This is a genomic window from Streptomyces sp. MRC013 (assembly GCF_023614235.1).
Lineage (GTDB): Bacteria > Actinomycetota > Actinomycetes > Streptomycetales > Streptomycetaceae > Streptomyces.
Genome location: NZ_CP094264.1, coordinates 3194851 through 3252521 on the forward strand (window position 1 = coordinate 3194851; position 57671 = coordinate 3252521).

Sequence of the window (57671 nt, forward strand, 5' to 3'; positions counted from 1 at the left end):
CGAGGCGCGGCAGGCGAGCGACCACCCCTTCGCCCGGCTCCCGGGAGCCGGGCCCAAGGTGGACGACATCCCCACCACCGGCACCCACGTCGTGGTCAGCGAGACCCTGTTCCGCATCCAGACCCGGGTCGACGGCCTGCCCGGCGGCCAGGGCAACAACTACTGGCTCCCCTCCACCTCCGACGAGGGGCGCCGCGAGTTCGTCTCGGCCAACAGCCACATCATCAGGGCGGCGGCGCAGGACGCGGGCCTGCCGCCGGAGATGGTCGCCGGGATCGCCTGGCGGGAGGTCATGGGCGACCCCGCCCTCCTGGACGACCTGGCCTACGAGGGACGCAAGTTCCTGCCCGGCACCAAGGATCCCGACGAGACGTCGATGGGCCCGCTGTCCATCCAGGTCCGCCGCGCCGCGGAGGTGCTCGGCTACGACCCGCACCACCTCACCGACCAGCAGCGCGACCAGGTGGTGGGCGCTATCAGGAATCCGGCGAAGAACATCTTCATTGCCTCCGAGTACCTCGCCCAGCTCAAGGCGGAGAGCGATTTCGCCGACGTGCCCCCGGAGCGCATGACCCGCGACCAGATGCAGGAACTGGCCGCCCGCTACAACGGCGGCCCCTACTACCGGGACCCCGGTGCCCAGGGCTACGGCCGGGACTTCGCCGGGAACCTGGACGAAGCCCGGAGGGCCCTGCGGTGAACCGTCCCCGCCCGACCACACCCGCACCGCCCGCCCCGAGGGCCCGTGCGACCGTCGCCAGCCGTGTCGTCTGCGGCGTGCTGACGGCGCTGGCGCACGTCCCGGCGGCGTACCTCGTCCTCCTCGCGTACCTGGCGAGGCCGGCCGGGCCGTGGGACACCGAGAGCGTCGCCCACGCGCAGTTCGCCTCCGGTCTCGCCCTCGTCCTCTCGGCCGTCACCGCGCTGCTGACGTGGGTCTTCGTCAAGGCTGGCTGGCTGCCCCGGGGGTGGTACGCGGCCCCCGCGCTGCTGGGGACGGCCGCGCTGCTGCGCCTGACGCTGCTCGCGCCGGAGCTCTGACCTCGCCGGAGTTCTGACCATGCCGGAGCTCTGACCTCGCCGGAGTTCTGACCATGCCGGAGCTCTGACCTCGCCGGAGTTCTGACCATGCCGGAGCTTCGACCTCGCCGGAGTTCTGACCGCGAGGACGCCCGCGCCGGGGCGCGGTGGGAGCCGCCCGCCGGTGCGCCCTCCCCTCCCGCACGGCCGCCCGCCGGGTGGGAACCGACTGCCGCCCGCCGGTCGACCCGGGGCGGCGGCCGACCGCCTGCGCGGGCACGGGACGGGAGAGGCGGTCACCGCGGTGGTACGGCTCCGGGGGCGCCGCCCGGCCCGGTGACGGTCGGGGAGCCGCGGACGCCCGCCGTGCGGCGCCCGGCCGCGTACGGGGCGTCCCGCACGCCGTCGTGCGGGGCGCATCCCCGGTCCCGGGACGCGGGCGGGAGGGCCGTGGCGGACCGGCCGCGGGATCCCGCGCACGCCGCGGCGGAACGGGCGGGCCGGTGCCTCAACCCCGGGTCACCCGCACCCGGTACGCGCCGTTCCGCTCCCGCGACAGGACCGTCACCGCCACCCCGGCCGCCTCGTCGCGGAACGTCTCGCCGGGACCGTACGGCGCGTCGGAGAGTTCGGCGTGCACGTTCGGCCGGCGGGTGCAGCCGCCGCTGCCGGGCTCGCCGTCCTCGACGGTCACGGGGCCCTGGCCGGTGTCCACGTCGGTCCGCACCCGGTAGACCAGCACGCCCGGTTCGCACACCGCCTCGTCGTTGCCCTCCCGGGTGCGGACCTCCAGCACGTACCCGGCCAGGTCGCTCAGCGGGACGACCGCCAGCTTCGCGCCGCCCCCCGCCCGGGCCAGCGGCGTCAGCGTGTACTCGCGGGTGCCGCGCTTCGAGGCGCAGCGCACCTGGTCGTCGTCGAGCCAGCCCAGTTTCCACTTGTGCCAGCCCAGCAGGTCGTTGTTGGCACCCCAGTCCTCGGACATGATGTCCCAGTGGCCGACCGCCGCCCCGCCCTCGGTGGTGTACAGGTCGGGCAGGCCGAAGACGTGGCCGTTCTCGTGCGGCAGCACGCGGTAGCCGGTCTCGTGGAAGGACCCGGAGCCGTCGTCCTGGCGGCTGTACACGAAGGACGTGTTGGAGAGCGTCACCCCGTCCGCGGTCGGCGCCTCGCCGTTTCCGGAGAAGGTGACCGACAGGACGGTGTCCAGTGCCGACGGGCCCGCGTTCGGTGTGACCAGGACGTTGACCAGGTCGTATGTGCTGAAGTCGACGTGCTCGTCGGCCGCCTCGACGATGTGCTCGACCAGCTTCCGGTAACCCGGTTCGTAGGGTGCGCCGCGGTCGACGCCGTACTCGGGGAACGGCAGCGGCATCCGCAGCCAGGCCGGCACGGGCGTGTGGGGGACGTACCGCAGCCGCCCGTACGAGCTGACGCGGAACCAGTCGGCGGTCTGCGGGAAGAACTCCGCGAGCCGGTGCATCGCCGGGCCCTCGCCGGGTGCGTCAGGAAAGTCGATCATCAGGTTGAGGGCGCGGATCACGCCGGTGGAGCGGACGTAGCCGGGCGGGGTGGGGACGCCCTCGGACATCTGCACCCCGATCTCCGCCCGGATGCGGCAGGCGGCGAGGCCGCCGGCGCCGGCGGCCTCCGCGAGCGCCCCCACCACGGGGGCGGGAGCCTCCGACCCCGAGGTGGGGGCGGGGCCGTGGAGTGTGGCGCTCGCCGTGGCGAGGGCGGCCACGGCGAGCGCCGTGACGGTTCCGATCGCGGCCGTCCTGCGTATTCGCCGCCTCCGGCTGGTCGGCTGCTCCATGCCCACAGCCTGTTCCGGGTGGTGCGGGGGCGCTCGCCGGGTGGCCCGATCGTGGGAACGCGCCTGCGGGGTGACGCAGGTCACGAGGGGTGGTGGAACAAGCGGGGATGATCTCCCCGTTTGTGAGGGTGGGACGGGCGGCCGGAGGAGTTCTCCCGACCACCACCCCGCCTTCCGGACGGAGTTGAGGAGTGCAACCGTGACCGCCGTGACCGCCGCGGATACCGCGGGTGCCGCCGTTCGGGTGACATGTGCCGCATCGGGCGGATCCCGTACGTCCGGCGGATCCGCCGCATCCGGGGGGCCTGCCGCGTCCGGTGCGTCCGGTGGGTCCGCCGCACCGGGTGGGCCCGTCGCGTCCGGTGGGTCCCGTACGTCCGGCGGATCCGCCGCGGACACCGGGCACGGGGGCGCCGGTGCGGGGCGCGCCCCGCTCAGGGCGGACGCGCTGCGCAACCGGGAGCGGATCGTCGCGGCCGCGCGGGAGGCGTTCGTCGAGTCCGGCGCGGAGGCGGCGCTCGACGAGATCGCCCGCCGCGCCGGCGTCGGCAACGCCACCCTGTACCGGCACTTCCCGGACCGTACGGCCCTGGTCCGCGAGGTCGTCGTCCACGTCATGGCCCGTGTCGCGCAGAGCGCCGAACGGGCCGCCGCCGAGGAGGCCGACCCGTTCGCCGCGCTGCGGCGCTTCGCGCACGAGGCGGCCGACGAACGCGTCGGCGCCCTGTGCCCGATGCTCTCCGGCGCCTTCGACCACGACGAGCCCGGCGTCGCCGCCGCGCGCGACCGGTTGGAGGGCGCCGTGGAGGGGTTGTTCGCGCGGGCCCGGACGGCGGGACGGCTCCGCCCCGACGCCGCCGCGGGCGACCTGCTGACGGCCCTGTCCCAGCTCACCCGGCCGCTGCCGGGCACCGCGTGCCCGGCCAACGACCGGTTCGTCCACCGCCACCTCCAGCTCCTGCTCGACGGCCTGGAGGCCCCGGGCCGCTCCCGACTGCCGGGAGTCCCGGTGACTTTGGAGGACCTCCGGAAGCGGGGCCGCCCCTGACGGTCGCCCGCCCGTCCACCGCGCGCCGTCCCCCGCCCGTTCCCCGAACTCCTGTTCCGCCACCCGTCTCCCGGACTCCCGTTTCCCGGAGCCCTGTTCCCGGACTCCCGTCCCCGAGGCCCCCGTTCCCCGAACCCCGATTTCCGCGTACTCGCCCTTCACCGACGACCCAAGAGGCGGCCACACCCATGTCGAACACCCCCGGGACAGCCGAAACGCTGCCCGACCCCAGGCGCTGGAAAGCGCTGGTCTTCATCGCCCTGGCCCAGTTGACGGTGGTCCTCGACGCCACCATCGTGAACATCGCCCTGCCCTCCGCCCAGCGCGACCTGGGCATCTCGGACGGCAACCGCCAGTGGGTCATCACCGCGTACGCCCTCGCCTTCGGCGGCCTGCTGCTGTTCGGCGGCCGGCTGGCCGACCTGTGGGGCCGCAAGCGGGCGTTCGTCGTCGGCCTGCTCGGTTTCGCCGCCGCGTCCGCGCTGGGCGGCGCGGCGACCGGCGAGGCGACGCTGCTCGCCTCCCGCGCCCTGCAGGGCGTGTTCGGCGCGCTCCTGGCGCCCGCCGCGCTGTCCCTGCTCGCCGTGACCTTCACCGAGGCCCGCGAGCGCGCCAAGGCGTTCGGCATCTACGGCGCCATCGCGGGCGGCGGCGGGGCGGTCGGCCTGATCCTGGGCGGCTTCCTCACCGAGTACCTGGACTGGCGCTGGACGTTCTACGTCAACGTCCCCTTCGCGATCGTCGCCGCGACCGGCGCGCACCTCCTGGTCCGCGAGCCCGCCGGCGGCCGGAACCGCTCGCCGCTCGACGTCCCGGGCGTCGCCCTGTCCACGCTGGGCCTGGTGGCGCTCGTGTACGGCTTCACGCGCGCGGAGTCGCACGGCTGGACCGAGACCGGGACGGTGGCCGTCCTCGTCGCGGCGGTGGGGCTGCTGGCCTCGTTCGTCGCCGTGGAGTCGTCGGTGAGGCATCCGCTGCTGCCGCTGCGGGTGGTCACCGACCGCAACCGCGCCGGGGTCTACCTCTCCCTGGGCCTCGCGGTCATCGCCATGTTCGGCCTGTTCCTCTTCCTCACCTACTACCTCCAGGTGGTGAAGGGCTACTCGCCGCTGAAGACCGGCTTCGCGTTCCTTCCGATGGTCGTCGGCATGGTCACCGGCTCCACCCAGATCGGTACGCGGCTGATGGTCCGCGTCCCGCCGCGGCTGCTGATGGCCCCCGGCTTCCTGACGGCCGCCACCGGCATGCTGCTGCTGACCCGGCTGGAGGTCGGCACCTCGTACGCGGGCCTGATCCTGCCCGCGCAGCTGCTGCTCGGCCTGGGCATGGGCACGGCGTTCATGCCGGCGATGGCTCTGGCGACGCACGGCGTCCAGCCGCGTGACGCGGGAGTGGCCTCCGCGATGGTGAACACCTCGCAGCAGGTCGGCGGGGCCATCGGCACGGCCCTGCTCAACACCGTCGCCGCCTCCGCGACCACCGCGTACCTCGCCGCCCACGCGGCCTCGGCGACCTCGCCGCAGGCACAGCGACTGGTGCGGCTGGAGGCCATGGTGGAGGGCTACACGTCGGCCGTCTGGTGGGCGGTCGGCATCCTCGTCGCCGCCGCGTCGATCGCGCTGGCGCTGGTCAACACGGGCAGGCCCGGCTCCGCGCCGCGCGGCGCGGTGAAGGGCGGTGCGCCCGGCGACGAGGTCCCGGCGCCGGTCCCGGCCCACTGAACCCGGACCTCGCCGGCCTGCCGGGCCCGGACCCCGCCGGCCCACTGAACCCGGACCCCTCCGGCCTGCCGCCCGGCCCGGGCGTCTCCGGACCGGCGGCCCACTGAATCCGGGCCCCGCCGGCCTGCCGCCCGGCCCGGGCGTCTCCGCACCGGCGGCCCCCGTCCCGGTTCCGCGCCGTCAGCGGAGCCAGGGTAGGTCCGCGTCCGGGTCCGGCGGCTCCAGCGCGTCGGCCACCGCGCGCATGATCGTGCCGAGCTGGTCGACCTGTTCGGGCGTGAGCCGGTCGAACACCGCCTGCCGCACGGCCTCGACGTGGCCGGGCGCGCTGCGGCGCAGTACGTCGAGGCCCTCGTCCGTCAGGTACGCGTTCTGGCCGCGCTTGTCGGTGGGGCAGTCCTCGCGGCGCACCCAGCCGTTCCCCTCCAGGCGCGCGACGGCGTGGGAGAGGCGGGAGCGGGTGATCTTCGCGCCCTTGGCCAGCTCCGTCATCCGCAGTCGGCGCCGGGGCGCCCGGGAGAGCTGGACGAGTAGTCCGTAATAGAGGTGCGGCATCCCCGCGTCGCGCTGGAGCTGCCGGTCGAGGTGGTCCTCCAGAAGCATGGAGGCGTGGAGGTACGCCCCCCAGACGCGCTGTTCGCGGTCGGTCAGCCAGCGCGGGCCCTCCGGGCGCCCCGGCGCGGCTCCGGACGCGCCGTCCCCGTCGGTGGATGCGGTGCTCATGTCCTCCACTCTACTTCTTATTGAAGGTTCAATCATCCGCGTTACCCTTGAGTCCTGTGAGCTTGAAACTTCAAGCACAAGGCTCCTGCGACGCGGAGGACCCGCTATGACCGACACCACCGAGCGGATGCCCGCCCTCTACCTCTCCCACGGCGCCCCGCCCCTCGCCGACGACCCCGTCTGGCCCGGCCAGCTCGCCGCCTGGGCCGCCGACCTGCCCCGGCCGACCGCGGTCCTCGTCGTCTCCGCCCACTGGGAGGAGGCCCCGCTCGCGCTCGGCGCCACCGAGACCGTGCCGCTCGTGTACGACTTCTGGGGCTTTCCCGAGCACTACTACCGGGTCCGCTACCCGGCTCCCGGCGCACCGGCGCTCGCCGAGGCGGTCCGCAAGCTGCTGCGCGCTCCCGGCATGCCCGTACAGGACATCCCCGACCGGGGCCTCGACCACGGCGCGTACGTGCCGCTCGTCGAGATGTTCCCGGACGCCGACGTCCCCGTCCTCCAGGCGTCCCTCCCCACCCTCGACCCGGTGCGGCTGATGGAGCTGGGCCGCAGGCTGGCGCCGCTGCGCGACGAGGGCGTGCTCATCGTGGGCAGCGGCTTCTTCACCCACAACCTCGCCGCGCTGCGGCGGGACGGCATCCCCGCATGGTCGGCCGAGTTCGACGACTGGGGCCGCCGCGCCCTGGCCGAGCGGGACGTGGACGCCCTGCTGGACTTCCTCCGCACCTCGCCGGCCGGGCGGCTCGCCCACCCGCGCACGGAGCACTTCGCGCCGCTGTTCGTGACCCTCGGCGCCGCGGACGCGGTGGGCGAGCTGGACACCGGCCGCAGCGTCATCGACGGGTTCTGGATGGGCCTGGCCAAACGGTCCGTGCAGTTCGGCTGAGGGCTCGGCCGAACCGCGGGACGACCGGCCCGACCGGCCGCGCGGCGGCGACCGGCGCGACCGGGCCGGCGACGTCGGGCGCGGAGCCGGCGAGCTTGACGGCGTGCCCGTCACCGTGGGCGGCGGCCCGCTCGGACACCTCCTCCGCCGTCGCGCCGGTCACCACCCCGCACGGAGCGGGCGCCGCCGACGCGTACGCGGCCGTGACCGCCGCGCCCGCCGCCCACGCGGCGGCGCCGGAGGCCCACGGCTCCCGCCGCCCACGCGGCGGCGCCGGAGGCCCACGGCTCCCGCGGCAGGGCGACGGCACGCGCAACACGGCGTTGGACGCGGCGTGGACCAGCGTGACCGGCTCCCCCCGCGCGTGGGTGCCGTACCGGTGGGTGGCGGCGACGAGCTCGGTGAGGCGCTCGCGCGCCGTGTCCGGGCCGGGCGCCCCGCCACCGGGGCGGGGCCGTCAGCCGGGCCAGCCGGGGGCGGATGCCACCGGACCGGCCGGGGGCGGCGTCCAGGGCGGCGGCCGCGGTGGGCGCGGCGTCCAGGGCGGGGGAGCGGTGGCGGGGGCCGATGGCGGGCGGCCCGGTGACCGGGGGCGTGCGCGAGCTCGGCGGTGCGCGGGACGGTCCCCTCGGCGGTGAGCAGGGTCCGTACGGCGTGGCCGACGCGGATCACCGGATGGGTGGAGCCGCCCGCGATGCCGGGCAGCCGGCGCGGCACCACTCGGCGAGACCTCGCGCCAGGGCCGCTCGGCGGTCTCCCGCGCGAAGTACCCCGCCCGGTCCGCGGCCCTTGCCGGATCACCCAGGGTCCCGTGCCGGTCCTCCCGCGCCGCACGCCCGCGGGAACCGGCGTCTCCCCCGCCCGGTCCGGTACGCGTCGAGCCAGCGGCGCACGCGCTGCGCCCGGCCGTGCCGCACGAGCGCCCCGCTCGCCACCGGCGCGTGGTCGCCGAGCCGCCCCGTCGCTCCGGGCCGCAGGCGTGCGGCCGCTCCAGCGCCTCGTCGAGAACGCCGGCGGTTTCGGCGGCGTCGGCGGTGCCTGGAGTGGCGAGGACGCCGGCGGTTTCGGCGGCGTCGGCGGTTCGGCGGCCGGGGTGGGCTCGCCGGTGGTGTGGCCCTCCGTGGAGCGGACCCCAGGAGGGTGCGGCGCCCGGCGGAACGGGCCGGGGCCCGGCCCCGGAGGGCGAGCCGCCTCCCGCCCGGGTTCCGGTGCCCGCCTGCGGGGCCGCCCGCGGGAGGCCCTTCCGGAACATCCCGGGCGCCCCGTCCGTTGTCCGGGCAACCGGGGGGCTGCGGGAACCGTCCTCCCGGTCGGAGGGAGCGCGGGGTGGCTCCGTTCGGGGGATGCGGCAGGGTGCCGCGTGTGACGACCGTCTCACCCGCGCGGGGGTCGTACGGCCTCCACGCGGGTCGGATTCGGGTGGTGTGTCCGCTCCGACCTGCACTTCCGCTCGGGTGATCACCGGGAGCCCCGCCCATCGGGCGGCACAGGGTACTGCATGATCGGTGAAACTGATGGGCGGCATGGGAATTCTGTCCCGATTCCAGTCGTTGTTTCCACCGGATGCAGGGCACCCGGAAGGGTGTCGCGACCTACTCAGTAAGGGAGCTCGCATGGCAACCCGTGCCGTCGCCCGTCCGCAGTCCGCCACCACCGGGGCCGACCGGGTCGGCGGTGTTCGCGCCGTGGGCGGGGAGATCGCCGACCGCGACCTGGTCGGCATGTACCTCGACGAGATCGCGCGCACGCCGCTGCTCGACGCCGCCAAGGAGGTCGAGTTGTCCCAGATCATCGAGGCGGGCGTCTACGCCCGGCAGATCCTGGACGGCGAGGTGGAGACCGAGGCGGGTGGTGCGAGCCGGGAGGAGCTGGAGCGCCTGGTCGCCGAGGGCGAGCGGGCGAAGGAGGTCTTCATCCGTTCCAACCTGCGTCTGGTGGTGGCCGTGGCCCGGCGCTACCCGCGCAGCGGGCTGCCCCTGCTCGACCTGATCCAGGAGGGCAACGCCGGCCTGGTGCGTGCCGTGGAGAAGTTCGACTACACGAAGGGCTTCAAGTTCTCGACGTACGCGACGTGGTGGATCCGCCAGGCCATCACGCGGTCCATCGCGGACCAGTCGCGGACCATCCGGCTCCCCGTCCACCTGGTGGAGGAGCTGGGCCGTATCCGCCGCGTGCAGCGCGAGTTCAACCGCGAACACGGGCGCGACCCGGAGCCCGCCGAGATCGCCGCGGAGCTCGGCTCCACTCCGGAGCGGGTCTCCGACGTACTGGACTGGGCCCGTGACCCGGTGTCGCTGAACATGCCGGTGGACGACGCCGGAGAGACCCAGTTCGGCGACCTGTTGGAGGACACCTCGGCGGTGTCGCCCGAGCAGTCGGTGCTCACGCTGCTGCGCAGCGAGGAGCTGGACGACCTGATCGGCCGCCTCGACCACCGCACGGCGTCCATCATCCGCATGCGGTACGGCATCGAGGACGGCCGCGAGCGGACGCTCACGGAGGTCGGCAAGGAGCACGGCCTGACCCGCGAGCGGATTCGCCAGATCGAGAAGCACGCCCTGCTGGAGCTGAAGCGCATGGCCCGGGACACGGGCTTCGACGCGGCGGCGTGACCCCGGGGCTCACCGCCCCGCCCGCCCCCCGGGGCGGCGCCGCAGCCCGGGGCGGGGCGGGGCGGCGGCCGAGGGCCGGGGGCGGGGCGGCGGCTTCGAAGGCACGGCCCCCCTCACCGGGCGGCCGGGTGCACGGTCCGTCGTCTCACCGAGCGGCCGGGCGTACGGTCCGTCGTCTCTCCGGCGGCCGGCCCCGTGACCTTCCTTTCCGCCGGCGGCCGGGCCCGGGGCGCTCCCGTCCCCATCCGGCGGCCGGGGACACGGCCTTCCGCCTCTCCCGGCGGCCGGGGCCCACGGCACTCCCGCCGCCTCCGGCGGGGGCCGCGGCCCGCAGGTGCCGGTCGGCGCGGCGCCACCCCCACCGGTCTTCCCGGCCCTCGGCCCCACCGGCCCCGGGCGCCCGCCCCCGGGCCGTGTGACCTTCGCCCGTCGGCGTCGCCGCCGGCGCCGGTGCTCACCGCGTCCGAGCCGCGGCACCTCCGCCACTGCACGCGCCGGCACTCACCGTGCCCGTGTCGCGCGCACCTCCATCGCCGCCCGGGCCGTGTGCTCGTCCTCGTACACCTCGCACATGTGGCGGCCGTCCGGTGTGGCCGTGTGCTCGACCTCCCAGACGCTCATCTCCGTCCCGTCCAGCAGCAGGAACGCGTGCTCGTACAGCGAGAAGCCCGCCTCCCTGCCACCCGCCACCCCGCACTGACGGCCGAACACCTGCTGGATGTGGTGGGCGAACGCCCCGCGCAGCCGCGCCGCGACCGCTTCGCCGGGCCGGTCGGCGTTCTCCGCGCGGCGCAGCACCCGGCGCGCGTGGTCCGCCGAGTCCTCCGGCACGTACAGGCGCGGCGCGGGCGCCGGGGGGCGCACCATCAGCGCGCTCAGCAGCTCCAGGTCCGCGTCCAGGTCGTCGGCGAGCGGGTCCGCCCGCCCCACCGCTCCGGGGACGTCGAACGCCGCCGACAGGCGTGCCGCTGCCAGCCTCACGTCCGCCTCGTCCGCGTACAGCTCGTGATGGTCCCGGCTGTCCCCGCCCGTGTGGTGCACCAGCTCCCACAGGGTCAGGGAGCTGCCGTCCGCCAGCAGGTACGTGTGCCGGTACGTCGCGCGGTGCAGGGCCGCGCTGTGGTGGGAGGAGTGCAGCGCGCTCGCGTGCGCCAGCGTCGAACGCAGCCGCTCGACCAGGGCATCGGGCAGGTCGAAGGAGTTGAGCGCCCGACCCAGGAGCCGCTCGACGTGCAGCTCCGTGGTCTCGTACGGATCGTTCCGATCGATCGGATCGTTCAAGGTGGGTCTCCAGGCCGTCGCCGCATGTGACTCGATGCTTGCTCAAGGTAGTGCCTAGGTACGACAACGCGACCGGCTTCCGGGAAACGAAGGGCGCGCGAGGCGGGTTCCCGTGCGCCCCCGGAGGGTCGGCCGACGCCCCGGCCGGTGGCCCGGTCGACGGCCGACGGCTGTTTTTCCGGGGCGTCCGGCCCCGGAAGGCCCGGGAGCGGACGTTCCAGGCGGCGCGCCGCGCGGGACCCGATATGGCGGGAAGTCGCCATCGGCCCCATGGGGGAGCACAGGACCGGGGCCGTGCGCACCCGGCCCGTGCGGGCGGGTACGGCGCAGCGGCCGACGGGTGCGCCCGGCACACCTCGGCGGCGAGCACCGGAGCACCGGCGAGCCGCACGGGCGCCGCCCCGGCGCCGTCAGCCTCACCCGGTGCGGACGGCGCAGCCGCCGGTGCGGGGCACCGTTGGGCCGCACGGGCGCCACCACCCGGTGCGGACGGCGCAGCCACCCGGTGCGGGGACCGTCGTACGGCCCGGCGACCGCCAGCCGGCACGAGCGGGGCGGCGACCCGGCGCGGGCGCCGTCACCCGGTATGGGCGCCGCCACTCGGCACGGGCGCCGTCACCCGGGCAGGCCGCCGTCACCCGGCGCGGAGACCGCCGTACGGCGCCGTGGCCCCGCTCCGGCACGCCGGGGCGGACGGCGCCCCGCGGCGTGCCGGGGGCGGGACCCGTCCGGCGTGCCCGGGCGGAGGAGGCCGCCGCCGTGCGGGCGCGGGCGGCCTCCCCGCCCGCGCGGAGCCCGCACCGGACGGCGTACGCTGGACGCATGAGTACCGCCCCCGTCTCCGGGCCGCGCGCTGCGGAGAACCGGTCCGAGCCCGAGAAGAGGCCCGCGCTGGTCTTCGACGATCCGCTGGAACAGCAGTCCGCGGACGACACGGACCGCGGATGGGGCGAGCGGGCTCCGGGCGGCGACGGCGCGGCCGACGACCTGGCCCGCTTCCTCGACGAGAAGCCGCCGCACCACCTCTGAGCCGTCGCCGCGGTCCCGCTACGGGGTGTGGTCCCCCGAGCCCGGGACCTTGCCGCCCTCCCGGCGGACGAGTGCGTCGCGGATGTCCTTCAGCACGTCCAGTTCGGTGACCTCCACGTCGTCCCGGTCGCCGTGCAGTTCCTTCTCCCGGGCCGCCTTCCTCGCCAGGTACTTGGCCATCGGCAGCACCATCAGGAAGTAGACCACCGCGGCCGTGATCAGGAAGGTGAGCGTGGCGCTGAGCACCGAGCCCCACAGGATGGCCACACCTTCGGTGACCTCACCCCCCTTGACCACGCAGGGGCCCTTGAGGCAGGACTGGTAGCCGTCCAGGCTCTTCGTGCCGAAGGCCCCGACGATCGGGCTGATGACGCCCTTCACGATCGCGTTGACGATGTTGGTGAACGCGGCGCCGATGACGACGGCCACCGCGAGGTCCACCACGTTCCCCCGCATCAGGAAGGCCTTGAAACCCTCCAGGACGCTCGTCCTGCTCTCCTGACTCACTCCGGTGCCTTTCGTCGCGCGTGCAGTGGGCGCGGCCATTACGCCCCGCGGGAGGCGGGCCCGTCCAATCGGCGGGCGCGGTCCGGCGGCGCCCGGACGCGCGGGTCAGCACAGGACCACCGCCAGGTGCGAGGTGGCGGACGCGGCGACGAGGCCCGGGGCGGCCGCCCGCGGCACGGCCAGCACGAGCAGCGCGCCGCCGCCCCCTGCGGGCCCGTGCGGACCGTCCGGCGGGCCGCCCTCCCCCTCCGCGGCGCGGGGCACGGCCGTCACCCGGGCCCCGGTCACCACGATCCGCGCCTCGGGGCCGCCGTCCTCCGCCGACGCGCCCGCCGGAGCCGCCGGGGCGGCGATCACGTCCACCCGGTCACCGGGCCGCAGCAGGCGCACCGTGGCCCCGTCCGCGATCCGCACCGGCGCGGACACCAGGTCCCGCGCCGCCTGCCGTGCCGGCACCGCCGGCGGGCCGGTCCGCCCGGCCCGCACCGCGTCGGCCGCCGGGTCCGCCCCGGCCGCGGGCCCGCGGACACCCGACACCGCCACCACGGCGGCCGCCGCCGCCAGCCCCGCCGCCACCGCCCGCCCCCGGCGCCGCGCGGCCCGCCACAGCCCGAACCGCCCGCCGCGCACCCGCAGCGGCGCGAACCGCGGCACCGCGCACGTCTCCGGTACGAACGACGCCGGAAGGGGGCCGGGGGAGGGGCCCGGGGGCGGGAAGGCGGGGGAGGGCGCGGACTGGTACGCACGGGAGGTCATGGCACACCGCCTGTCGTCAGGAGGGCTTCGCCGGCACCGTGCCGGCGCGCTTCACCATCCCGCGTTTCCCATGCCTCCGCACGGGCCTGTGGACGACTGCACCGCCTGTGGACAACGCGTTCGTCCACAGGAGTGCGCGACGGTCCTACGGCAGCTCGATCCCCAGGTCCCACCCGTCGTGGGCGTGGGTGCACAGGCACGACCGGCTCTCGGTCGCCGGCAGCGCCCCCACCGCGTCGAACAGCACCGCCCGCAGCCGCTCGACGTTCTCCCCGAACACCCGCAGCACCTCCGTGTGCGACACGCCCTCACCCGTCTCGGCGCCCGCGTCCAGGTCCGTGACCAGGGCCAGCGACGTGTAGCAGAGGCCCAGCTCGCGGGCGAGGAGCGCCTCGGGGTGGCCGGTCATCCCGACCACGGACCAGCCCATCGCGGCGTGCCAGCGCGACTCGGCGCGGGTGGAGAAGCGCGGCCCCTCGATCACCACCATCGTGCCGCCGTCCACGGCCTCCCACTCCCGCCCCCGCGCGGCCCGCAGCGCCGCCTTCCGCCCGTCCGGGCAGTACGGGTCGGCGAACGTGGTGTGGACGACGTTCGGCACCGTGCCGTCGGGCAGCGGCTCCCCGTCGAAGAAGGTCTGGACGCGCGACTTCGTGCGGTCCACCAGCTGGTCGGGCACGAGGAGCGTGCCCGGCCCGTACTCGGTGCGCAACCCGCCCACGGCGCACGGCCCCAGGACCTGGCGGACGCCGAGCGAGCGCAGCGCCCACAGGTTGGCGCGGTAGTTGATGCGGTGGGGCGGCAGCCGGTGGGCGCGACCGTGCCGGGGCAGGAAGGCCACCCGGCGTCCGGCCACCTCCCCGACGAACAGGGAGTCGCTGGGCTTGCCGTAGGGAGTGGTGACCTCGACCTCGGTGACGTCCTCCAGGAAGGAGTAGAAGCCCGAACCGCCGATCACGCCGATCTCTGCATGCTTCGCCATGGGCCTCACCCTAGACGCGGCCCGCCCGGCCCCCGGGCGCGCCCCTTCCCGCGCCTGCGCCCGCGCGTACGCGCCCGGCGGGCGCGTCGAAGGGCCCCGCCGTACGGGACGTTCGGGGCCCGGAGCGCGTCGGCGGTCCGTCAGGCGGCGGAGCCGGTTCCGCCGCCGGTGCTCGACGCCGCGGGCTTCGCGTCCGAGGACGACGACCCCGAGGACGACGAACCCGAAGACGAGGACGAACCCGAGGAGGACGACGAGTCCGGCGAGGAGGACTTGGAGGCGGGGGAGCTGCTCGAGGAGGCGCCGCGGCTGTCGTTGCGGTAGAAGCCGGAGCCCTTGAAGACGATGCCGACCGCCGAGAACACCTTCTTCAGGCGTCCCTGGCAGCTCGGGCACTCGGTCAGGGCGTCATCGGTGAACTTCTGCACCGCCTCGAGGCCCTCGCCGCACTCGGTGCACTGGTACTGGTAGGTCGGCACTTGTCTTCCTCCTGGCACTCTCACTCGATGAGTGCTAACGACGAACAATAGTGACGCATTCCGCCGCGTCAGTCCACCGCCGCCGGCACGCGGTGACCCATCCCACGCCCGGTGGTCCGGCTCCCCGGCGCCGGCGGCGCCAGCCGCGACCGGAACGCCACCAGGGTGACCAGCGCCAGCGCCGTACCGCCCAGCGGCACCAGGAACCCGGCGGCCGGGCCGTACGCGTCCGCCAGGCGCCCGGCGGCCGTCACGGCCGCGGCCTGGCCCAGCGCGACGGCGCCGGTCAGCCAGGTGAGCGCCTCGGTGCGCGCGGAGGCCGGTACCAGGGACTCGACGAGTGTGTACCCGCCGATCAGCGCGGGCGCGATGCACACCCCGGTCACCAGGCCGAGCGCGCCCAGCAGCGGGACCGTCTGCGCGGCCCACAGCAGCGAGGCGGTCGCGGTCAGCGCCGCGTATCCGGCCATCAGGCGGCGCCGCGGCCCGCACTTCCAGGCGATCGCGCCGACGGCCACGCCGGCCAGCATGTTGCCCGCGGCGAAGAGGCCGTACAGCAGGCCGTTGGCGCCGGGCTCGCCGATCTGCTCGGTGAACGCGGTCAGCGAGACCTGCATGCCGCCGAAGACGGAGCCGATCCCGAGGAACGCCGCCCCCAGTACGCGCACGCCCGGCACGGACAGCACCGACGCGCGGGGCCGCCCCGCTGCGCCGCGGTGCGGCCCGTGGGCGGGCTGGGTGCGCTTCCGGGCGGCGAACAGCAGGCCGCCGACGAGCGTCAGGGACGCCTCGGCGACCAGGCCGGCCGCCGGGTGGACGCCGGTGCACAGCGCGGTCGCCAGGACGGGGCCGACGACGAAGGTGAACTCGTCCGTCACGGACTCGAACGCCGCCGCCGTCGACGTCAGCGGCGAGCCCTCCAGCCGGGCCGCCCACCGGGCCCGCACCATGGGGCCGATCTGGGGGACGGAGGCCCCGCTCGGCACCGCCGCCGCGAGCAGCGCCCACAGGGGCGCGCCGGCCAGGGCGAGGGTCGTGAGCAGGGAGACCGAGGCGGTGTGCGCCAGGACGCCGGGGACCAGTACGGCGCGCTGCCCGAAGCGGTCCGCGAGCCTGCCGCTCCACGGGGCGGCCAGCGCCATGGAAACGCCGGTCACCGCCGCCACGGCGCCCGCGCTGCCGTACGAGCCCGTGGTGTGTTCGACCAGCAGGACGATGCCGATGGTGAGCATCGCGAACGGCTGCCGCGCCGCGAAACCGGGCAGCAGGAACGCCCAGACGCCGGGGGTGCGCAGGAGCCGGCCGTAACCGGGGCGCTTCGCGGCGCCGGAGGTGACCGTGGATGCCACGGCCCGTGCCTTTCTGCTGCCTGGTAGCGCTCGCCGGGATGCCGGGAACCGCCGAGGGCTGTCCTCTTGCGCGGAAGCGCGGTGGATACCGGAACCCGCGGGACCCGGCCGCCATACGGTCGCGCCAGCCCTGCGTCAGGCAGAGTTGGATCGATCAATGTGCCTTCATGATACAGGCGGGGGTCGCACGACACCTGCGGAAGGTGCCGTGCGTCACCTGATCGCCTGTGAAAGGACGGGCACGTCCGGCCCCGGCCGCAGGGGCCGTCAGCCGCCCGTCCCCAGCCAGTCCGCCAGCTTGCCGCCCCGGCCGACGGCCCGCAGCCGCCGCTCCGCCGCGTCCCGCACCGGATCCGTCGCCACGACCAGCAGCTCGTCGCCGCGCCGCAGCACCGTCGTCGGCGACGGTACGAAGCTCGCACCGTCCCGGACGACGAGGGTGACCGCCGCGCCGGGCGGCAGCCGCAGCTCCGCGACCTCCACGCCGTGCATCCTCGACCGCTCCGGGACCGACAGGGACAGCAGGTGTCCGCGGAGCCGCTCCAGGGGCGCCGACTCGATCCCCAGGTCCGTGGCGGCCCCCTCCCCGCCGCCCAGCCGCAGCGTCCTCGCCAGCCACGGCAGCGTCGGCCCCTGCACCAGCGTGTAGACGACGACCAGGACGAAGACGATGTTGAAGACCTTCCGGCTGCCCTCGATCCCCGAGACCATGGGGATCGTCGCCAGGATGATCGGCACCGCGCCGCGCAGCCCGGCCCACGACATCAGGGCCTGCTCCTGCCACGGGACGCGGAACGGCGTCAGGCTCAGCAGGACCGACACGGGCCGCGCCACGGCCGTCAGGACCAGGCCGATCACCACCGCCGGCCAGAAGTCCCCCGGCAGTTCGTGCGGGGTCACCAGCAGGCCGAGCAGGACGAACATCCCGATCTGGGCGATCCACCCGAGTCCCTCGGCGAAGCCGCGGTTGGCCGGCTGGTGCGGCAGCCCGGCGTTGCCGAGCACCATGGACGCCAGGTACACCGCGAGGAAGCCGCTGCCGTGCGCGAGGGCGCCCGCCGCGTACGCGGCGACGGCGATGGCCATCACGGCGATCGGGTACAACCCGGAGGCCGGCAGGGCGACGCGCCTCAGGCCGTACGCGCCGAGGAGGCCGACCGCCAGGCCGAGACCGGCGCCGATGGCGAGTTCCAGCACGATCGTGCCGATCAGGACGTACCAGCTGTCCACCGGGCCGGTCGTCGAGAAGGCGACCACCAGGATCACCACCGGCGCGTCGTTGAACCCAGACTCGGCCTCCAGGGTGCCGGTCACCCGCGACGGCAGGGGCACCCTGCGCAGCACGGAGAAGACGGCCGCGGCGTCGGTGGAGGAGACGACGGCGCCGATGAGCAGCGCCTGGCGCCACTCCAGGCCGACGAGGTAGTGCGCGGCGGCGGCCGTGACGCCCACGCTCACCGCGACGCCGACGGTCGCCAGGGCGCTCGCGGCGGGCAGCGCGGGCCTCACCTCCTTCCACTTGGTGCCCAGGCCGCCCTCGGCGAGGATCACGACGAGCGCGCCGTACCCGATGACCTGGGTGAGCTCGGCGTCGTCGAAGGCGATGTTGCCGATGCCGTCCTGGCCCATGACGACGCCGATGCCGAGGTACAGCAGGAGGCTGGGAAGGCCGCTGCGCGAGGACAGGCGCACCGCGACGACGGCGACGAGCAGCACGAGCGAGCCGACGAGCAGGAGTTCGTTGAGCTGGTGGACAGTCAGGGGCCGAACCTTCCCGGGAGAGTGCGTGGGCGGACCTCTTCAGTTGTGCGCGGACGCCGGCGCCCCGCCCTCCCGTCCGGCGACGTGCGCGCGGGGCGCCGTCCCCGCCGCCCGGGCGGCCTCCCGCGGGGGCCGGAGCCGGCGGGGGCGGGGCATGCCGGGCATGTCCGGTCGTATCGGGGGTGCGTGGCGGCCGGTACTTCGTTACCTTACCTAATCTTTAACGTTTCCCTGACGCCGGTGCCGCCGCCTGCCCGGGAGCTCCTTACCGGCACCGCGTCCGGGCCGGCCGGGCGCTGCGCCTATGGTTGCTCCCAGCACTCCCGGACCCAGCCTGCGCCTCGAAGGACAGCGATGCCCGCCAACACCACCGTCTCTTCGCCCAAGAAGAAGGGGCGACGTGCCCGCCTGCTCGTGATCGCCCTGGTGCTGGCGCTCGTCGCGGGCGTCGGCTACGGCGCCTACTGGAGCGTCAGCACCGTGCGCGCTCCCTTCCCGCAGACCACCGGCACGCTCCGGCTCGACGGCCTCTCCGGGCCGGTCGACGTCAAGCGCGACGGCCACGGCGTCCCGCAGGTCTACGCCTCCACGGACGAGGACCTGTTCCGCGCCCAGGGGTACGTCCAGGCGCAGGACCGCTTCTGGGAGATGGATGTCCGCCGCCACACGACCGCCGGCCGCCTCTCCGAGATGCTCGGCAAGGACATGGTCGACACGGACGCGTTCCTCCGCACGCTCGGCTGGCACCGGGTGGCGCAGGAGGAGTACGACAAGGTCCTCTCCGAGGAGACGAAGCGGAACCTCCGGGCCTACGCGGAGGGCGTCAACGCCTACCTGAAGGGCAGGGCGCCCCGCGACGTCTCCGTCGAGTACTCCGCGCTCGCCTTCTCGCACGGCTACGAGATCGAGCCCTGGACCCCGGTCGACTCCATCGCCTGGCTGAAGGCCATGGCCTGGGACCTGCGCGGCAACATGCAGGACGAGATCGACCGCTCGCTGATGACCAGCCGGCTCACCCCCCGGCAGATCAGGGACCTGTACCCGGACTACCCGTACGAGACGCACCGCCCGATCGTCGAGGGCTTCAAGGCGCCCGGCGCCGGCGAGGACGGCGAGGACGGCGAGGACGCGGCCGGCGGGGGCGAGGGCGGCGGCCTGCGGAACGGCGCCGGGGACCCCGGCACCGGCCGGGGCGGCCGGGAGAGCGGGACCGGCCGGAACCCCGGCACCGCCGGGGACCCCGGAACCGGCCTCCAGTCCCAGCTCGCGGCCCTCTCCGAGGCCCTCGACTCGGTGCCCGCCCTGCTCGGCCCGAACGGCGACGGCATCGGCTCCAACTCCTGGGTCGTCTCCGGCAGGCACACGACGACCGGCAAGCCGCTCCTCGCCAACGACCCGCACCTCGCCCCGCAGCTGCCCTCCGTCTGGTACCAGATGGGCCTGCACTGCCGCGCCGTCTCCGACAAGTGCCGCTACGACGTCGCCGGCTACACCTTCGCCGGGATGCCGGGCGTCGTCATCGGCCACAACCAGGACATCGCCTGGGGCTTCACCAACCTCGGCGCCGACGTCACCGACCTGTACCTGCAGAAGGTCACCGACCGCGGCTACCTGCGCGGCACCAAGGAGGTCCCGTTCGAGACCCGCGAGGAGGTCATCAGGGTCGCCGGCGGGAGCAGCCGGACCATCACCGTCCGCACCACCAACAACGGCCCGCTGATCTCCGACCGCAGCGGCGAGCTGGAGAAGGTCGGCCAGAAGGCCCCCGTCACCAACTCCGCGCCCGACCGCGCCGACGGCTACGCGGTCTCCCTGCGCTGGACCGCCCTCGACCCCGGCAAGTCCATGGACGCCGTGTTCAAGCTGAACCGCGCCCGCGACTTCAAGGAGTTCCGCGCCGCGGCCCGCGACTTCGAGGTCCCCTCGCAGAACCTGGTCTACGCCGACGCCAAGGGCGCCGAGGGCAACATCGGCTACCAGGCCCCCGGCAAGATCCCGGTCCGCGCCGAGGGCCACGACGGCACGCTCCCGGCGCCCGGCTGGGACCCCGCGTACGACTGGGAGAAGACGTACGTCCCGTTCGACGAGCTGCCCTACGAGGAGAACCCCGAGCGCGGCTACATCGTCACCGCCAACCAGGCCGTCGTGGGCGAGGACTACCCGCACCACCTCACCGCCGACTGGGGCTACGGCTCCCGCAGCCAGCGCATCAACGACCTCATCGAGGCGAAGACCAAGGACGGCGGCAAGATCTCGACCGACGACATGCGCACCATGCAGACGGACAACGGCAGCGAGATCGCCAAGCTGCTCACGCCGCTCCTGCTGAAGGTCGACGTCTCCGACCCGCACGTCCGGGAGGCGCAGCGGCTGCTGGAGGGCTGGGACTACACCCAGGAGGCCGACTCCCCGGCCGCCGCGTACTTCAACGCGGTCTGGCGCAACGTCCTGAAGCTGGCGTTCGGCGACAAGCTCCCCAAGGAGCTGCGCGTCGAGGGCGAGTGCCTCAACGTCCCGTCCGTCGACCCCACCGTCCCGGACGACCAGCGCGGCCGGCTCGTCCGCGAGTGCGGCCGGCGCGCCGCGGACAAGGCCCAGCCGGACGGCGGCGACCGCTGGTACGAGGTGGTCCGCCCGCTCCTGGAGGACGAGGACAACGCCTGGTGGCACACGTCCGGCAACCGCCTCGACGCCCCCACCAAGACCCGCGACCAGCTGCTCGCCCGCGCCATGGAGGGCGCCCGCTGGGAGCTGACCGCGCAGCTCGGCAAGGACGTCTCCACCTGGAGCTGGGGCCGTCTGCACCAGCTGAACCTGCGCAACCAGACGCTGGGCACGGGTGGCCCGGGCATCGTGCGGTACCTGCTCAACCGCGGCCCGTGGAACCTCTCCGGCGGCGAGGCGGCCGTCAACGCCACCGGCTGGAACGCGGCCGGCGGCTACGGCGTCGTCTGGGTGCCGTCCATGCGGATGGTCGTCACCGTCGGCGACTGGGACAGGTCCCGCTGGATCAACCTCACCGGCGCCTCCGGCCACGCCTACCACCCGCACTACACGGACCAGACCGACAAGTGGGCCAGGGGCGAGCTGCTGGACTGGCCGTTCAGCGACGGGGCGGTCGACGCGGCCAAGGTCGACCACCTCGTCCTGAAGCCCTGACCCCGGGGCCGGATCAGCCCGTGCGGGGTGCGGAGAAGCGCCGCACCCCGCCGGGGGTCACCACCGCGTGCACGGGGTGGTCGTGCGGCTCCTCCGGGACCCGGGCGACCACCTCGTGCGCGTAGAGGAGCACCACGAGCGCCGGATCGGCCCCCGCGCGCGCGAGGCGGGCCAGCACCCGGTCGTACGAACCGCCGCCCCGGCCCAGCCGCATGCCCCGCGCGTCCACCGCCAGCCCCGGCAGCAGCACCGCGTCCGCCTCCGCGACCGCGTCCGGCCCGAGCCGGGGCCCCGACGGTTCCAGCAGGCCCAGCCGCGCCCCGGCGAGGCCCCCGGCGCCCTCGTAGACCGCCCAGTCCAGGTCGTTGTCGGCCATCAGGACCGGCAGCAGCACCCGCACGCCCCGCGCGCGCAGCGCGTCGATCAGCGTCCGCGTGCCGGGCTCCCGTCCCACGGAGACGTACGCGGCGACCGTGCCGGCCCCCGCCAGCTCGGGCAGCTCCAGCGCCGAGGCGGCGAGGGCCCCGCCGGCCCGCCGGACGTCCTCGGTGGTCAGCAGGGCGCGGGCGGCGAGCAGCCGGCTCCGCAACCCCGCCTTGTCCGGCACCCGCTCACCGCGGTCCGGACCGCCCGCCCCCGCCACGTCCTCCGCCACGACACACCCCGACCTCTCGTACATCCTTATATGGGGAGGAAGTTAACCAAAGGCTAATCTTCCCCCCATATCGAACGGATAGGGTGCTGGTCATGACTCAGTCGCACCCCGGTATCAGCAAGGCTGTCATCCCCGCCGCGGGGCTCGGCACCCGGTTCCTGCCCGCCACGAAGGCCACCCCGAAGGAGATGCTGCCGGTCGTCGACAAGCCCGCCATCCAGTACGTGGTCGAGGAGGCGGTGGGCGCCGGGCTGCACGACGTGCTGATGGTCACCGGCCGGAACAAGCGGCCCCTGGAGGACCACTTCGACCGGAACTACGAACTGGAGGAGGCCCTCTACCGCAAGGGCGACCGCGAGCGGCTGGAGAGCGTCAGGGAGTCGAACGAGCTGGCCACCATGCACTACGTCCGCCAGGGCGACCCGCGCGGCCTCGGCCACGCCGTCCTGTGCGCCGCCCCGCACGTCGGCGACCAGCCGTTCGCCGTCCTTCTCGGCGACGACCTGATCGACCCGCGCGACCCCCTGCTGTCCCGCATGGTGGAGGTCAGGGAGCGGCTGGGCGGCAGCGTCGTGGCGCTCATGGAGGTCGACCCGGCCCAGATCCACCTCTACGGCTGCGCCGCCGTCGAGCCCGCCGGCGAGTCCGACGTGGTCAGGGTCACCGATCTCGTGGAGAAGCCGGAACCCGCCGAGGCCCCCAGCAACTACGCCGTCATCGGCCGGTACGTCCTGGACCCGGCCGTCTTCGGGATACTGCGCGAGACGGAGCCCGGCCGGGGCGGCGAGATCCAGTTGACCGACGCCCTCCACAAGCTCGCCACCGACAGGGGGCCGGCGGCCCCGTCCACGGCGTCGTCTTCAAGGGCCGCCGCTACGACACCGGCGACCGCGGCGACTACCTGCGGGCGATTGTCAGAATCGCCTGCGAACGTGAGGATCTGGGACCGGAGTTCCGATCCTGGCTCCGCCGCTACGTCACCGAGGAGATGCAGACCCTGTGAGCCCGGCAAGCGCGGAGAGAACCCTCTGGACGGTGGACGAGCACCTCGAGGACGTCCTCGCGGCCCTCCGTCCGCTGGACCCCATCGAGCTGCGGCTGCCCGACGCCCAGGGCTGCGTGCTGGTCGAGGACGTCACGGTGCCCGTCGCCCTGCCGCCCTTCGACAACAGCTCCATGGACGGCTACGCGGTGCGCGTCGCCGACGTCGCCGGGGCGAGCGAGGAGTTCCCCGCCGTGCTCACCGTCGTCGGGGACGTGGCGGCCGGCGGCGAGGGCCTGCCCGGGGTCGGCCCCGGCCAGGCCGCGCGGATCATGACCGGCGCGCCCCTCCCGCCCGGCGCCGAGGCGGTCGTCCCCGTCGAGTGGACCGACGGCGGCACGGGCGGCGGCGCCGCCACGGGCATGCGCCCGGCCGGCGCCGACCCGGAGGGCGCGAGCGGCGAGGTCCGCGTCCACCGCCCCGTCGGGCCCCGCGCCCACGTCCGCGCCCGCGGCAGCGACGTGGCCGCCGGCGATCTCGCCCTGGCGGCGGGCACGGTCCTCGGGCCGCCCCAGATCGGCCTCCTCGCCGCCATCGGCCGCGGCACGGTCCGTGTCCGCCCCCGCCCCCGCGTGGTCGTCCTCTCCACGGGCAGCGAACTCGTCCAGCCGGGCCGCGAGCTGGGCCCCGGCCAGATCTACGACTCCAACGGCTTCGCCCTGGCCGCCGCCGCCCGCGACGCCGGCGCCATCGCCTACCGGGTCGGCGCCGTCACGGACGACGCGGACGCGCTCCGCGCCACCATCGAGGACCAACTGGTCCGCGCGGACCTCCTGGTGACCACCGGCGGCGTCAGCGTCGGCGCGTATGACGTGGTCAAGGAGGCCCTGTCCGCGGTGTCCGACGCCGACGAGCCGGGCGTCGGCGTCGAGTTCCGCACGCTCGCCATGCAGCCCGGCAAGCCCCAGGGCTTCGGCTCCGTCGGCCCCGAGCACACGCCGCTGCTCGCCCTGCCGGGCAACCCGGTCTCCTCGTACGTCTCCTTCGAGCTGTTCGCGCGGCCCGCGATCCGCGCCCTCATGGGGCTGCGGGACCTCCACCGCCCGCGGGCGCGCGCCGTGCTGTGCGCCGCCGGGCCGCTCCCGTCACCCGCGGGGAAGCGCCAGTTCCTCCGCGGGACGTACGACGCCCGGACGGGTACCGTCGCTCCTGTGGGCGGTGCCGGATCGCACCTGGTCGCCGCGCTCGCCCAGGCCGACGCGCTCATCGTCGTGCCGGAGGGCGCCACGCTCGTGGAGCCCGGGGCCGAGGTGGAGGTCGTCCTCGTCGGCTGAGCCGGCGGGCGCCGCGGGGCGGCCGTGGCGGTACGGTGGCTGCCGCCGTGCCGGACAGGACGACCGGCGCCAGGAACACGAGGCGGAGTGAGTTGAGTACGCAAGGCAGGCTGACCCACATCGACGAGGCGGGGGCGGCCCGCATGGTGGACGTCTCGGAGAAGGACGTCACCGTCCGCACCGCGCGCGCCGGCGGCCGGGTCCTGGTGTCGCCGCGGGTGGTGGAGCTGCTGCGCGGCGAGGGCCTCCCCAAGGGGGACGCCCTCGCCACGGCCCGGATCGCCGGGATCATGGGCGCCAAGCGCACGCCCGACCTCGTCCCGCTCTGCCACCCACTCGCCGTCTCGGGTGTGGAGGTCGGCCTGGAGGTCGCCGACGACGCGGTCGAGATCACCGCGACCGTGCGGACCACGGACCGCACGGGCGTCGAGATGGAGGCCCTCACGGCCGTGACCGTGGCCGCCCTCACCGTCGTCGACATGGTCAAGGCGGTCGACAAGACCGCCGTCATCACCGACGTGCGGGTGGAGGAGAAGACGGGCGGCAGGTCCGGGGACTGGAGCCGGCCGTGACGTACCGCGCGCTGGTGGTCACCGCCTCGAACCGGGCCGCGGCCGGCGTGTACGAGGACCGCGGCGGCCCCCTCCTCGCCGAGGGGCTGGCGACGCTCGGCTTCGCCGTCGACGGCCCGCGGGTCGTCCCGGACGGCGACCCCGTCGAGGCCGCCCTGCGCGCGGGGGTGGACGCCGGGTACGACGTGATCCTCACCACCGGCGGCACCGGCGTCTCGCCCACCGACGCCACCCCCGAGGCCACCCGCCGCGTCATCGACCGCGAGGTGCCCGGCATCCCGGAGGCCATCCGCGCGCACGGCCGCGGGAAGGTGCCCACGGCGGCCCTCTCCCGGGGCCTCGCCGGCGTCGCGGGCCGCACCCTGATCGTCAACCTGCCCGGCTCCACCGGCGGCGTACGCGACGGCCTCGCCGTCCTGGGGCCGCTCCTGGCCCACGCGGTGGACCAGCTGCGCGGCGGCGACCATCCGGGTCCGGCCTCGTGAACCCCGCCTGGCCCGCGACGCTGACCGACGGCGACGTGGTGCTGCGCCCGATCAGGGCCCGCGACCACAGGGAGTGGCGCGAGGTCAACGCGCGCAACCGCGACTGGCTGCGCCCCTGGGAGGCCACCGTCCCGCCACCCGTGCCGGGGACGCCCCCCTTCCAGCGCCCCACCTACCGGCAGATGGTCCGCCACCTGCGCGGAGAGGCCAACGCCGGCCGGATGCTGCCGTTCGTGATCGAGTACCGGGGCCGGCTCGTCGGGCAGATCACCGTCGCCGGGATCACCTGGGGCTCGATGTGCTCCGGGCACGTCGGCTACTGGGTCGACCAGGACGTCGCGGGCCGCGGCGTCATGCCCACGGCGGTCGCGCTCGCCGTCGACCACTGCTTCGGGGCGGTCGGGCTGCACCGGATCGAGGTGTGCATTCGCCCCGAGAACGGGCCGAGCCGCCGCGTCGTGGAGAAATTGGGATTCCGCGAGGAGGGCCTGCGCCCGCGGTACCTCCACATCGACGGCGCCTGGCGCGACCACCTCGTCTTCGCGCTGACCGCGGAGGAGGTCCCCGAAGGGCTGCTGCGGCGCTGGCACAGGTCGCGGCGGGAACACCGCATGAAATAATTCATTTGTTCGAATTAATGGCCCGCACGGGCGCAATCGATCTGACCAATCACAAAAATGGCAGTGATATCAGCCAGATCGTGCGACACACCGGCCCAATTGGCCGATGCCCCCGCGCCGACACCTCTACCGTGTGGGACGTGAGCAGCAGCGGCCTCATCTACGCAGTCATCGTCGGAGCCTGGGCCGCCTATCTGGTGCCGATGTGGCTCCGCAGGCAGGACGAGCTGAACGAAGCGCGCCCCACCGAACGCTTCAGCACCGCCATCCGGCTCCTGTCCGGAAGAGCGGGGATGGAGCGCCGGTACGCCAGGGAACTGCGCGCCCGCGGCGCCGACGAGGAGGGGCGGGCACCCGACGTGGACCCGGACGCCGAGACCGAGCAGATCGACTCGGCCGACGTCCGGGCCTTCGCCGCGCCCCCGTGCCACACGGAGGCGCGCCTGGAACTCCCCGGGGCCCCCGCGACGCGCGGGGCGGCCGCGGCCCCCGAGGCCCCGCCCCGCCCCGCCCCGTCGCGGGTGGCCGCCGAGCGGGCCCGCCGCTCCCGCGTGCTGGCCCGCCGCCGCCGCACGACGGTGCTCCTCTTCCTCGCCTTCACCGTGGGCGCGATCGTCGCGGCCGTGGGCGGTCTCGCGTTCCTGTGGGCGCCGGGTGCCCCGGCCGTCCTGCTCAGCGCGTACATCGTGTACCTGCGCCGCCAGGAGCGCCGCCGCTTCGTGTACGTGATGGACCGGCGCCGTGCCGAGGCCGCGGCCCAGCGCCTCCGTGAGAACCGCCCCCGCCGCGGCCGCCCGGCGGCGCCCGCCCTCCCGGACGGGGACCCCCCGGCACACCAGGAGCCGGCCGTGCCGCCGGTGTCCCCGGCTGAGGCGGACCGCCGTGCCCTCGTCGAGCAGACCGACCACGCCGAATGGGTCGACCAGCAGCGCGACCGAGGCCCGGCGCGGGGCGACAGCTGGGACCCCGTACCGGTCCCGCTCCCCACCTACGTCACCGCCCCGGTGGCCCCGCGCGCCACGGGCGGCGTGGACGTCACCGACCCGGAGACGTGGAGCGCCGCCCGCTCCTCCCCGGCGGAGCCCACTCCGCCCCCGCCCACCCGCAGAAACCCGAACCCCTCGGCCACGGCCCCGCGCCACCCCCGCGACCACGGCCGCACCCCGCTGTTCGACCAGTACGCCGACGACGACCGGCCCCGAGCGGCCAACGAGTGACCCCCGCGCCCCGCCCCGCGGTGCCCGGACCGGCAACGGATTTCCGAGCACCCCGACCGGGGTGCTAATGTTTCACACGTCGCAAGGGCCTGTGGCGCAGACTGGTAGCGCACCTCGTTCGCATCGAGGGGGTCAGGGGTTCAAATCCCCTCAGGTCCACGCACGGGCCGTTCGCGGGTTAGTCCGGGAACGGTTCGCGAGATCCCGATCAGACGGTCACCGTCGGGTCGGGATCTCGCCGTTTCAGGCGTGGTTGGTACGCAAGTCTGCCCACCTGCCCGCTGGGGCGACGCCCTCCGGGCGGCGGGTCGGGATCGGCGGTGGAGATGCGGGCGTGCCGCGGGGACCGCGGGCGTGGGGCCGTGCGCCCGCGGTCTCGTGGTTCGTCTGACGGTCGTGGACCGTCTTCCACGGGCCGAACCGTTCAGGCGGTCACGCCGCTGAACGGCGGTCCGCACCCCGTGCGGAATCCCGTCGACCGCCTGCCGGTGATCCCGCCACCGGTCGGACCCGTCCGCGAACGGCCCGCAGACGACGGCTCTTGAGCAGCCCTCGGGAATGTCACGGGATCCCGTCCAGCCGGAAGGCCGGGCGGGGTTCCGGCGTCTCGGGCCCCGCGCGGAGTGGTGTTCGAACGCGGGCGGGGCCTCGGGCGCTGGTCCGGCGGAGAGGCGCCGGCCGGGGGTCGGGGCGGCGGCCTGGGCCACGGTGTGTGCGGTGGCGGTCCGCCGCCGGTGGCCGCCGGTCCGGAGGCCGGCGAGGACGGCTCGGGCCGCTGCGCGGGGACGGCTGATCCGGGTCAAGGCGGGGGCAGGCCGCGGCCGGTGCGAGTCCGCCGGCCGGGCGCCGGCAGGCCCGTGCTCACGCTCGCGGGAGCCCCGCCCCGGGTGCGGGGTCGCCGCGGCGGGCGCGACGGGCTCCGGTCAGCAGCAGGACGCACGCGAGCATGAAGAGCGGCCAGGGCGTGAACGGGAGGACCACGGCGTCGACGACGGTCCATCCTCCCAGGGTCCAGGCGATGAAGGCCGGCGGGACGACGCCGCGGCGGTCCAGCCACAGCACCGTCGAGCCGACCAGGACGAGCGGCACGCCGAAGCTCGCCAGGCTCAGCCAGTACGCGCTGCCCGCCGGGCTCATGGCGGCGAAGTCCTCGCCCCACAACCCGCCGCTGAACCATGTCCCGGCGTGGCGCGCGGCTCCCTCCACCGTCAGCGCGCCGATCGTGTGCGCGATCCCGCAGAACGTGACGATCCAGCCGGCCCACCTGATCACCCGAGTTCTCCGTTCCTTGAGCGAAGCCGGTGGCGCGGCCTCGTCGCGGTCGTTCCCGCCGGCCGTCCCCGGCGGTCGCCCCCGCCCGGTGGGGGAGCGCTGACCTTCGGGGCCGCGGTTCCGATTCCCGGGTTTCGATACTACAGTTTCGGTACCGATGTTTCGATACCTCCGTTCCGTATCATGCGGGGATGAGAGTGGGAAAGCACCGAGGCGGACGGCCCCGGGACACGCGTGTGGACCACAGGATCCTGCAGACCACCCGTGAGCTGATCGACGAAGTCGGCTACCCGGCCCTGACCGTCGACCGGGTCGCGGCGCGCGCCGGGGTGGGCAAGGCGGCGATCTACCGCCGCTACGCCTCCAAGGCCGAGATGGCGTTCGTCGCCACCGTGCACGAGCAGCGGCTGCCCCTGCCGGCAGGCACCGGCTCCCTGCACGGGGACCTGCTGGCGCTGATCCGCGCGTTTCACGTCCGCATGGCCACCCCGGCGGCCCGGCAGCTGGCACCTGCCCTGATCGGCGAACTCGCCGGCAATCCCGAGCTGGGCACCCGGTTCCAGGACACCTTCCTCGCCGCCGAACGGGCCGCCTTCGCCGAAATCATCGAACAGGCCGTGGCCCGCGGCGAGCTGGCCGGGGCCGTCGACCCCGCGACGGCCCACCTGCTGCTGCTCGGCTCCCTGGCGTCCGCCCTGTACATCCTCAACCTGCCCGTCGACGACGCGATGGTCGCCGACCTCGCCACCGCCGCCGCGGCGGGAGTCACCGCCCTGGCCGACCGGCACCGGGGTGTTCCCGGCGGGGCCGCCGAACCGCGCTGACGGGGGCCTCGCCCCTGCCGGGCGGCGGCCCTCCGGAGGCGGCTCCCGCGCGCGGCGGGTGCCGGGTCTCCTTCGGTGGAAAGGCGGGAGCCCCGTCCGACCGAGGCCGGACGGGGCTCCCGCTCGGGGCCCGGGACGGGTCAGTGGAGCTGGGTGTAGGTGTTCCAGCCCGTGCCGAGGCTCGTGCGGGTGGTGAAGGGGTTGGCCGTGCCCGTGTGGGTGGCGACGTAGCGGTAGAGCGTGCCGCCCGGCGTGACGGCCAGCAGGTCGGCGCGGCCGTCGCCGGTGACGTCGCCGGGGGCGACCAGCTTGGTGTACGCCTGCCAGCCGGTGCCGACCTTCACACGCGCCTTGAACGGGGCGCTCGCGTCGCCCGTGCCGGCGTACAGGTACAGCGTGCCGCCCGGGGTGCGGGCCAGCAGGTCGGCGCGGCCGTCGCCGGTGATGTCGCCCGCACCGACCAGGGCGTTGTAGACGCCCCAGCCGGAGCCGACGCCGGTGCGGCCCGCGAAGCCCTGGCCACGGCCGTCACCGCGGTACAGGTACAGCGTGCCGCCCGGGGTGCGGGCCAGCAGGTCGCCCTTGCCGTCGCCGCTCAGGTCGCCCGGACCGGTCAGGACGTTGAACGCCCCCCAGCCGCGGCCCAGCGAGATCACACCGGCGTCCTGGTAGTTGTACAGGGTGCCCTCGTAGACCTCCAGCAGGTCGGCTCTCCCGTCGGCGTTCAGGGAGCTGGGGAAGTACACGCGGGCGCCGGTCCAGCCGCCCAGTTCGCTGATCCGGACGCGCGAGGTGAACGTGCCGTTGTTGCGCGAGTGGTATGTGAACAGGGTGCCCTCCCGGTCGAGGCCGAGGATCTCGGCCTTGCCGGTCTGGGGGTTGCCGCCGGTGCCGACGATCAGCTCCGCGTTGTTCCAGCTGGAGTCGGCCCACTGGCTGCGCGCGGTGGGACGGCCCGTGGCGTCCGTGCCGTAGACGTACATCGCGCCGGCCGTGGTGCGGGCGAACAGCTCCGAGCGGCCGTCGCCGGTGATGTCGTCGAAGCTGGTCAGCTGGTTGTAGATGTGCCAGCCGGTGCCGACCTTCACGCGTGCCTTGAACGGGGCGGCGGCGTTGCCGGAGCCCGGGTAGAAGAACAGGTCGCCGTTCGGGGTGCGGGCGTACAGGTCGCCCAGGCCGTCCCCGTCCGCGTCGCTCACGCCGACCAGCTGGTCGTAGACGTGCCAGCCGGCGCCGACCCTCGTGCGCGCCTGGAGCGGGGCGCTGCCGCTGCGGTTGCCGCGGTACAGGTACAGCTCGCCGCCGGGCGCGCGGGCCAGTACGTCGACGGTGCCGTCACCGCTGACGTCGCCGGTCGACAGGACCTTGTTGTAGGTGTTCCAGCCGTTGCCGGTCCAGTAGGGGCTGGACGTGCCCGTGCCGCCGCTGTACGTCTCGCGGAACGCGAGGGTGCCGTACGGGGAGAGCGTCAGCACGTCGGCCGTGCCGTCGCCGGTGACGTCGCCGACCGGGACGACGTCCTTGAACTTCTCCCCCGGATCCCCGTACAGGCCGTACTCGGTGTCGGTGCCCGTCTCGGAACGCTTCAGGTAGTAGACGTCGTTGAGCCCGCGGTACAGCAGGTCGCTGACGCCGTCGCCGGTGAAGTCGTGGCGGGTCGGCGCCGCCGCGGCGCCCTCGGCCGTCTCCGACGACATGCGGGCGCGCTTCTTCGGCAACTGGCCCCGGGGCGCCTCGAAGTCGGGCGTGACCCGCTCGACCGGCGCGCGGTGCGCCGGGGCGCCGCCGTCGTCGGCGACGGCCGTGCCCGAGAGCAGCAGCCCGGAGGCGAGGACGAGAGCGGTGCACGAAGCGAGTCTGCGGGTACGCGCGTGTGCGCGGCCCGTGCGGTGGAACGCCATGCGGGACCCCCCCTGGGGTGAGTGATGAGAGGCCGCGAGCGCGGCGGGCGGCGCCCGGTGGGCGCACGCGCGGCTCGGCAGCGGACGGATCATACAGCCGTCCTTCGAACTCCTGTAGGGATTTGTTGGCACGTGGTCGCCTTCCGCGCGACGGCCTCCCGCACGGGGACCCCGAGCCACGGAGGATTCGCGTACGGAGCCGCGTACGGGGGTTGCGCGCCCGGGGCACCGGACGGCGTGCCCCACCACACGGAGCGCCGCGCACCGGGAATCGGGTACGGGGCCTTCCCGAGGGGACGCCGCACACGGCGGCCCCACGCGTGGCCGCTTCACGCGCGGGAGCCCCGCGCCCGGCCCCCGCACGAGGCACCGGCCGCGCCCCTCCGCTCCCGGCCGCCCACCCCCTTTCGGCCTGGTCGAGAGGCATCCGGGCTCTCGACGGACACGCTGCCGCACGACTCGGGCGACGCCGGCACACGCTGCGGCGCCCCACCCCCGACCCCACCGTCGGATCGGTGGCACCGCCCGCGCCGCCGTCGGGCGCACGGAACCACCGCCGAGGTGTGGCCGCAGCGTGGACGACGTGCGCGAGGAGCGAGGAGCGGTCCGCTTCGATCCCGTCGACGACGCTGTCGGGGACGGTGAGCGGGAGGTTTCGGCGAGAGCCGGATCGTCGTCCCCGCTCGTCGCCACGCCGACGTACGACGGAGGGTCGGGCGCGCTCCGTTCACCGGTGCTCTTCCCCCGGGGAACCCGCTTCGGAAATTCATCGGGACCACGCCCGGCCGATCCGGCGGGAGCTTCGCTCCTCCCCTGTCCGGCTTCGGGCAGGGGAGACGCTTCCGAACTCGAATGCGCGATGGCGGGCGGTCCACTTCGTGGAAGCGCGGCCCTACGGGTCGACCGGCAGGCCCGTCGGGCCCTTGACGCGCTTCATGATGATCTGGGAGTTGACCTCCGTGACCCCCGACAGGGCGGTCAGCTTCTCGATCCACAGCCGCTCGTACGCGCGCAGGTCCGCCACCGCGATCCGCAGCAGGCAGCCCGGGCTGCCGAACAGCCGGTACGCCTCGATGACGTCCGGGATGTCCTGGAGGGCCGCCTCGAACGCCTCCACCGCCTCGCGGTCCCGCTCCACCTCGATGGAGACCAGCACCTCGAAGCCCCGGTTCACCGCCTCCGGGGCGATCACCGCCCGATACCCCCGGATCACGCCCTCCTGCTCCAGTTGCCGCACCCGGCGCATGCAGGGGGACGGAGTCAGGCCGACCCGTGCGGCCAGTTCCTGGTTGCTCAGCCGGCCGTCCTTCTGAAGCTCGCGCAAGATAGCGCGGTCGATCGCGTCCACGGCGCAATCATCCGCCACAGAACAGGGTTGCCGCGGGTAAACAAGCGATCCTGTTGCGTCCGGACTCTCCTATCATTGCTCTTTCGAACACTTTGCCGCTGTACGTGAGGAAAGGTCGGGGCAGCGTGGGACGGATCGTCGTGGTCAGCACCGGCGGGACGATAGCGAGCCGCTGGCAGGGTTCCGGGTTCGCAGCCGAGGCGCACGGGCGGGAGGTCGTGGCGACGGCCGCCGTACCGGAGGGCGTCACCGTCGAGGTCGTCGACCTGTTCAGCGTCAACAGCCCCCGCCTCACCACCGCCCACCAGCTCACCCTGCTCCACACGGTGCACGGGGTCCTGGCCGACCCCGGCGTCGAGGGCGTCGTCGTCACCCACGGCACCGACACCCTGGAGGAGTCGGCGTTCCTCGTCGACCTCCACCACGGCGACCCGCGTCCGGTCGTCTTCACCGGGGCCCAGTCCCCCCTCGGCACCGAGGACGGGGACGGGCCGCGCAACCTCCACGACGCGCTGCTCACCGCCGCGCGCTGCCGCGGGCTGGGCGTCCTGATCGCCTTCGACGGCAAGGTCCACGCCGCGCGCGGCACGGTCAAGACGCACACCCTCGACGCCGACGCCTTCGCGGACCCGTCCGGTGCCCACCTCGGCAAGATCGGCTTCGGCAAGGTGTCCGTACTGCGACACCCGGAGCGGCCCGCCCCGCTCCCCCTGCCCGCCCGGCCCGGCACGCCGCCGCGCGTCGACATGGTGATGCACCACACCGACGGCGACCCGCTGCTGCTGAGGGCGGCCGTCGAGGCCGGCGCGCAGGGCCTCGTCCTCGTCGCCACCGGCGCCGGCAACGCCACGCCCGAGGTCGCCTCCGCCGTCGCCGAGGCCACCGCACGGGGGGTCCTCGTCGCCCTCACCACCCGGGTGCCGGCCGGACCCGTCTCCCAGATCTACACCCACGGCGGCGCCGTCGACCTCGTCGCCGCGGGCGCCGTCCCCACCGGGACGCTGCGCGCCGGGCAGGCCCGCGTCGCCGTCCTCGCCGCCCTCCTCGCCACCCCCGACGCCGCCGAGCGCGTACGGCTCCTGCGGCACGCCCTCGGCGACCCCGTACCGGCCGCGGTCCCGGCCCGGGTGTGACGCCGTACCGGCCGTGGCGTGACCCCGGCCGGGGCGCCCGCCGGACGCGCGCGGCGGGCCCGTCCCGCACCCGCGTACGGCGCCCGCCGCCCGCCGGCCGTACCGGCACGGGAGCGGCCCGCCCCCCGGCGGGGAGCGGGCCGCGGGCGGTACCGGCCGGAGCGGGCCGCGGGCGGACGGGGCGTCAGGAGGTCTGCGCCGTGTCGTACAGCGCCTGCGCCTCGTTGCCGAAGTACGGCCCGAACATGCGGTTGGGCAGGAACGTGTACCCGAAGCTGTTCACCGAGACCTGCAGCCCGGTCCCGGTGGCCTCGTCGAAGCCGGTGAACCAGGGGCCGCCGCTGGACCCGCCGGTCATGTCGCAGCCGAGGGCGTGGTCCTGCGAGAACAGGACGTCCTTGGAGGAGTTGCCGCTGCAGTAGACCAGTTCGGAGCCGTCGTACGGGGAGGCGGCCGGGAAGCCGAAGGCGTACATCGGCTTGTTGTAGCCGCCGTTGAACCGGATGCCCTGCGCACCGGTGACGTCCGTCAGCCTCCGGCCGTCGAGCGGGGCGACGACGGCGGCGCCGACGTCGTGGTTGACGTCCTCGCTCGCCTCCCACCGCGGGGTGGTGAGCGTCCTGGTCGCGGTCCACCGGCCGTAGGGCGCCCGCCCGTCGGCGTACGCGGGGACGAAGACCCAGTCGGTGTGCCAGGTGCCCTGGTACTTCACGCAGTGCCCCGCCGTCATGACGGTGGACTGGTTCTGGCTGGTCACCGCGTTGGCGGAGCAGGACGCGGCGCGGCCCTGGAAGGTGAAGAACACCCGTCCGGACGTCTTCACGACCGCGCCGCCGCCGGTCCAGGCGCCCCCGCCCTGCGGGAACGCCAGGGGCCCCGCGGCGCCGGCGGGCGCGGCCGTCGGGGCGACGGTCGTCGTCTCGCCGCCCGGCGCGGGCGCGGTGGCCCCGCCCCACTGGGCGAGGGCGGGGCGCGGGTCGAGCGGGACGGCGCCGCGCATCCGCTCGGCGGTCCAGAACCCGGCCGCGCGCCGCTGCTCGGCGGCCGGTACGACACGGGAGGCGGCCGCCGCGTCGCCTTCGGGAGCGGGGGCGGCCGCCGCCGGGGCGGCGGCCAGGGCGCCGGTGAGGAGGGCCGCCGCGGTGAACAGGGCGGCGGCGGGCGGGTGGTGGCGTCTCACACGGGTCTCCTTCCGCCGTGCCCGGGCGGTCGCTGACGGCCCCCGGGCAGAGGGGGCGGGATGACGAAGGGATGGGGTGCGGATCGCGGTACCGGATCGGACTGCGTGGCGCGGAGCACCGCGGTCCCGACAGGACCGTCAGGACCGCGTCACTGGTTGTTTACTGACCCGTCAGCGGTTTGGCGAAACAGCGGCTGTCCTCGTGATGGCGGTACAGGCCGAACTTCCCGCACGGCTCGTAGCCGCTGGACAGGTACAGCGCGATGGCCTCCGGCTGCCTGGTCCCCGTCTCCAGGACCATCCGCCGCCGCCCCGCCGCACGGGCGTCCTCCTCCAGGCGGGCCAGGACCCGCCGGGCCAGGCCCCGGCCGCGCACCTCGCGGACCACGTACATCCGCTTCAACTCGGCGTCGCCGTCCGCGTACCCCTCGCCGTCCTCGTCCATCGACCGCCAGCCGCCCGTCGCGACCGGACGCCCGCGCTCGTCGTACGCCATCAGGTAGAGGCCGCGCGGCGGCCGGAACATGGCCGGATCCAGAGGGGTCCCGTCCCCCTCGCCGCCGTACCGCTCGGCGTACTCGAGCTGTACCTCGTCGTTGAGCTTGACGGCGTCGGGGTGGTCGAACGGCATGGGCTGTATGATCATGCGGAGCATCGTACTTCTATGCGGAATGGGGCGGCGGGCCGCGCTTCGGTCTGTCGTATTGTGCCGGGATGCTCACTGTGACGACCGTCAATGTCAACGGCCTGCGCGCCGCCGCCAGGAAGGGGTTCGCGGAGTGGCTGGCCGGGACGGCCGCCGACGTCCTGTGCCTCCAGGAGGTGCGGGCCGAGGAGTCGCAGCTCCCCGGGGAGGTCGGGGCGCCCGACGGCTGGTACGCGGTACACGCCCCGGCCGCCGCCAAGGGGCGCGCGGGCGTGTCCCTCTACACCCGGCGCGAGCCGGACGCGGTGCGGGTCGGCTTCGGGGTGAGCGAGTTCGACGCGTCGGGCCGCTACCTGGAGGCCGACCTGCCGGGTCTCACGGTCGCCAGCCTCTACCTGCCGTCCGGCGAGGTCGGCACGGAGCGCCAGGAGGAGAAGGTCCGCTTCATGGACACCTTCCTGCCGTACCTGAAGGAGCTGGGGGAGCGCGCGGCGGCGGACGGCCGCGAGGTCCTCGTCTGCGGCGACTGGAACATCGCCCACCGGGAGGCCGACCTCAAGAACTGGCGGGCCAACCGCCGCAGCAGCGGTTTCCTGCCGGAGGAGCGGGCCTGGTTCGGCCGGGTCCTCGACGAGGCGGGATACGTCGACGTGGTCCGCGCCCTCCACCCGGACCGGGAAGGCCCGTACTCCTGGTGGTCCTACCGGGGCCGCGCCTTCGACAACGACTCGGGGTGGCGCATCGACTACCACCTGGCCACCCCGGGGCTGGCGGCCCGCGCGCTGAAGGCCCGGGTGGAGCGGGCCGAGACCCACGCGGCCCGCTGGTCGGACCACGCTCCGGTGACGGTGGTCTACGGCCCGTAGGCCCCGGGCGCCCGGGTGGTGCGGCGCCGGGGGCGCCCGAGGGGCGGGAGGCGGCGGCCCGCGTGCGGGCGGGGGCCGGCGGGCGGAAGCGGCGCGGTCGCCTGAGGCCGGGGGAGCGCGGAGTCGGGCCGGCGGGCGGTCACCCGGGAGGAACCGGCCGGAGCCCCGGCGGCCCCCGCGGCCGGGTCCCCTGCCGCGACCGGGCGGGTTCCGCGGCGCCGCGCGTGGTGGCCGGGTGCCGGGCGGGTTCCGGGTGCGGGGCCGGGCGGCCCCGCGGGGAGGGGCGGGGGCGACGTCCCTGTCCGGGGCCCGCCGTCTGAAGTATCGTACTGGTGGCGGAGCGTTACCACTCCGGTGCGCGCGGGTGGTCCCGCTCGCGGGGAAGCGCCGTTTCCGCACGACCGGCACCAGAGGGGCGCGATCTCCAGTGGTAGACGTTCATCCCCGCTCCGCCTTCGCGGGGGACGTGGTCCCGCGTCCCGGCGGGGGCGGTGGGGTTCGCGCGGTCGCCGTCCGCGAGCGGGGGCCGAGCCGCACGGCGGGTCGTGGACTCAAGCCCTCCGACCGTGCGAAGGAGGTCCGCCGCGCCCCGGGGCAGCGGGCGGCGCGGGGGCGGGCGCTGCGCAAGGGGCCGTACGGTCCGACGCGGGGCGGGCCGCCCCGGTCCTGCGGCGGTGGCCGCTCAGACGTCCCGGGCCGTACCGCCCGTGCCGTCGACGCCGGCCGCGTCGCCGGTGCCGGTCGTACCGGCCGCGTCGCCCCCGCCGGTGCCGCCGGTGCCGCGCAGGCGGCGGTCCAGCGCCATCGACAGCTCCGCGTCCACCGCGCTCCTGGCGAGCGGGCGCAGCCGGTTCGGGTCCCCGTCGCGCGCGTGGGCGTGCAGCAGGTCCGTGAACAGCCCCGCCAGCGCGTCCGCGTGGACCCGTACCTCCCGGGCGGCGGCGAGCACCGCCGCCAGCGGGACGCCGTTGCGCACCAGCGCCGACGACACGTCCAGCAGGCGCCGGCTGACGTGGACGATCTCCTCGCCGTCCGCCGCCAGGTAGCCCAGGTCCAGAGCGGCGGTGAGGTTCCCGGCGGTGACCTGGTCGCCGAAGTGGTCGGCCAGTTGCTCCGGGGTGAGCCGCACCGGCTCCTCCTCCGCGGACTCGCCGAGGCCCAGCACCTCGCCCACGTCCCGGCCGCTCTCGAAGGCGGCGGCCAGGTCCGCGATGCCGCTGAGGGTGTGGCCGCGCTCCAGCAGCGCCGCGATGGTGCGCAGCCGGGCCAGGTGGCGGGGGCCGTACCAGGCGATGCGGCCCTCGCGGCGCGGAGGCGGTATCAGCCCGCGCTCGCGGTAGAAGCGGAGCGTCCGGGGGGTGATGCCGGCCGCCTCGGCCAGCTCCTCCACGCGGTACTCACGGCCCTCGCCCTCGTTCGCCACACCGGCAAGCCTAGGCCGTACCGCCGGAGGCTTTCCCCGCACACCCTCTACCGCCGGGTAGGGAGCTGCTCTACCCTCCCGACAGTGCCAGTGGTTGCTGGCAGGATACCGGGAGGCGGCATGAGCGACCACGTGCGCGACCACGTACGAGTGGCGGTGATCGGATCCGGCTTCGGCGGCCTCGGCGCCGCCGTCCGGCTGCGCCGCGAGGGGATCACCGACTTCGTCGTCCTGGAGCGGGCCGGTGCGGTCGGCGGCACCTGGCGCGACAACAGCTACCCCGGCTGCGCCTGCGACGTCCCGTCGCACCTGTACTCGTTCTCGTTCGCGCCCAATCCCGACTGGCCCCGCACCTTCTCCGGGCAGCCGCACATCCGCGCCTACCTGGAGCGCGTCACCGACGACTTCGGGCTCCGCCCGCACCTGCGCCTGGGGCACGAGGTGCTGGCGGCGCGCTGGGACGCCGACGCGCTGCGCTGGGAGGTCGAGACCTCCCGGGGCGCCCTCACCGCCGACGTGGTCGTCTCCGCGACCGGGCCGCTGTCCGAGCCCAGGATCCCGGACGTCCCGGGCCTCGACGACTTCCGCGAGGCGGGCGGCGAGGTCTTCCACTCCGCCCGCTGGAACCACGACTACGACCTGGCCGGCAAGCGCGTCGCGGTGGTCGGCACCGGCGCCTCCGCCATCCAGATCGTCCCCGCCGTGCAGCCGCGGGTCGGCCGCCTCACCCTCTTCCAGCGCACCCCGCCGTGGGTCATGCCGCGCGCCGACCGCGCCGTCACCGGCGCCGAGCGCCGGCTCCACCGCCGGCTGCCGTTCACCGCCAGGGTCCGCCGGGGCGTGCTGTGGGGCGTCCGTGAGCTCCAGGTCGGCGCGTTCACCAAGCGGCCCGGGGCACTGGGCCCGGTCGAGGCGCTCGCCAGGTCCCACATGCGCCGCGCGGTCAAGGACCCCGCCCTGCGCGCCAAGCTGACCCCGTCGTACCGGATCGGCTGCAAGCGCATCCTGCTCTCCAACGACTACTATCCGGCCCTCGCCCGCCCGAACGTCGACGTCGTCGCCGCCGGGCTGGCCGAGGTGCGCGGCCGGACCGCCGTCGGCGCGGACGGCTCCGAGGCCGAGGTCGACGCGATCGTCTTCGGCACGGGCTTCCACGTCACCGACATGCCCATCGCCGACCGCGTCGTCGGCGCCGGGGGCGTCACGCTCGCCGAGGCGTGGAGGGACGGCATGGAGGGCGCTGCGCGGCGCGACCGCCGCCGGGTTCCCCAACTGGATCACGATCATCGGCCCCAACACCGGGCTCGGGAACTCCTCGATGATCCTCATGATCGAGTCCCAGCTGAACTACATGGCGGACTTCCTGCGCCGGCTGGACCTCCTCGGCGAGGGGCGGGCCCTCGCCCCCCGGCCGTCCGCCGTCGCCGCGTGGAACCGGCGCGTCCAGGCGCGGATGGAGCGCACGGTGTGGAAGTCCGGCGGCTGCGACAGCTGGTACCTGGACGCCGACGGCCGCAACACGACGCTGTGGCCGGGCACCACGGCGGAGTTCCGGCGGGAGACGCGCGCCGTGGACCTCGCCGAGTACGAGGTGGTGCGGGCGCCCGGGAGGGCCGCCGCCCCCGCCGGGAAGGCCCGCGGCGGCCGCGGGGAGGTCGCGCCGTGACCCCCGGCCCGCGCGCGAGCGCCCCCCGCGCCCCGGCCGTCGTCTCCGCCGACGGCCACCGCCTGCACGTCGAGGTGCACGGTCCTGAGGGCGCGCCCGCCGTCGTCCTGGTCCACGGCTGGACCTGCTCCGCCGGCTTCTGGACCGCCCAGGTGCGGGAACTCGCCGCCGACCACCGCGTCGTCGTCTACGACCAGCGCGGCCACGGCGCCACCCCGCCCCCCGCGGACCCCTCCGGCTACTCGACGCGGGCCCTCGCCGACGATCTGGAGGCGGTCCTCGCCGCCACGCTCGCCCCGGGCGAGAAGGCCGTGCTGGCCGGGCACTCCATGGGCGGCATGACGCTGATGGCCGCCGCCGGGCGCCCCGCCCTGCGGGAGCACGCCGCCGCCGTCCTGCTGTGCAGCACGGGCGCGTCCCGGCTGGTCCCCGAGTGCCTCGCCCTGCCGCTGCGCGCCGGGGCCCTGCGCACCCGGATCACCGGTGCGATCCTCGGCGCCCGCGCCCCGCTCGGGCCGGTCACGGCGGTGTCGAAGGCGCTCCTGAAGTACGTCACGATGGGCCCCGGCACGGCGCCGGACCGGGTCGCGGAGTGCGCCCGCATCGTGCACGCCTGCCCGCGCGCCGTGCGCGTCGCCTGGTCGCAGGTGCTGAGCGGACTCGACCTGCGGACCGGCGTGCGGGAGCTGGACGCGCCCACGGCGATCGTCGTCGGCGCCGCCGACCGGCTCACCCCGCCGGTCCACGCCCGCGCGCTGGCCGCCGCGCTGCCTCGGTGCCTCGGGCTGGAAGTCCTGCCCGGCATCGGCCACATGACGCCCGTCGAGGCGCCCGAGGCCGTCACGGCGCGACTGCGCGAACTGGCCGCGACGTACCTGGACGGCGGCGCCGGCCGCGGTGACGAGAGAAAAGAGGAAGCCGTATGAACAACAGCCTCCAAGGACGGGTCGTCGTCGTCACCGGCGGCGCGCGCGGCATCGGCGCGCTGCTGGCCCGCAGACTCTCCGCGCGCGGGGCGCGGATCGCCCTGGTGGGTCTCGAACCGGACGAGCTGAAGCGGGTGTCGGAGCAACTGCCCGCCGGCGGCGGCTGGTGGCACGCGGACGTCACCGACCACGAGACGATGACGCGGGTCGCGGTCGAGGTGAAGGAGCGCTTCGGCAGGGTGGACGTCGTCGTCGCCAACGCCGGTGTGGCGACGGGCGGTCCGTTCGAGGACTCCGACCCGGACACCTGGCGGCGCGTGATCGAGGTCAACCTCGTCGGAGGCGCCGTCACCGCGCGGGCCTTCCTGCCCGCGCTCCTGGAGAGCCGCGGGTACCTCCTCCAGATCGCGTCGCTCGCCGCCATCACGCCGACGCCCATGATGACGGCGTACTGCGCCTCCAAGTCGGGGGTGGAGGCGTTCGCGCACTGCCTGCGCGCCGAGGTCGCCCACCGGGGCGTCCGGGTCGGCGTCTGCTACCTGTCGTGGACCGACACCGACATGGTGCGCGGCGCCGACCAGGACGACACGATGCGGGAGTTGAGGCGCAGGCTGCCGTGGCCGGCGAACCGCACGTACCCGCTGGGCCCGGCCGTCGACCGGATCGTCGCCGGCGTCGAGCGGCGCTCCGCGCACGTGTACGCCCAGGGGTGGCTGCGCGGCGTGCAGCCTGTGCGGGGCTGGCTGCCGGGGGTCGTCGCGGCCGCGGGCCGGCGGGAGATGCGGCGCTTCGGGTCCCGTCCGGCGAACGCGTCCAAGGGGCTGGTGGGTGCGGGCGGTGCCGCCGACGAGCGGGCGCGTGCGGAGCGTGACTGACCGAAATGCGTGGGATGTCCGCTCGTGCCAGTCTGGTCGGCGCGGGGCCGCTCACGGCTCCGCGTTCCCCCCACCCCGTGTAGGAGTGAAACCCGGTATGGGCATCTCTGACCAGTTCGAGGACAAGGCCGAGCACATGCGGCAGCAGGGCGGGCAGCACGCCCGGGGCATGAAGGACGAGGCGCGGCAGCGCATGCAGCAGCGCAAGGGCAGGCAGCAGGACCAGTCCGGACGCGGCCGCCCGATGGACCGCGACCAGGACGAGACGATGCGCGACGGGCAGGGCGTGATGGACGACGAGTACGAGGTCTGACACCGCCGCCCCCCTTCCGCCGTGCCCCGGGCGGCCCGCGCCGCCCGGGGCACGCGCGCGTGCGGCCGCGCACGCCCGTGGCGCCGGAGAGGCGCCCGGCGTGCGACCGCCGCGCGCGTGCGGCGGCCCCGTCCCGTCGGCCGCCCCGCCCCGGCCGCGTTCGCCGCACCCGCCCGGCCCGCCCTCCGGCGGACCGGGCCGACCGCCCGGCCGCGGACCCCCGCCCTCCACCCGACCGCCCCGCCCCGGTCCTGCCGGGTCGGGGCGGGGCGGTCTACGGCCGGGACGGCCGGGGCCCGGTGGTTCCGGGCCCCGTCACGCCTGGCCGATCAGTACTTGTTGAGGCGCCAGCCGCTCCACTTGCCGTTCGCCTCGCGCTCCTTGTAGTAGCGCTTGCTGTTGGAGCCGATGCACGTGATGGCGAAGTTCCACTTGTTCTTGCCGACCCACGCCATCCCGATCGACCCCTGGCCCGGCTTGATGCACGTGCCCCCCAGCGACGTCCACTTGCTGACGCCGCCCTTGGGCGAGGACCAGCGGCTGTAGGCCTGCTTGTTCGTACCGATGACGAACACCTGGAAGTGCCCGTTGGGCAGCTTGTGCTTCAGCTGGCTGTTGCAGTAGAAGGTGCCGCCCCACTTGGTGTACGTGCACCAGCTGCCGCTCTTCTTGGTGACCCCCGGGTCCGGAACCGCGGCCGCCACCGCCCCGGCGCGCGTAGCGTCCTCCGCTGCCGGCGCCGCCTGGGCGGCGGCGGTCATCCCCGTCATCATGACCGCGCTCGAGACCAGCGCGGCGGCCAGCCGGGTGTGTCGCATCATGCCTCCTGAGTCATGGTCGGTCGGTGCACGCGGTGGACGCGCCGTGCCACCACACCGCACCGGTCACGCAGGTGGTTCCCCGGCACGGCGCCTCGCGTGCAGTCCCAGGCTGCCGTCCGAAAGCCGTTCCGTCATGAGCGAACAGCGCACTCCGATTGGCGTACGGCGCACTTCCGGCGGCACCTTCCCGGCCGGAAGCTGGTGGGAGACCGAGCTTCGTGCCGGCCCCGCGGCGCCGGCGCAGGGGGAGAAGAACCGTGTTGACGACAGTCCTGGACACCGACGACTTGCCGCCCGCCGACAGGACGGCCGCCTGGGAGGAGGCCACCGCCCGGGCCCTGTTGACCACCAGCCACAAGTTCCCCGACCCGGAGAACTTCGGCGCGCGTCTCCACACCGTGACGCTGGGACCCGCCCAGCTCTCCGACGTGTCCTACACCTCGCTGGTCTCGCAGCGCACGCCCCGGCTCATCCGACGGTCCGATCCCGAGTTCTACCAGGTCGCGTTGGCGACCGTGGGGCAGCAGGGCATGGAATACGCGGGGCACCGGACCGCTGTCGGCGCGGGCGACATCGTGCTGTACGACAGCTCACGCCCCTTCACCGCCACCGCCGGACCGGCCGGAAGCACCTCGCACTGCCTGCTGTTGCAGTTCCCCAGGTCCCTGATGCCCCTGCCCGACAAGGTGGTCGCCCCGCTGTGCGGCACCACCCTGGACGGTGCCCGGGGCACGGGCCTCGTGTTCCGCCGGACGCTGACCGGACTGATCGACGCCCACGACCGGATCGGCCCCGGCGACCGCGTCAGACTCGGCCACACGGCCGTCGACCTCGCGGCGGCGGTGATCGCCCAGCACGCGGAGCGATCCGCGCTCCTGCCTCCCGAAACCCGCCAGCAGGCGCTGTTCCAGGAGGCCACGAGGTTCATCACGCTGCGCCCGGGCGACCCCGACCTCAAGCCCGCCGCCATCGCCGCGGCCCACTTCGTCTCGACCCGCTACCTCCACCGCGTCTTCCAGCGCAACGGCACCACGGTGAACGGGTTCATCCGGCAGGCGAGGATCTCCCGCTGCCGGAGGGACCTCGCGGACCCCTCGCTCCACGCCGCGCCGGTCGCGGCGATCGGCGCCCGCTGGGGCTTCACCCGGCCCTCGGACTTCACCCGGGCCTTCCGGGCCGCGACCGGCATGACCCCCGGCGAGTACCGGGCCGCCGCACGCGGGTCCTGAGCGGCACCCGCGGGTTCGGTCCACCGGCGCCGGAACGGTGACACCCCGGCAAGAACGCAAGTTCCGTGCCTCGTTCGACCCGCGCGACGCCACACACCTCTGCCGGGCAGCCGACCAGGCTGCTCGCGCAGCGAATCACCGGTCCGCCGTGCAGGTGCGGTGCGTCGGACGGCGCCGTGCCGGGAGGGGCGTCGCGCGCGTACTCTCGGCCTCATGCCTGCCAACTTGGGTGACCGGCTCAGGGACGTGCGGAAGCGTCGGGGAATGACACGGCAGGGGCTCGCACGCGAGTCCGGCGTCTCCGTGTCGCTGATCCGGAAACTGGAGCAGGGCGAGCGGTACGACGCGCGTCTGGAGACCGTGCGCAGGCTCGCGGCCACCCTCCGGGTGCCCACCTCGCGCCTCGTGGCGGACGCGGCCGAGGAGGGCGCGGGCGCCGCCGTCCTCGACGCCTGGGCGCCCGTCAGGGAGGCGCTCACCGCTCCGGTCGGCGATGCGGCCGAACTGGACGAACCCCCCACCGTGCAGGGGGTGCGCGCCGCGCTCGGCGCCGCCGTGCCCCTGTTCTCGGGCGGCCGGTTCGCGGAACTGCGCGCGGTCCTGCCCGCCCTGCTGCGCGACGCCGACGTCCTGGCCGGGCTCGACCCGGAGGGGCGCGCCCTGCGCGTACGCCTCCTGCAGCTCACCGGCTGGCTCCTCACGCAGACCCGCCAGTTCGAAGCCGCCGAGTGGTCGCTCGGGGCCGCACTGGAGGGCTCGGCGGACCGGCTGCAGGGCGCGTCGACCGTCAACACGATGTGCTGGCTCCTGCTGCGGCAGGGCAGGCTCGGCGAGGCACGGGCGCTCGCCGTCCGGTGGGCCGACGAGACGGAACCCCGCCTGTCACGGGCGACGCCGGACGAACTGAGCGCCTGGGGCTGGTTGCTGCTGCGCCTGTCGGCCGCCGCCGTGCGGGACAACAGGTCCGGGGAGGCCGAGGACGCGCTGCGGCTGTCCCACGCGGCCGCTGTCGCGCTGGGCGGGGAGTTCGCTCCGGACGGGGACTTCCTCCGGGCGTTCGGGCCTGTCACCGTGGCCCTCAAGCGGGCGGAGAACGCCATGGTCATGGACCGCCCGGACGTGGTGCTGGAGCTGGCGGCCAGGATTCCCGCGGGAGGCATGCGCCCCACCTCCGACAACCGCAACCGCCATCTGCTCGACGTGGCCAACGCGTACACGATGACCCGGCAGTACGGACCGGCCGTCGAGACGCTGGCGGCCGTCCGCGGCGCCGCCCCCCAGTGGCTGCCGAACCAGCGGTACGCCCGCGACATCCTGGGGCGCATCGTCGCCGGGCGGCGGACCCTGACCGAGTCGATGCGCTCCCTCGCCGACACGGTGGGGCTCCCCGTGTGACACTGCGTGGCACAACCCGCCGATCACCGAAGGAACTGCCATTGCCCCCGGTCAGCGGTGTGCCTAGCGTCGGTGGGCGTGAACAGCAAACCCACACCTTTCAGTACGCCCCCGGCCGGACCGCCCCTGTGGCCCTCCCCGCCTCCCGTCCCCGTCGAGGGATGCGCCGACTGCGCCGAACTGGCCGCCTCACGGGGGCGGGCCCGGGAGCGGGGGGACCTGTCGGCCGTCTCCGACTGCGACGTCCTGCTGCGCCGGCACCGGGACGGGCACCGGTGAGCCGGTGGGGCGGCGGGCGGCCGGTGCCGGACGGCGGGCGCGAGGGCGGTGGGCGGCCGGTGCCGGACGGGGAGGGGCGGCCGGTGCTGACCCTGCGGGTGTCGCGGGACGGCGGGCGCACCTGGGGGGAGCGCACGGTCGTCCGCAGCCGCGAGAAGCTCGCCCCGCCGCACTCCTCCGTCTGGCCGCCCTGCCGCTGCCCGAAGTGCCGGCCCGCCGGTCACCCCTGACGGAGGCGTGCCGCACGGGCCGCGGCGGTCTCGTCGACCGGGCCCGCGGCTGCCGCGGCCGCTGCCCGCGGTACGCGCCGCGCGACGCGAAGCGGCTCGGGGGCCCCGTGGCGCGGCGCAGCGCGGGCCCCGGGTCGCGGGCGCGGCGGGGTGCCCGGACGAGTGGGCCCGGGTGCCGCGGGGTGGGCGTCGGCCCGACGGGGCGACCGGTCCGGCCGGTGTGTGCCGTCGCGTGGTCACGGCCTCGGCGGCAGGGGCGGGCGGGAGAGGTCCGGGGCGGCCGAGTAGTCCGGGGGACTGGACGGGGGGTTCTTCCTCAGCAGCTCCAGCGCCAGTTCCACCGCGTCCGCGAGCTGGCGGTGGCGGCCCTCCGCCCAGTCCAGGGGGGTGCGCTCGATCTCGATGTCCGGCTCCACGCCGTGGTTCTCCACGCCCCACCCGTACGCCTCGAACCACGCCGCGTTCATCGGCACCGTGATCACCGTCCCGTCGCCCAGCCGGTGGCGGCCCGTCATGCCGACCACGCCGCCCCAGGTGCGCTGCCCGACGACCGGGCCGAGGCCCTGCAGCTTGAACACCGCCGTGATCATGTCGCCGTCCGACGACGTGGCCTCGTCCGCGAGCGCGACGACCGGGCCGCGCGGCGAGTTCGACGCGTACGACACGGGCTGGGCGTTGCGCGTGAGGTCCCAGCCCAGGATGCGGCGGGTCAGCTTCTCGACGACCAGTTCGCTGATGTGCCCGCCCGCGTTGCCGCGCACGTCCACGATGAGCGCCGGCCGCGACACCTCCAGCCGCAGGTCCCGGTTGAACTGCGCCCACCCCGAGCCGCCCATGTCCGGGATGTGCAGGTAGCCGCACCGCCCGTCGCTCAGCTCCCGTACGACCTCGCGGCGCTTGGCCACCCAGTCCTGGTACCGCAGCGGCCGCTCGTCGATCAGCGGCACCACCGCCACCCGCCGCGGCCGGCCCGCCTCCCCGTCCGCCGGGCCGAAGGTCAGCTCCACCGTGGTCCCGCCCGCCGCCGCGAGCAGCGGGTACGGCCCGGTCACCGGGTCCACCGGCCGCCCGTCCACGTGCGTGAGGACCGCACCCTCCCGGATGCCCGTGCCGGCCAGCGGGGACCGCGCCCGGGAGTCGGAGGAGTCGCCCGCCAGGATGCGCCCGACCACCCACCTGCCGTCCCGGCAGACGAGGTTGGCGCCGAGCAGCCCCACCGCCCGCTGGTAGTGCGGCGGGCCCTCGTTGCGCCGCGCGGGCGTGACGTACGCGTGCGACGTGCCCAGCTCGCCGAGGGTCTCCCGCAGCAGGTCGGCGAACTCGTCCGGCGACGCCACCCGTTCGACCAGCGGCCGGTACTGGTCCAGCACCCCGTCCCAGTCGATGCCCGCCATGCCGGGCTCCCAGAAGTGGGCGCGCGTGATGCGGCCCGCCTCGTCGTACGCCTGCCGCCACTCGGCGCCCGGGTCCACCTCGTGCTGGATGCGCCGCGCGTCCACGTACACCGTCGTGTCCAGGTCGCCCGTCTCGGTCGCCGGGACGGCCCGCAGCTCGCCCTCGTCGACCACGACCAGCCGCGTCCCGTCACCGCTCACCGCGAACCAGTCCAGGTGGGCGACCAGCTCCGACCTGCGCGCCTTGGTGAGGTTGAAGTGCTCCAGCGTGGGCCGCTCCGAGGGGTCGGACGGGTTGACGAACGTCTCGCCCAGCGCGCCCGAGATCGGCCACCGCAGCCACACCAGCCCGCCGCCGCTCACCGGGCGCAGCGACGAGTACTTCGACGCCGCCACCGGGAACGGCGTCACCCGGCTCTCCAGGCCCTCCACCTCGACCAGCACGGTCCCGTCGCCCGTCGGCCCGTCCTCGTCCGGGTCCAGTCCCCCCGCCGCCGGGCGCCCCTCCGGGGAGAGCGCGAACGGCGAGGGCGTCGTGGACGCCAGCGGTACGAGGTAGGGGCGGCAGCCCAGCGGGAACGACAGGTCCCCGGTGTGCACGTCGTACACGGGGTCGAAGCCGCGCCACGACAGGAACGCCAGGTAGCGGCCGTCCCGGGTGAACACCGGGCTCTCGTCCTCGAAGCGGCCGTTGGTGACGTCGACGACCGTCCGGTCCTTGATGCGGGCCATCTTGATCTGCCGCAGCGACCGGCCGATGAACGGGTGCGACCAGGTCAGCCACGCCCCGTCCGGTGAGAACGCCAGGTCGCGCACGGGGCCGTTGTCCGAGCGGACCAGCTCCGTGACCGGGCCCTCGCCGTCCGGGACGGGTACCGGGCCCCCCGCCTCCGCCGGGTCCTCCGTACCGGTCGCGTCCGCCTCGGCCGGGTCCTCCGTACCGTCCGCGTCGGCCGGAGCCTTCGCGGCTCCCGCTCCGGCCGGGCCCTGCGCGTCCGCCTCGGCCGGGTCCTTCGTGCCGGCCGCGTCCGCCTGCGCCGCGTCCGCCTCCGCCGGTCCCGTCAGCCGCCTCAGCCGGCTCCGCGGCGGCGGGGGCCCGGCGCCGTCCGCCTCGTCCACGGCCTCCTCCGACACGTCCAGCAGCAGCAGCCGCCCGTCGTGCGACGCGATGGCGAGCCGCTCCCCGTCCGGGTCGGAGACCATCTCCAGTACGCGGCCCAGCCGGCCGGCGGCGAGGCGGCGGGGCGGGCGCTGGCCGCTGGCGCGCGGCAGGTAGGCGATCTCGACGGCGTCCTCGCCCTCCGCGTCCGTCACGTACGCGACGCGCCCGCCGTCCAGCATCTCCGGCAGCCGCACCCGCACCCCCGGCGTGTCGGCGAGCGACCGGGCCGGCCCGTCGCGGTGCGTGAGCCAGTACAGGCTGCCGCGCACGCAGACGGCGCTGGCCCGGCCGGTCTCGTCGACGGCCACCGCCTGGAGGTGCTGGGCGGCCGGCACCTGGTACGGGCGCCGCCCGGCGCGCGGCCCGCCGAGCCGTACCGCCAGCTTCCGGGGCCGCGCGTCGGGGGCCAGGTCGTCCACCATCCACAGGTCGCCGGCGCACTGGTAGACCACGCGGTGTCCGTCGGAGGAGGCGTGCCGGGCGTAGAAGGCGTCGTGGTCGGTGTGGCGCCGCAGGTCGGAGCCGTCGGGCAGGCACGAGTAGAGGTTGCCGACGCCCTCGTGGTCGGAGAGGAACGCGATCCGGCCGCCCACGAACATCGCGCAGTCCAGGTGGCCGCCGAGGTCGGGCAGCAGCCGTTCGCCGTGGAGCCACAGCCTCCCGGTCGCCCCGCCCCGGTACCGCTTCCAGGCGGCCGGCTCGTGCGGCGGCTTCCCGGTCAGCAGCAGCGTGCGGTGCTCCCCGTCGACGTCGGCGACCTGGATGTCGGCGCACGGCCCCCACGGGAGGCGCCGGCCGGGGCTGCCGTCGACGGAGACCTTGTACGCCCAGGAGAAGTGGGAGAACGGCTGGCCGTGCGACGCGACCGCCAGGATGTTGCCGTCGGGGTCCCAGCCGCAGACGCGGGTGTCCAGCGACCCCCAGTAGGACAGGCGGCGCGCCGGGCCGCCGTCGACCGGCAGGAGGTGGACCTCCGGGTCGAGACTGCGCCAACTCGTGTACGCGATGTGCCGGCCGTCCGGCGAGAAGCGGGGGTGCCCGACCCTCGTCCGGTCGACGGTGAGCCGCCAGGCGCGGCCGGGGGACCCGCCCCCGGGGACGAGCGGGGCGATCCAGAGGTCGTCCTCGGCCGCGAAGCACAGCAGGTCGTCGTGGACGTGGGGATACCGGAGGTACGCGCCGTCGCTGCTCACCCCCCCCATGCTTTCCGCGCGGCCGGGGGGTGGCAACTCGACCGGCGTACGGTCACGCGTCCGTGACGCAGCCCACGTGCGGAACGGTCCGGTCCGGCCGACGGGCTGTCCTAGGCTTGAGGTGTACGAAACCGTTTCGTTCGGATGGATGCGCCCGTGGCCCGCAGCAGACTCACCCCGGAACGCGAGTCGGAGCTGTACGAGACCGTCATCGACCTCCTCGGCGAGGTCGGCTACGACGGGCTCACCATGGACGCCATCGCCGCCCGCACGCGCTCCAGCAAGGCCACCCTCTACCGCCAGTGGGGGAGCAAGCCGCAGCTGGTCGCCCAGTCGCTGCGGCACCACAGGCCCGTGGAGCTCGCGGAGATCGACACCGGGTCGCTCCGGGGCGACCTCCACGAGATGGTCGGGCGCTCCGACGACTGCCGTCTGGCGAAGGACTCCGCGATGGTGCGGGGCCTCGCCCACGCCGTCGGCGGGAACCCCGAACTCCACCGGGCGCTGCGCGAGCTGCTGGTCGAACCCGAGGTGACCGGGCTCGACCGGATCCTGCGCCGCGCGGTGGAACGGGGCGAGGTCTCCGCCGGCAACCCGGCGCTCGACCTGGTCCCGCACCTGATGATCGCCGTCTTCGTCTCCCGCTCCCTCATCGAGGAACGGCCGGTCGACCAGGCGTACCTCGCCACCTACGTGGACGCCGTCGTGCTCCCCGCACTCGGCGCCCCCTGACCCGTCCGCCCCGGCGGGGGCGGACCGCTCCGGGCCGACGGCCCCCGGCACTCCCCGGCCGGGACCGCGCCGCCGCCCGGGGCCGCACCACCTGACACGTACCGCTCACGCTGTCGGGCCGGCTCCCCAACGTCCTGTCCCGTCCCACTCACCTCGGGAGTACGCCCCAGTGGCCACGTTCCTCTACAGACTCGGCCGGTTCGCCTTCCGGCGCCGCCACCTCGTGACCCTCCTGTGGGTCGCGCTGCTGGCGCTCGCCGGGGCGGGCGCCGCGTCCGCGCCGGCACCCACCTCCGGTTCCTTCTCGATGCCCGGCACGGAGGCCCAGCGGGCCTTCGACCTGCTGGAGAAACGATTCCCCGGAGGCGGTGCCGACGGCGCCACCGCCCGGGTCGTCTTCAAGGCGCCCGACGGGCGGAAGATGACCGACCCGGCGAACAAGGCCCGCGTCGACAAGGCCGTCGCGGACCTCCGCACCGGTTCGGACCAGGTCGTCAGCGTCACCGACCCGTACACCTCGCGGGCCGTCTCGCGCGACGGCACCACCGCGTACGTCCACGTCGCGTACGAGGCCAACGGCATGGAGCTGACCGACGCCACGCGCGAGGCGCTGACGGAGGCCGGCACCGAGGCGCGCGAGGGCGGTCTGACCGTCGAGATCGGCGGCGACGCCCTCCAGGCGATGCCCGAGACCGGAACGGGCGAGGTCGTCGGCGTGGTCGTCGCCGGCATCGTCCTCGTCGTCACCTTCGGCTCGCTCGTCGCGGCCGGCCTGCCGCTGCTCACCGCGCTCATCGGCGTGGGCATCGGCGCCTCGTCGATCACCGCCCTCGCGAGCGCCCTGGACCTCGGCTCCACCACGGGCATCCTCGCCACGATGATCGGCCTCGCCGTCGGCATCGACTACGCCCTGTTCATCGTCTCCCGCCACCGCGCCGAACTGGCCGAGGGCCACGACCCGGAGGAGGCCGCCGGCCGCGCGGTCGGCACGGCCGGCTCGGCGGTCGTCTTCGCGGGCCTGACCGTCGTCATCGCCCTGGTCGGCCTCGCCGTCGTCGACATCCCGATGCTGACGAAGATGGGCGTCGCCGCCGCCGGCACGGTCGCCATCGCCGTACTGATCGCCCTCACCCTCATACCGGCGCTGCTCGGTTACGCGGGTAGGCGCATCCTCGGCCGGAAGGCCCGCGAGGCGCTCGTCGGCGGCGGGGCCGCGACCGCCGTCCCGGACGCCCCCGGCGAGGGGTCGCCCGCCGGCGCCGGAACCCGCTGGGCCCGCTTCGTCCTGCGCCGCCCCGTGGCCGTCCTGCTCGTCGGCGTCGTCGGCCTCGGCGCGCTCGCCGTCCCGGCCGCCTCCCTGGAGACGGGCCTGCCCGACGACGGCGCCCAGCCGACCTCCACCACCCAGCGCCGCGCGTACGACCTGCTGTCCGAGGGCTTCGGCCCCGGTTTCAACGGCCCGCTGATGGTCGTCGTGGACGGCGACGGGAAGGCCGCCGCCCGGACCGCCGACGCGATCAGGGGCCTCGACGGCGTCGCCGCCGTCACCCCGCCCACCCCGAACAAGGCCGGCGACACGGCCATGCTCACCGTCGTGCCGAAGGACCGCCCGTCGTCCACGGCCACCGAGGACCTCGTCCGCGACATCCGCGACACGACCGGTGACGACGTCCTCGTCACCGGCCAGACCGCGATGAACATCGACTTCTCGCAGAAGATGAACGACGCCCTGCCGCCCTACCTGGCGCTCGTCGTCGGCCTCGCTTTCCTGCTGCTGACGGTCGTCTTCCGGTCCGTGCTCGTGCCGCTCAAGGCCGCCCTCGGCTTCCTGCTGTCGGTGGTCGCCGCCCTCGGTGCGGTCGTCGCCGTCTTCCAGTGGGGCTGGCTCGGTTCGGTCTTCGGCGTCGAGCAGACCGGCCCGATCATGAGCATGATGCCGATCTTCATGGTGGGCGTCGTCTTCGGCCTCGCCATGGACTACGAGGTCTTCCTCGTCACCCGGATGCGCGAGGCGTACGTCCACGGCGAGCGGCCCGGCGAGGCCGTCGTCACCGGCTTCCGCCACGGTGCCCGCGTCGTCACCGCCGCCGCCGTCATCATGATCGCCGTCTTCGCGGGCTTCATCGGGTCCAGCGAGCAGATGGTGAAGATGATCGGCTTCGGTCTCGCCGCGGCCGTCCTGTTCGACGCCTTCGTGGTGCGCATGGCGATCGTCCCGGCCGTCCTGGCCCTGCTCGGCCACCGGGCGTGGTGGCTGCCGCGCTGGCTGGACCGCGTCCTGCCCGACGTCGACGTCGAGGGCGAGCGCCTGCGCAAGGAGCTCACCGGCGGTTCCGCCGGACCCGGCGACCCGGACGCCGACCGGGAGCAGCGCCTCGTGCGGACCTGACGCCGCCTTCGGGGCGGGGCCGTCCCCGGGCCCCCGCGCCGCCGCCCGTGCGGCGTCGGCGCGCGGTCCGGGCGGCCCCGCCCCGCCGTATCCCGCGTCCCCGCCCCGCCGCCGAGCCGGGCGCGCGCCGTCACCGGCCCGGTCGGCCCAGCGGCCGGTCCGGTCAGCGCACGACCGGCTCGGCGGCGGCGTACGTGCGCCGCAGGAAGGCGTGCAGCGCCGAGGAGTCGAACTGCATGACGACGGCCGTGCCGTGCGGGGAGTGGAACTCGACCACCGTCTGCACCCTCCCGCACGGCCACACCTCCACGTCCCCGCCGTGCGCGGGGGCCCGCAGCCCCTTCTCCAGGACCGCGCGCGGGAAGGTCCAGCTCCCGACGGGCAGCACGAACCGCACGCATCCCGGCTCGACGTCCGGCCCGTAGCGCAGCGCCACCGGCACGGGCCGCGACAGCGGCCCGTCGGACACGACGATGGCGCGCGCCCGCACCCGCACGAGCGGTGCGGAGGGCCCCCGGCCGGCCCGGCCTCCTCGGGGTGTGTGTCGGCGGGGCACATCGCGGACTCCTCCCACTCGCCGTCGCCTGTCGGACCCGGGTACCCCTCCGCGACGCGTCCATCCCCGGTGGGGTGGCCCGGGGTGGCTTTCCGCGCCGTCGCCGCTCTTGCAAGGAGTTCGCAGCTGCCGCCATCATCGGACGGCCGGATACCGTCGCTACGTCCGAAAGCGGTCCCTCCATGCATGTACCCGACGGATTCATCAACGCGCCCGTGTCCGCGGCCGCCGGCCTCGTCGCCGTGGGCGCCGTCGCGGCGGGCCTGCGCGGCGCGCGCCGCGAACTGGGGGAGGAGCGGACCGCGCCGCTGGCGGGCCTCGTCGCCGCGTTCGTCTTCGCCGTCCAGATGCTGAACTTCCCGGTGGCCGCCGGCACCAGCGGCCATCTCCTGGGCGGCGCGCTCGCCGCGATACTCGTCGGCCCGTGGACCGGCCTGCTGTGCATCGCGGTCGTCCTGCTGATGCAGGGCCTGCTCTTCGCGGACGGCGGGCTCACCGCGCTCGGCGTCAACGTCACGGTCATGGGCGGCGTCACGGTCCTCACCGCCTACGGCCTGTTCCGCCCCCTGGTGAAGGCGCTGCCGCGCACCCGCCGCTCGGTGACGGCCGCCACGTTCGCGGCGGCGTTCGTCTCCGTACCGGCGTCGGCGGCGGCGTTCACGCTGATCCACGCGGTCGGCGGCACCACCGACGTGCCCGTCGGGCGGGTCCTCGCCGCCATGCTCGGCGTGCACGCGCTGATCGGCGTCGGCGAGGCCCTCATCACGGCGGCGACGGTCGGCGCGGTCCTCGCCGTCCGCCCCGACCTCGTGTACGGCGCGCGCGGCCTGTCCGCGCCGCTGAAGCTCCGGGTCGGCGGCGAACCGGTCGACGCCGCGCCCGCCCCGCGCCCCGCCCCGGCCGCCGCCGGCACGCGCCGGGTGTGGGCCGCGGGCCTCGCCGCGTCGGTCCTCCTGGCCGGGTTCGTCTCCTTCTACGCCTCCGCGAGCCCCGACGGCCTGGAGAAGGTCGCCGCCGACCACGGCATCGACCGGGAGGTCCGGGAGCACGCCGCGGCGGACTCCCCGCTCGCCGACTACGGCGTGAGGGACCTCGACGACGCCCGCCTGTCCGGGGGGCTGGCGGGCACCATCGGCGTCGGCGCGACGCTCGCCCTCGGCACGGGCGTGTTCTGGGCGGCACGCCAGCGCCGCGCGCCCGCCGCGACCCGGGCCGCCCACCCGGCGGAAACCGCCTGACGTGGGCGCCGGCCACGCCCACAGGCTCTACCGGCACGCCCACTCGCCCGTCCACGCCCTGCCCGCGCACACCAAGATCGTCGCCGTCCTCGGCTTCGTCCTCGTCGTCGCGTCCACGCCCCGCGAGGCGGTGTGGGCCTTCGGCGCCTACGCGCTGCTGCTCGCGGCGGTGGCCCGGGCGGCCCGGGTACCGGCCGGGTACCTGCTGAAGCGGCTCGCGATCGAGATCCCGTTCGTCGCCTTCGCGTTCCTGATGCCGTTCGTCGTACCGGGCGGGACGGTCGCCGTCCTCGGGGTCGACGTCTCCGTCCCGGGCCTGTGGGACGCGTGGAACGTGCTGGCCAAGGGCACGCTCGGGGTCGCCGCGTCCGTGCTGCTCGCGGCGGTGACGGAGCTGCGGGAGCTGCTGCTGGGCCTGCAGCGGCTGAGGCTGCCCCCGACACTCGTCCAGATCGCCGCCTTCATGGTCCGGTAAGGGGACGTGATCACCGACGAGATGCGCCGCATGTCCGTCGCCCGCCGCTCGCGCGGCTTCGAGGCGCGGGGCGTCCGCCACTGGGGCGTCCTGGCCAGGTCGGCGGGCGCCCTGTTCATCCGCGCGTACGAACGCGGCGAGCGCGTCCACCTGGCGATGGTGAGCCGCGGCTACACCGGCACCGTGCCCGTGGTCGACGAGGTCACGGCGACGGGCGCGCAGTGGCGCAGGGCCACGGCCCTCCCGCTGACGGCGCTCGCCGTGTGTCTGCTGGGATGGGCGCTATGACGACACCGCCGCCCCGGCCCCCCGCCCCGTCCCTGTCCTTCGTGCCGTCGCTGGAGGTGCGGGGCCTGGCCTACGCCTACCCGGACGGGCACCAGGCGCTGTTCGGCGTCGACCTGACCGTGGAGCGCGGCGAGCGCGTCGCGCTGCTCGGGCCGAACGGCGCCGGCAAGACGACCCTCGTCCTCCACCTGAACGGCATCCTCGCCGCCGGGGCGGGCACGGTCTCGGTGGCGGGCCTGCCCGTCGGGCCGGCGAACCTGGCGGAGATCCGCCGCCGGGTCGGCATCGTCTTCCAGGACCCCGACGACCAGCTGTTCATGCCGACCGTCCGGGAGGACGTGGCGTTCGGCCCGGCGGCGGCCGGCGTGCGCGGCGCCGAACTGGACGCCGTGGTGGCGCGGGCCCTGGAGCGGGTGGGCATGGCCGGGTACGCGGACCGGCCCCCGCACCACCTGTCGTTCGGGCAGCGGCGCCGGGTCGCGGTCGCCACGGTCCTCGCGATGGAACCGGAGATCCTCGTCCTGGACGAGCCGTCGTCCAACCTGGACCCGGCCTCCCGCCGCGAACTGGCCGACGTCCTGCGGTCGCTGGACGTCACGGTCCTCATGGTCACCCACGACCTGCCGTACGCGCTGGAGCTGTGCCCCCGGTCGGTGGTCCTCAGCGAGGGCGTCATCGCGGCGGACGCCCCGACCGGCGAGCTGCTCGCGGACGGGGAGCTGATGCGCCGGCACCGCCTGGAGCTGCCGTTCGGCTTCGACCCGGCCGTGGGGCCGCCCCGGGGCCCGGGCCCGCGCTGAGCCGTTGCACCATGGGGTGAGCGACCCCGAACCCGAGAGGGAGTGCGTGCAGAGGTGGACGTCCAGGGCACCGTGGACCCCGGCTTCGAGCCGGTGAAGGACGCGTTCACGCGCAACTTCGAGCAGCGCGGGGAGCGCGGCGCGGCGGTCGCCGTGTACCGGGACGGCCGCAAGGTCGTCGACCTGTGGGCCGGCACGCGCGACGTGGACGGCACGGCCCCGTGGGCCGTGGACACCGCGCAGGTGGTGCGGTCCGCGACGAAGGGCGTCGCCGCGGCGGTACCGCTGCTGCTGCACCAGCGCGGCCAGATCGACCTGGACGCGCCGGTCGGCACGTACTGGCCGGAGTTCAAGGAGGCGGGCAAGGAGCGGACGCGCGTACGGCACCTGCTCGCGCACCGCGCGGGCGTCCCCGTGCTGGACGCGCCCCTGCGGCCGGAGGACGCGCTGGACGCGGGGGGCCGCTTCGAACGGGCGGCGGCGGCGGTCGCCGCCCAGGCCCCCGCGTGGGAGCCCGGCACCGGGCACGGCTACCACGCGCACACCTACAGCTGGCTGCTGGCCGCCCTGGTGCGGCGCGTCACGGGGCGGCCCATCGGGCGGTGGATCGCGGAGGAGGTGGCCCGCCCCCTCGGCCTCGACCTGTGGCTGGGCCTGCCCGAGGAGGAGGCGCACCGGGTGGGCCGCATCGGCCGCCTCGACGAGCCGCCCGCCTCGGTCTCCGGCGGGCTGGTGCTGCGCCCGAAGCGGTCGGTGGCGGAGGCGTACCGGGACCCCGGGTCGCTGACGCGGCGGGCGTTCTCGGTGATCGACCCGGCGCCGGACGAGAACGCGCCCGAGTACCGCGCGGCGGGCCTGCCCGGCTCGGGCGGCATCGCCACGGCCCGCGCCCTGGCCCGCTTCTACGCGGCGCTGCTCGGCCCGGTGGACGGCCACCGCCTGTTCGCCCCGGCGACCCTGGCGATGGCCCGCACCGAGGAGTCGGCGGGCCCCGACCGCGTCCTGGTGGTCCCCACCCGCTTCGGCCTGGGCTACATGCTGCACGGCCCGGCCTGCCCGCTCCTGGGTCCCGGCTCCTTCGGCCACCCGGGCCGCGGCGGCTCCCTGGCCTTCGCGGACCCGGAGACGGGCATCGCCCTGGGCTACGTCACCAACGGCATGCGCGGGAACGTGACGGCGGACCCGCGGGCGCAGGCCCTGGTGCGGGCGGTGGCCGGGGCGGTCGGCTGAGCGGACCGGGGGAGGCGGGCGGCCCGGGGCGCGGGTGGCCGGGGGAGGCGTCCGGCTCTCGGGCGGCGGACGCCCGGCCGCCGGGTGCGCGGCGTGCTCGCGGCTCCGCGCGGGGCACCCGGGCCTGCCGGGCGCGAGCCGGAGCGGCGAGCACGGGCGGTCCCCGCGGGGACGGGGCCCGGAGCCTCAGGGCTCCAGGCGGTCGGCCAGGTCCCGCAGGTCCGGGAGGAACCACGCCTGGGTGCCCCGGTTGCACTCGCGGACGAAGTCCCGCAGCGCCGGACTCTCCGCCGTACGCCCGGAGACGTCCCCGAGCACGACGAGCCCCATGCGGTAGTTCGCGAACTTCTGGACGATGTCGCCCGCCACCCGCGTGCGCAGCCGGAAGAACGCCTCGTCGAACCGCGCGACCGGGACGACGACCCACCGGGCGCCCCAGTAACCGGCGTCGCCGATCAGGTCCAGGGCGTCCCGTTCACCCGCGACCGGCGCGCCCTCGGCGGGGCACGTCCAGACGGGGACGCCGTGGATCGTCTGCAGGGCGGCGGGCGCAGTGGTCATGACAGGTGACGCTAGTGCCGTGCGGCGGGAGGGGCGAAGGCTTTTCCGGGAGTGCCGCCGGCGGCGTGCGGTGACGCGCGGACGCCCGGACCGGACCCGACTTCATTTGACCTGATCCGACCCGGTCGGGCCCGACCCCACCCGGCCGGACCCGACCCGACCCGCCTCGGTCCGACCCGGTCCGACCTGGCCCGACTCGGCCCGAGCCGGCCCGGCGCCGCCGTCGCGCCCCGCCCGTCGCCCGGCGCGGCCGCCGGAGGAAGCGGCGGCCGGCAGGCCGGTTCTCCCCGGTCACCGGTGGAAACCCCTTCGCGCCCGCCGCGACCGCG

At 75.3% G+C, this 57671-nt stretch carries 47 protein-coding genes, 1 tRNA gene and 4 pseudogenes (1 of these 52 running past the window's edge); 32 read left to right on the top strand and 20 right to left on the bottom strand.

Translation table 11 applies throughout. From position 1 onward, the window contains the following. Together LUW75_RS14700 and LUW75_RS14705 are read left to right on the top strand one after the other, a co-directional pair. Positions 1–700, top strand: partial view of a hypothetical protein gene (locus LUW75_RS14700; RefSeq protein WP_250336019.1) — the 3' portion only. 638 nt of this gene lie to the left of the window's left edge; 700 of the gene's 1338 nt are visible here — the last part of the coding sequence; its start codon lies off the left edge, out of view; its stop codon occupies positions 698–700. 77 nt (positions 701–777) lie between these two features. Continuing rightward, on the top strand, positions 778–1041 hold the full coding sequence (locus LUW75_RS14705) for a hypothetical protein (protein ID WP_250336020.1): 264 nt from the start codon (positions 778–780) through the stop codon (positions 1039–1041). 487 nt (positions 1042–1528) lie between these two features. Here the strand turns inward: LUW75_RS14705 and LUW75_RS14710 are convergent, their stop codons facing one another. Continuing rightward, complete coding sequence (locus LUW75_RS14710) at positions 1529–2836, bottom strand: M6 family metalloprotease domain-containing protein (protein WP_250336021.1); 1308 nt, start codon at positions 2834–2836, stop codon at positions 1529–1531. Positions 2837–3284: 448 nt separating this feature from the next. On the opposite strand from LUW75_RS14710, the gene LUW75_RS14715 reads away from it, so the two are divergent. Next, positions 3285–3884 carry a TetR/AcrR family transcriptional regulator gene (locus tag LUW75_RS14715; RefSeq protein ID WP_250337675.1) on the top strand — a complete coding sequence of 200 codons (600 nt, stop codon included), beginning with the start codon at positions 3285–3287 and terminating at the stop codon, positions 3882–3884. A 188-nt stretch (positions 3885–4072) separates the two neighbouring features. Beyond that, a complete protein-coding gene (locus LUW75_RS14720) occupies positions 4073–5605 on the top strand; it encodes an MFS transporter (RefSeq protein ID WP_250336022.1) in 1533 nt (510 codons plus the stop codon). A gap of 180 nt (positions 5606–5785) precedes the next feature. Here the strand turns inward: LUW75_RS14720 and LUW75_RS14725 are convergent, their stop codons facing one another. Next, the gene (locus LUW75_RS14725) at positions 5786–6328 is read right to left on the bottom strand and encodes a MarR family winged helix-turn-helix transcriptional regulator (RefSeq protein WP_250336023.1); all 543 of its coding nucleotides are present in this window, start codon (positions 6326–6328) and stop codon (positions 5786–5788) included. A 127-nt stretch (positions 6329–6455) separates the two neighbouring features. On the opposite strand from LUW75_RS14725, the gene LUW75_RS14730 reads away from it, so the two are divergent. Beyond that, positions 6456–7217: a dioxygenase family protein gene (locus tag LUW75_RS14730; protein ID WP_462933795.1), complete on the top strand. Its 762-nt coding sequence runs from the start codon at positions 6456–6458 to the stop codon at positions 7215–7217. 1613 nt (positions 7218–8830) lie between these two features. After that, the gene (locus LUW75_RS14740) at positions 8831–9829 is read left to right on the top strand and encodes a sigma-70 family RNA polymerase sigma factor (protein ID WP_250336025.1); all 999 of its coding nucleotides are present in this window, start codon (positions 8831–8833) and stop codon (positions 9827–9829) included. 501 nt (positions 9830–10330) lie between these two features. Here LUW75_RS14740 and LUW75_RS14745 read toward each other — a convergent pair. Then, on the bottom strand, positions 10331–11110 hold the full coding sequence (locus tag LUW75_RS14745) for a DUF6227 family protein (protein WP_250336026.1): 780 nt from the start codon (positions 11108–11110) through the stop codon (positions 10331–10333). Positions 11111–11932: 822 nt separating this feature from the next. On the opposite strand from LUW75_RS14745, the gene LUW75_RS14750 reads away from it, so the two are divergent. Next, a complete protein-coding gene (locus tag LUW75_RS14750; RefSeq protein ID WP_250336027.1) occupies positions 11933–12139 on the top strand; it encodes a hypothetical protein in 207 nt (68 codons plus the stop codon). Positions 12140–12157: 18 nt separating this feature from the next. On the opposite strand, the gene LUW75_RS14755 is transcribed toward LUW75_RS14750, so the two are convergent. From LUW75_RS14755 to LUW75_RS14780, 6 genes are all read right to left on the bottom strand, one after another. After that, positions 12158–12595, bottom strand: a complete 438-nt coding sequence (locus tag LUW75_RS14755) for a large conductance mechanosensitive channel protein MscL (protein WP_462933796.1) — start codon at positions 12593–12595, stop codon at positions 12158–12160. A 156-nt stretch (positions 12596–12751) separates the two neighbouring features. Continuing rightward, on the bottom strand, positions 12752–13402 hold the full coding sequence (locus tag LUW75_RS14760) for an RcpC/CpaB family pilus assembly protein (protein WP_250336029.1): 651 nt from the start codon (positions 13400–13402) through the stop codon (positions 12752–12754). Between the two features lie 145 nt (positions 13403–13547). After that, positions 13548–14384, bottom strand: a complete 837-nt coding sequence (locus LUW75_RS14765) for an S-methyl-5'-thioadenosine phosphorylase (protein WP_250336030.1) — start codon at positions 14382–14384, stop codon at positions 13548–13550. A 140-nt stretch (positions 14385–14524) separates the two neighbouring features. Beyond that, positions 14525–14863 carry an FmdB family zinc ribbon protein gene (locus LUW75_RS14770; RefSeq protein ID WP_250336031.1) on the bottom strand — a complete coding sequence of 113 codons (339 nt, stop codon included), beginning with the start codon at positions 14861–14863 and terminating at the stop codon, positions 14525–14527. A gap of 68 nt (positions 14864–14931) precedes the next feature. Continuing rightward, positions 14932–16212: an MFS transporter gene (locus tag LUW75_RS14775; protein ID WP_250336032.1), complete on the bottom strand. Its 1281-nt coding sequence runs from the start codon at positions 16210–16212 to the stop codon at positions 14932–14934. A gap of 267 nt (positions 16213–16479) precedes the next feature. Further along, positions 16480–17973 carry a potassium/proton antiporter gene (locus LUW75_RS14780; protein WP_250337676.1) on the bottom strand — a complete coding sequence of 498 codons (1494 nt, stop codon included), beginning with the start codon at positions 17971–17973 and terminating at the stop codon, positions 16480–16482. A gap of 354 nt (positions 17974–18327) precedes the next feature. Between LUW75_RS14780 and LUW75_RS14785 the strand changes: the two genes are divergently transcribed. After that, positions 18328–21132 carry a penicillin acylase family protein gene (locus tag LUW75_RS14785; protein ID WP_250336033.1) on the top strand — a complete coding sequence of 935 codons (2805 nt, stop codon included), beginning with the start codon at positions 18328–18330 and terminating at the stop codon, positions 21130–21132. A 13-nt stretch (positions 21133–21145) separates the two neighbouring features. Here the strand turns inward: LUW75_RS14785 and LUW75_RS14790 are convergent, their stop codons facing one another. Further along, the gene (locus tag LUW75_RS14790) at positions 21146–21739 is read right to left on the bottom strand and encodes a 5-formyltetrahydrofolate cyclo-ligase (protein WP_250337677.1); all 594 of its coding nucleotides are present in this window, start codon (positions 21737–21739) and stop codon (positions 21146–21148) included. 140 nt (positions 21740–21879) lie between these two features. Between LUW75_RS14790 and galU the strand changes: the two are divergent. From galU to LUW75_RS14825, 7 genes and pseudogenes are all read left to right on the top strand, one after another. Then, a pseudogene (galU, locus tag LUW75_RS14795) lies at positions 21880–22790 on the top strand (UTP--glucose-1-phosphate uridylyltransferase GalU). Then, positions 22787–24103: a molybdotransferase-like divisome protein Glp gene (gene glp / locus LUW75_RS14800; RefSeq protein WP_349816419.1), complete on the top strand. Its 1317-nt coding sequence runs from the start codon at positions 22787–22789 to the stop codon at positions 24101–24103. Before galU ends, glp begins: the two are co-directional and overlap by 4 nt. 92 nt (positions 24104–24195) lie before the next feature. Further along, complete coding sequence (gene moaC, locus LUW75_RS14805) at positions 24196–24675, top strand: cyclic pyranopterin monophosphate synthase MoaC (protein WP_250336035.1); 480 nt, start codon at positions 24196–24198, stop codon at positions 24673–24675. Beyond that, positions 24672–25160 carry a MogA/MoaB family molybdenum cofactor biosynthesis protein gene (locus LUW75_RS14810; RefSeq protein ID WP_250336036.1) on the top strand — a complete coding sequence of 163 codons (489 nt, stop codon included), beginning with the start codon at positions 24672–24674 and terminating at the stop codon, positions 25158–25160. The genes moaC and LUW75_RS14810 overlap by 4 nt, the downstream gene beginning before the upstream one ends. Then, positions 25157–25780 carry a GNAT family N-acetyltransferase gene (locus LUW75_RS14815; protein ID WP_250336037.1) on the top strand — a complete coding sequence of 208 codons (624 nt, stop codon included), beginning with the start codon at positions 25157–25159 and terminating at the stop codon, positions 25778–25780. The genes LUW75_RS14810 and LUW75_RS14815 overlap by 4 nt, the downstream gene beginning before the upstream one ends. Positions 25781–25920: 140 nt before the next feature. After that, positions 25921–26997 (top strand): divisome protein SepX/GlpR, encoded by a 1077-nt coding sequence (gene sepX / locus LUW75_RS14820; RefSeq protein ID WP_250336038.1) that lies wholly within the window; start codon positions 25921–25923, stop codon positions 26995–26997. Positions 26998–27082: 85 nt separating this feature from the next. Beyond that, positions 27083–27156, top strand: a tRNA-Ala gene (locus LUW75_RS14825). A gap of 702 nt (positions 27157–27858) precedes the next feature. On the opposite strand, the gene LUW75_RS14830 is transcribed toward LUW75_RS14825, so the two are convergent. After that, positions 27859–28269 (bottom strand): DUF6463 family protein, encoded by a 411-nt coding sequence (locus LUW75_RS14830; protein ID WP_250336039.1) that lies wholly within the window; start codon positions 28267–28269, stop codon positions 27859–27861. A 236-nt stretch (positions 28270–28505) separates the two neighbouring features. Between LUW75_RS14830 and LUW75_RS14835 the strand changes: the two genes are divergently transcribed. Then, entirely contained in the window at positions 28506–29093 is a 588-nt protein-coding gene (locus LUW75_RS14835; protein WP_250336040.1) for a TetR/AcrR family transcriptional regulator, read from the top strand. Between the two features lie 140 nt (positions 29094–29233). Here the strand turns inward: LUW75_RS14835 and LUW75_RS14840 are convergent, their stop codons facing one another. Both LUW75_RS14840 and LUW75_RS14845 read right to left on the bottom strand, forming a co-directional pair. Further along, positions 29234–30994 (bottom strand): FG-GAP-like repeat-containing protein, encoded by a 1761-nt coding sequence (locus tag LUW75_RS14840; protein ID WP_250336041.1) that lies wholly within the window; start codon positions 30992–30994, stop codon positions 29234–29236. Positions 30995–31886: 892 nt separating this feature from the next. Beyond that, positions 31887–32342, bottom strand: coding sequence for an Lrp/AsnC family transcriptional regulator (locus tag LUW75_RS14845; protein ID WP_250336042.1), 456 nt, complete (start codon positions 32340–32342; stop codon positions 31887–31889). Positions 32343–32467: 125 nt separating this feature from the next. On the opposite strand from LUW75_RS14845, the gene LUW75_RS14850 reads away from it, so the two are divergent. Next, entirely contained in the window at positions 32468–33475 is a 1008-nt protein-coding gene (locus tag LUW75_RS14850) for an asparaginase (RefSeq protein WP_250336043.1), read from the top strand. Positions 33476–33659: 184 nt separating this feature from the next. Here the strand turns inward: LUW75_RS14850 and LUW75_RS14855 are convergent, their stop codons facing one another. Beyond that, positions 33660–34655 (bottom strand): trypsin-like serine peptidase, encoded by a 996-nt coding sequence (locus tag LUW75_RS14855; protein ID WP_250336044.1) that lies wholly within the window; start codon positions 34653–34655, stop codon positions 33660–33662. 160 nt (positions 34656–34815) lie between these two features. Continuing rightward, complete coding sequence (locus LUW75_RS14860; protein WP_250336045.1) at positions 34816–35301, bottom strand: GNAT family N-acetyltransferase; 486 nt, start codon at positions 35299–35301, stop codon at positions 34816–34818. A 68-nt stretch (positions 35302–35369) separates the two neighbouring features. Here LUW75_RS14860 and LUW75_RS14865 point away from each other — a divergent pair, with 68 nt between their 5' ends. After that, entirely contained in the window at positions 35370–36167 is a 798-nt protein-coding gene (locus LUW75_RS14865) for an exodeoxyribonuclease III (protein WP_250336046.1), read from the top strand. A gap of 682 nt (positions 36168–36849) precedes the next feature. Here LUW75_RS14865 and LUW75_RS14870 read toward each other — a convergent pair. Continuing rightward, positions 36850–37557 carry a MerR family transcriptional regulator gene (locus LUW75_RS14870; protein ID WP_250337678.1) on the bottom strand — a complete coding sequence of 236 codons (708 nt, stop codon included), beginning with the start codon at positions 37555–37557 and terminating at the stop codon, positions 36850–36852. A gap of 153 nt (positions 37558–37710) precedes the next feature. On the opposite strand from LUW75_RS14870, the pseudogene LUW75_RS14875 reads away from it, so the two are divergent. The 4 genes and pseudogenes from LUW75_RS14875 (at position 37711) to LUW75_RS14890 (ending at position 41370) form a co-directional block, all read left to right on the top strand. Continuing rightward, positions 37711–39256 (top strand): annotated as a pseudogene (locus tag LUW75_RS14875) (flavin-containing monooxygenase). Positions 39257–39411: 155 nt separating this feature from the next. Then, positions 39412–40182, top strand: a pseudogene (locus tag LUW75_RS14880) (alpha/beta fold hydrolase); the annotation flags it as partial. Beyond that, entirely contained in the window at positions 40179–41057 is an 879-nt protein-coding gene (locus tag LUW75_RS14885; RefSeq protein ID WP_250336047.1) for an SDR family oxidoreductase, read from the top strand. The pseudogene LUW75_RS14880 and the gene LUW75_RS14885, both read left to right, overlap by 4 nt. Before the next feature lie 97 nt (positions 41058–41154). Beyond that, complete coding sequence (locus tag LUW75_RS14890; protein WP_250336048.1) at positions 41155–41370, top strand: hypothetical protein; 216 nt, start codon at positions 41155–41157, stop codon at positions 41368–41370. Between the two features lie 329 nt (positions 41371–41699). On the opposite strand, the gene LUW75_RS14895 is transcribed toward LUW75_RS14890, so the two are convergent. Continuing rightward, on the bottom strand, positions 41700–42191 hold the full coding sequence (locus LUW75_RS14895; protein WP_250336049.1) for a PLL family lectin: 492 nt from the start codon (positions 42189–42191) through the stop codon (positions 41700–41702). Between the two features lie 257 nt (positions 42192–42448). On the opposite strand from LUW75_RS14895, the gene LUW75_RS14900 reads away from it, so the two are divergent. The 4 genes from LUW75_RS14900 (at position 42449) to LUW75_RS14915 (ending at position 45324) form a co-directional block, all read left to right on the top strand. Continuing rightward, on the top strand, positions 42449–43420 hold the full coding sequence (locus LUW75_RS14900) for an AraC-like ligand-binding domain-containing protein (RefSeq protein WP_250336050.1): 972 nt from the start codon (positions 42449–42451) through the stop codon (positions 43418–43420). Between the two features lie 213 nt (positions 43421–43633). Then, positions 43634–44815, top strand: a complete 1182-nt coding sequence (locus tag LUW75_RS14905) for a helix-turn-helix transcriptional regulator (RefSeq protein WP_250336051.1) — start codon at positions 43634–43636, stop codon at positions 44813–44815. A gap of 78 nt (positions 44816–44893) precedes the next feature. Then, entirely contained in the window at positions 44894–45094 is a 201-nt protein-coding gene (locus LUW75_RS14910; RefSeq protein WP_250336052.1) for a hypothetical protein, read from the top strand. Next, positions 45091–45324: a hypothetical protein gene (locus LUW75_RS14915; RefSeq protein ID WP_250336053.1), complete on the top strand. Its 234-nt coding sequence runs from the start codon at positions 45091–45093 to the stop codon at positions 45322–45324. Before LUW75_RS14910 ends, LUW75_RS14915 begins: the two co-directional genes overlap by 4 nt. A gap of 236 nt (positions 45325–45560) precedes the next feature. Here LUW75_RS14915 and LUW75_RS14920 read toward each other — a convergent pair whose 3' ends face one another. After that, a complete protein-coding gene (locus LUW75_RS14920; protein WP_250336054.1) occupies positions 45561–49073 on the bottom strand; it encodes a S41 family peptidase in 3513 nt (1170 codons plus the stop codon). Between the two features lie 144 nt (positions 49074–49217). Between LUW75_RS14920 and LUW75_RS14925 the strand changes: the two genes are divergently transcribed. Together LUW75_RS14925 and LUW75_RS14930 are read left to right on the top strand one after the other, a co-directional pair. Next, positions 49218–49805, top strand: a complete 588-nt coding sequence (locus LUW75_RS14925) for a TetR/AcrR family transcriptional regulator (protein ID WP_462933738.1) — start codon at positions 49218–49220, stop codon at positions 49803–49805. Between the two features lie 169 nt (positions 49806–49974). After that, complete coding sequence (locus tag LUW75_RS14930) at positions 49975–52194, top strand: MMPL family transporter (RefSeq protein ID WP_250336056.1); 2220 nt, start codon at positions 49975–49977, stop codon at positions 52192–52194. A gap of 163 nt (positions 52195–52357) precedes the next feature. Here LUW75_RS14930 and LUW75_RS14935 read toward each other — a convergent pair whose 3' ends face one another. Beyond that, entirely contained in the window at positions 52358–52684 is a 327-nt protein-coding gene (locus LUW75_RS14935) for an SsgA family sporulation/cell division regulator (protein WP_349816420.1), read from the bottom strand. A gap of 248 nt (positions 52685–52932) precedes the next feature. Between LUW75_RS14935 and LUW75_RS14940 the strand changes: the two genes are divergently transcribed. From LUW75_RS14940 to LUW75_RS14955, 4 genes and pseudogenes are all read left to right on the top strand, one after another. Next, on the top strand, positions 52933–53988 hold the full coding sequence (locus tag LUW75_RS14940; RefSeq protein WP_250336058.1) for an energy-coupling factor ABC transporter permease: 1056 nt from the start codon (positions 52933–52935) through the stop codon (positions 53986–53988). 1 nt (position 53989) lies between these two features. Beyond that, positions 53990–54751, top strand: a pseudogene (gene cbiQ / locus LUW75_RS14945) (cobalt ECF transporter T component CbiQ). Continuing rightward, complete coding sequence (locus LUW75_RS14950) at positions 54748–55551, top strand: energy-coupling factor ABC transporter ATP-binding protein (RefSeq protein ID WP_250336059.1); 804 nt, start codon at positions 54748–54750, stop codon at positions 55549–55551. The pseudogene cbiQ and the gene LUW75_RS14950 overlap by 4 nt, the downstream one beginning before the upstream one ends. 54 nt (positions 55552–55605) lie before the next feature. Beyond that, positions 55606–56781: a serine hydrolase domain-containing protein gene (locus LUW75_RS14955; RefSeq protein ID WP_250336060.1), complete on the top strand. Its 1176-nt coding sequence runs from the start codon at positions 55606–55608 to the stop codon at positions 56779–56781. 186 nt (positions 56782–56967) lie between these two features. On the opposite strand, the gene LUW75_RS14965 is transcribed toward LUW75_RS14955, so the two are convergent. After that, complete coding sequence (locus LUW75_RS14965; protein ID WP_250336061.1) at positions 56968–57342, bottom strand: DUF4180 domain-containing protein; 375 nt, start codon at positions 57340–57342, stop codon at positions 56968–56970. Positions 57343–57671: the final 329 nt, after the last annotated feature.

Bases quoted from the DNA above. Each gene is read 5' to 3' on its own strand.
- LUW75_RS14710 (WP_250336021.1), bottom strand. From the start codon at position 2,836: ATGGAGCAGCCGACCAGCCGGAGGCGGCGAATACGCAGGACGGCCGCG.
- LUW75_RS14720 (WP_250336022.1), top strand. From the start codon at position 4,073: ATGTCGAACACCCCCGGGACAGCCGAAACGCTGCCCGACCCCAGGCGC.
- LUW75_RS14725 (WP_250336023.1), bottom strand. From the start codon at position 6,328: ATGAGCACCGCATCCACCGACGGGGACGGCGCGTCCGGAGCCGCGCCG.
- LUW75_RS14730 (WP_462933795.1), top strand. From the start codon at position 6,456: ATGCCCGCCCTCTACCTCTCCCACGGCGCCCCGCCCCTCGCCGACGAC.
- LUW75_RS14740 (WP_250336025.1), top strand. From the start codon at position 8,831: ATGGCAACCCGTGCCGTCGCCCGTCCGCAGTCCGCCACCACCGGGGCC.
- LUW75_RS14750 (WP_250336027.1), top strand. From the start codon at position 11,933: ATGAGTACCGCCCCCGTCTCCGGGCCGCGCGCTGCGGAGAACCGGTCC.
- LUW75_RS14755 (WP_462933796.1), bottom strand. From the start codon at position 12,595: ATGCGGGGGAACGTGGTGGACCTCGCGGTGGCCGTCGTCATCGGCGCC.
- LUW75_RS14760 (WP_250336029.1), bottom strand. From the start codon at position 13,402: ATGACCTCCCGTGCGTACCAGTCCGCGCCCTCCCCCGCCTTCCCGCCC.
- LUW75_RS14765 (WP_250336030.1), bottom strand. From the start codon at position 14,384: ATGGCGAAGCATGCAGAGATCGGCGTGATCGGCGGTTCGGGCTTCTAC.
- LUW75_RS14785 (WP_250336033.1), top strand. From the start codon at position 18,328: ATGCCCGCCAACACCACCGTCTCTTCGCCCAAGAAGAAGGGGCGACGT.
- LUW75_RS14840 (WP_250336041.1), bottom strand. From the start codon at position 30,994: ATGGCGTTCCACCGCACGGGCCGCGCACACGCGCGTACCCGCAGACTC.
- LUW75_RS14860 (WP_250336045.1), bottom strand. From the start codon at position 35,301: ATGATCATACAGCCCATGCCGTTCGACCACCCCGACGCCGTCAAGCTC.
- LUW75_RS14865 (WP_250336046.1), top strand. From the start codon at position 35,370: ATGCTCACTGTGACGACCGTCAATGTCAACGGCCTGCGCGCCGCCGCC.
- LUW75_RS14885 (WP_250336047.1), top strand. From the start codon at position 40,179: ATGAACAACAGCCTCCAAGGACGGGTCGTCGTCGTCACCGGCGGCGCG.
- LUW75_RS14890 (WP_250336048.1), top strand. From the start codon at position 41,155: ATGGGCATCTCTGACCAGTTCGAGGACAAGGCCGAGCACATGCGGCAG.
- LUW75_RS14895 (WP_250336049.1), bottom strand. From the start codon at position 42,191: ATGATGCGACACACCCGGCTGGCCGCCGCGCTGGTCTCGAGCGCGGTC.
- LUW75_RS14905 (WP_250336051.1), top strand. From the start codon at position 43,634: ATGCCTGCCAACTTGGGTGACCGGCTCAGGGACGTGCGGAAGCGTCGG.
- LUW75_RS14925 (WP_462933738.1), top strand. From the start codon at position 49,218: ATGGATGCGCCCGTGGCCCGCAGCAGACTCACCCCGGAACGCGAGTCG.
- LUW75_RS14940 (WP_250336058.1), top strand. From the start codon at position 52,933: ATGCATGTACCCGACGGATTCATCAACGCGCCCGTGTCCGCGGCCGCC.
- LUW75_RS14950 (WP_250336059.1), top strand. From the start codon at position 54,748: ATGACGACACCGCCGCCCCGGCCCCCCGCCCCGTCCCTGTCCTTCGTG.
- LUW75_RS14965 (WP_250336061.1), bottom strand. From the start codon at position 57,342: ATGACCACTGCGCCCGCCGCCCTGCAGACGATCCACGGCGTCCCCGTC.